This is a genomic window from Vreelandella songnenensis, from assembly GCF_003002925.1.
GTDB classification, from domain to species: domain Bacteria; phylum Pseudomonadota; class Gammaproteobacteria; order Pseudomonadales; family Halomonadaceae; genus Vreelandella; species Vreelandella songnenensis.
The window spans coordinates 517,130-573,379 of the sequence record NZ_PVTK01000001.1 but is presented as its reverse complement, the minus strand read 5'-3'; the positions used below and the strand labels follow the sequence as shown (position 1 = coordinate 573,379).

Here is a 56,250-nt window from a genome sequence, read left to right as displayed (position 1 = left end):
ACCCGAAAACGCCCGGCCAGGAGAGCGCCCACACCAACCCGGTGGACGGCCACGACGTGCCGGTGCCGCACTTTGGCGTGCTACTGGAGTGGGATGAGTGGGAAGCACTCGCCGAGCGCTTGAAAGCGCAGGGCATCGAGTTCGTGATCGAGCCTTACGTGCGCTTCAAGGGGCAGGTGGGCGAGCAGGCCACCATGTTCCTGCTCGACCCCTGCGGTAACGCGCTGGAGTTCAAGGCATTCAAGGACAAGAGCCAGATCTTTGCCAAGTAAGTTCGCCAAGTAAGGCTCACTACCCCTGCAGCGCCTGCTCCTGACGACGGTGCTGCAGCGGGGATTCTCCAAAGTAGCGTTTATAGTCACGGCTGAACTGTGCCGCGCTGCGATAGCCCACCTTCAATGCCGCCTGATTGACGTTGTGCCCCTGCTGGGACAGAAGCTGCTGGGCTTTGATCAGCCGCAGCCGCTTCAGATACTGGGCGGGGGAGGCGCGGGTGATCTGCTTGAAGTACTGATGAAACGTCGAGACGCTCATGCTGGCCTGCTGCGCCAACTGCTCGACGGTAAACTCATCGGCAAAGCTTACGTGAAGTCTGGACAGCACCTGCACAATGCGTGAATAGTGCCCCTGGCCATTCACCAGTGCTCTAAGCGCTGGCCCCTGTTCTCCCTTGAGTGCCTCGAACACCACCTCGCGAATGCGTGCCGCGCCCATGATGGAACACTCCGTTTCACATCTCAGTGTGCCTGCCAGCCGGCCGACTGCATCCTGCATGCCCGCAGTCATGGCCACCGATGCCATGGGCATTGGGGAAGGGGTGGGGGCACTGATGTCGCCCATGGTCATGACCATTTCGCTTAACAGCGCCGGGTCCAGTTTGACGGAAATACCCAGCAGCGGTGCCTCGGGTGAACCGTGGGTTTCACACTCGAAAGGTAGTGGCAGGGTTTGCACCAAGTACTGGCCGGGGTTGTAGTGAATTTCACGATCACCCAGATAGCCCACTTTCCGGCCTTGGGCGATAACGGTCAGGCTGGGTTCGTAGAGCAGCGGCGTACGTACCTGGTGGCGGCCCAGGCAGAGCAGTGAGACGCCCGGCAGGCGTGTCTGGGTGATCCCATCGGCCTTGGTCAGCGCGGCGATGGTGCGCGCTAACGGCGGTTGGTTTGCAAGCAGCGTGCTCATGAAGGCCCGTCAGAAGTGTTGGAGGGTAGAGTGAATCGGACAATAATGACGAAATATAGCAATTTTTTGTTATTTTATCACATATATTCGGAGTAATAGGCAAGAAATACGGAGCTTAGCCCATCGTTATTGCGCCCCAATCGGCGAATAATGATCAGGCGTCCTCATGGTCAAGAGGATCACCGATGAAAGGAGTTGTATCTGATGAGCCAAGCTAAATCCTACGCTGCCTTTGCAGCGGATAAACCGTTAGCCCCTTTTTCATTCGAGCGCCGCGAGCCGCGCTCCGATGATGTCGCCATCGAGATTCTCTACTGCGGCGTTTGCCACAGCGATCTGCACTTTGCGCGCAACGACTGGGGCATGAGCCAGTACCCGGTGGTCCCTGGTCATGAAATCGTGGGCCGGGTCACCGCCGTGGGTGACAAGGTGAGCCGTTTGAAGGCGGGCGACTTGGTCGGGGTTGGCTGCATGGTAGACTCCTGCCGCACCTGCAGCGCCTGCAAGGATGGCGTGGAGCAGTACTGCCTGGAAGGTTTCACCATGACCTATGGCAGTGAAGACCGCGTGGACGGTACCCTGACCCAGGGCGGCTACTCGGATGCCATCGTGGTCAGCGAGCACTTCGTTATAAAAATGCCCGACGGTATCGACCTGGCTTCTGCCGCGCCGATTCTGTGCGCCGGTATTACCACCTATTCACCGCTCAAGCATCACGGTGTAGGTAAAGGTCACAAGGTGGGCGTGATTGGTATGGGTGGCCTTGGCCACATGGGTGTGAAGCTTGCCAAGGCCCTGGGCGCGGAAGTCACTGTATTTACCCGCTCTGACGCCAAGGTAGAAGAAGCCAAGCGTAACGGCGCCGATCACGTGGTGGTATCGAGCGATCCGGCACAAATGGAAGCCGTCGCGGAAACCTTCGATTTCATGCTGGACACCGTGCCCGTACAGCACGACCTGAACCCCTACCTTACGTCGCTTAAATACGACGGTACGCATATCATCGTAGGTCTTCTGGAGCCGATCGAACCGGCAATCGAAGCCTTCAACCTGGTGTTCAAGCGCCGGGTAGTGGCGGGCTCGCTGATTGGCGGCATCGCGGAAACCGAAGAGCTGCTCCAGCTGTGCGCCGAGCAGGGCATTACCTGCGATATCGAGATGCTGGATATCAATAATATCAACGAAGGTTTCGAGCGCATGGAAAAAGGCGACGTGCGCTATCGCTTCGTTATTGATATGGCAACGCTGAAGGACACCGCCGCTTAATCAAGTGGTGATGTAAACCACCCACCGCGGCTAAGCCTCGGTGGGTTTTTTTATGCCTACCCGTTATACATAGGTCGATAGTGCCCCGAAAAATGCTTCAGCTTGGTTTACTCTGGCCGACAGATATAAACAACCTATAAAAAAGCAAGGGGATCAACAAGATGAAGCATCTCTCAATTAAGTGGAGTTTGACCGCTGCGCTGGCCCTGATGGTACTCATGATCGGGCTGATCAGCGGGCTTGCGTTTTATACCAATCACACAAGCGGACGCGCCCTGGAAGAACTTGCCGATATCAACGTGCGATTGACCAACCTGGCTAACCGCACCCAGGTCAACGCACTAAGAGCACAGACCTTTCTGGATCGTTTTGCCAGCTTCAGTACTCAGGGCAACGCTGAACGCGGCCAGGACAGCCTGCTGCTGGCAACTCAAGCGGTAGCCGCGGCACAGGCGCGTTTTGAAGAGTTTCAAGCGCTGCCAATCCCCGAGGATACTGAGCTTGCTCGTTACCGCGAGGCGGTAGTGCTGGCCTATGAAGCCTTCGTTATTGAAGGAATCGTGCCGCTGCTCGAGGCTCCGCCATTTCAGGTACAGCGCCGTCAGGAGGCCTTGGGTGAAAGCAGTGCCCAGCTTGATGAAGCTATGGGAGACTTTATTGCCTATACCGAAGCCCGAGGGCAGCGCGTGATCGAGCAGGTGGACCAGCTGGCGCAAACGGTGGGTACGATCGCCTTGGCGCTGCTGGTGGTATCGCTTGTTGCCGCAATCATTATCCGCATGGCAATGATGCGGGGCGTCGTATATCCGCTTAATCAGGCGATTGCCCACTTTTCGCATATCGCCGATGGCGATCTGACCGGACGTATCGAGGCGCGTGGCCGTAATGAAGTGGGCCAACTGTTCAGCGCACTGGCGGCGATGCAGTCCAAGTTGAAAGCGTTGGTCGTTTCGCTACGCGGCAGTAGTGAAAGTGTATTCAGCGGCGCCGGCGAGATTTCGGCGGGCAGCCAGGACCTCTCTTCACGCACCGAACAGCAGGCGTCGGCACTTCAGCAAACCGCGTCCAGCATGGAGCAGATGTCGACCACGGTAAGTAGAAACGCAGAATCGGCGCAGGCGGCCGATGAGCTGTCGGCGGCGGCGTCCCAGTCAGCTGAAGCGGGGGGCAAGGAAGTTCAGCGCACCGTTACGCTGATGCGTGAAATCGCCGACAGTGCCAATCGCGTCAACGATATAATCGGAGTGATCGATTCGATTGCCTTTCAAACCAATATTCTGGCCCTGAATGCTTCCGTTGAAGCCGCCAGAGCCGGTGAGCAGGGGCGTGGGTTTGCGGTAGTGGCCAGCGAGGTTCGCTCGCTTGCCACCCGCAGCGCTGCCTCGGCGAAAGAGATCCGTAGCCTGATCGAGCAGACCACCGCGCAGATCACCGGCGGTGCCGAACAGGCCGAACGCAGTGGCAAGACCATTTCGCAGACGGTGGAGGCAATTGGCCAGGTCACCACGCTGATGGGCGAGATTTCCACCGCAAGCCGGGAGCAGAACGGCGGTATCGAGCAGATCAACGCCGCGCTGACGGAAATGGACTCGGTCACCCAGCAAAACGCGGCGCTGGTGCAGCAGACCAGCAGTGCCGCCAATGCCCTTGAAGGTCAGGCGCGCCAGTTGGCAGCGCTGATGGCCACCTTCCGGCTGGAAGAGCAGGCGAGCGGAGCAAGCACGGCGTCAGTGCCTGCGCCGCCGGCTATTTCAACGCCAAAGCAGGCACTCCATCAGCCGCATCGAGCGTCTTCTCGAAAGGCGCTGGCCGAGCCAGCTGACGAGTGGGATGAGTTCTAGGCGCAATGCCCTAGATATGGGCCGAAACCCGCAGACGCACGTAGTCGGCGGTCCAGTTACCCTGGCCATCACTCAAGCTGTGGGAGAGCAGTACCAGAGTATTGTCGATGATTGAATGACGTAGATCCTCTTCCAGCCCGTGCAGGAAGGGGTTGGCAAAGGTCTCTATCCATCCCGCCATGCCGGTAGGCAGCTGGGTAGGGCGGGGAATGAGCTCGATGCTATCGACCGTGAAACCTACGGTTTGCAGTATCTGGGCGTACTCTTCCGTGGTAGGGAAGTACCACGGGTGCCGTCCTCGGGCGCTGATGCCTCGAAACTGAAGCGAGGCAATCAGCGCCGTGCAGATGGCCGCCACGTTACCATGGCCGCCAAACTCCGCCACAAACCGCCCGCCCGGCTTCAATGCACGTTTCACGCCGGACAGAACCGCCTGAGGGTCCAGCATCCAGTGAAGCGCCGCATTACTGAAAACCGCATCGAACTCATGGTCAAAGGGGAGCTCGTGAGCATCGACGACGCGCGCGGTAACGCCACGCGCACGAGCGGCGGCCACCATATCTTCTGAGCTATCCACCCCCAGAACGTCAGCGCCCAGCTCTTGCAGGCGCTCGGTCAGAGCGCCATCACCACACCCCAGATCCAGAATTCGCTGGCCGGGTTGCGGCGAGAGCAGCTTGATGACATCGCTACCCATTTTAGGCACAAAGTCGGCATTGTGAGCGTAGTGGCCAGCGTTCCATTCCTGGCCTGGCGGATGAGGCGTACTGTTGTTCATGGCGGCGTCCTGGCATCGTTGTAGTGCACGGGAATTATAGAGAGTATAGCCCGAGGCGCCATAACATCTTCTTGAATCAACAATAATAGATGGCGCTAATTCTTGGCTATGAACAGGGGTGCCTGTTTGAGCATAAGCTTCCGACTCCTATATTGTCGAAGTGTCGTCGGGTTGGCTGACGCCCTCGTTATTACCTGCCACGATCTTTCTGAATGATGCGCTGGTCTCCTTGGTGGCCTACGCCGTTATGGGTATGGCTTTCTGAGGCCTTCGCAGGGAAGCGCGAGCTGGAAAGCGATGGAATGATGCGTGGTCAGCTGTGGTCTCATAAGCTGTCTGGCGCTTTACTGCTACCCTTGGTAGTGAACGCCAACCCAACAGGAGACAGGTAATGGCCGGAGGATGGGCAAAGGATGGTGCCGAGCAGGAACAGATCGAGAGAACGCTGGATGACGCCGTGGAACGGGCGCGCAGCCAGCTTCCGCGTGGTGAGAGCCGCCGGCACTGCGAAGAGTGTGATGCCGTGATACCTGAGGCGCGGCGCTTGGCCGTGCCGGGCGTTCGGCTGTGCATCAACTGCCAGAACGAGCAGGATAAAAAGCAGTCGAACGTAAGTGGCTACAATCGTCGGGGCAGTAAAGATAGCCAGCTTCGTTAGTTGTATTTTAAAGCGCTGCCCTCATTAGGTGAGTACTCACGCGGCGCCGCGACGTCATGGCGGGCGCCGAATTTAAAGCCGCTCTTCGTAAGCGAGGTATCATGAACGACGTTATCAACCTGATGAAATCCCACCGTTCCATTCGCAAGTTCACAGATCGTCCCATTGCTCGGGAGCTTCTCGTCGAATTGATTCAGGCAGGCCAGGGCGCGGCCACCTCAAGCCATGTTCAGGCTTATACGGTTATCCATGTGAAGAATCAGGCCAATCGCGAGAAGATCGCCGAGCTGGCAGGTGGGCAGGATTACATCGCAAGCTGCGCAGACTTTCTGGTCTTCTGTGCGGATATGAAGCGTCCTACGGAGGCGTCTGAACGCACTGGCGCCAAGGTCGTGCGGGGCATGACCGAGCAACTGCTGGTGGCAACGGTAGATGTAGCGCTGATGGGGCAGAACGTAGCCACCGCGGCGGAATCAGAAGGCCTGGGTATCTGCTACATCGGCGGCATCCGTAATAATCCGCAGGCGATCAGTGATCTGCTAAAGCTACCCGAGCATGTCTATCCCGTATTTGGGATGTGCCTTGGATACCCGGATCATGACCCTGAGGTCAAGCCGCGCCTGCCAGTTGAAGCCGTGCTCAAGGAAGATTACTACACCGCCGACCCGGCGCTGGTTGAAGACTTTGATGCCACCATGCAGACGTACTACCAGTCGCGCAGCAGTGGCAATAAAGATTCCGACTGGTCGCATAACCTCACGCCGCTGTTTGATAACAAGTTGCGCCCGCATATGCGTGACTTTCTGATCGAACGCGGTTTTGAAATGAAGTAAGCCTCAAGGCACGCGCCGCCTGCTATCACGTCTGTCTTGACATCATTTACGTCGGAAGCGGTCTAATTCACTGTGGTCTTGAGACGACAGTGATAACCTGTAAGCCGCCGTTGTCGAGGAAGCATCATGCATAAGCTACAAGCAGGCCTTGGCCTGGTACTGTTATCCATGGTCGTGATAGCGGGATGTGGTGGGCCGGAAGACGAGCCTGCGCGCGAGCCATCTACACGGAGTGAGCAGCCGATTCCTGTCGAGCCCCCGGCAGGAGAGCAGCTCGAGCCATTAAACGTGGCAATCACCACGTCGGTATCGCTTAGAAGTGATCGCCGACTGGTCGTGCAAGGGCAAACCAATCTACCGGATAGCGCGCAGGTACAGGTAACCGTTGAGCGTGAGCTAAGCCGCGTTCGTTGGCAGTCACGCACGGCCGTCAATGATGGCCAATTCAGTGCCGGGCCTTTTGGTTCGGGAAGCGGATTGCCGGATGGAGGCTATATCGTGCGCGTACAGCTTTCTGAATCAAGCGTTCAGCCAGATACAGTGCGCGCGCGCATTGGCCCAAAAGGTGAATATCTGGCGGGAGAGCTGGTTAGCCAATCCCGCCATGGTTTAGGTCAGGTAGCCACCTACTCACGCCGTTTCTTGGTGGGGGATGAGCCAAGACGAACACGTGACCAGGTGGAGGTTAATTGAAAAGCTAGGGGGGAGATGCTTTAGACAGAACGCCAGTGGGCAAGCAGTACGGCATGAATGGCTGTATCAGCGGGTGCTTTGGTAAAATGCTCGAGCACAAAGCGCTCATCACGCTGGATAAGATAATGCCCTGCTTTATGAAACACGTGCGTTGGGCCAAGGAGCAACAAATCATTGGCCGCAACCGGTGCAAAGTCCGTATCAGGGCCGGGGGTAGCCATGACGCACGGAGCTTTCCAGTCGATATTCAAAGACAGGTAGTGCGGAACGGTAATCGTCGTTGCCTGCACCTGTTCCCAGGGGAGAGGGCCAGTATGAGTCAACGTCAATAACTGAGGGGCGGTATCACCTTCCAACAGGGTAGCGAGTGAGCAGTCCAGCGCTTCGGCAAGCGCAACCAAGCGCTCGTGGCCGATTTGCTTGATAGCTCCTGACTCCCAGTAAGAAATGGTGACATCAGACACACCCACCTTACGCGCCAGAGCAGCCTTGTTGAGCTTGGCCCTCAGCCGCAATTGCTTGATACGTGAGCCTAGCGATTCCATTTCGATTTCCTATTAATGAGCATTGTCAACTCGTTAAGTTTACTTTGCCGCACTTGCGGCGTTTCCAGCATACTAAGTGCATTTCAGTTGCTTTTTCATGCACAATCGCCAATTTTGGCGACAGCACAATACTAAGCGATTGTGCAAGACCGCGCATCTTGAAATCTATAACCTTATTACGTTTACTTTGACGGTTTTATACGCAAGTCGTTCCCTTCATCACGCTGTTGGTTGTACGCAGGGCAGGTATAATATCGCTACGCTTTCTTGCTATAAGGATGTCTCTATGACCGTTCGTACTCGCATAGCCCCTTCTCCTACGGGCGACCCCCACGTCGGTACGGCTTATATTGCGCTGTTCAATCTGTGTTTTGCGCGCCAGCATGGCGGGCAGTTCATTCTGCGTATCGAAGATACGGACCGTGTACGCTCAACGGCTGAGTCCGAACAGATGATTCTGGATTCGCTGCGCTGGTTGGGGCTTGAGTGGGATGAGGGCCCGGACGTAGGTGGCCCCCACGGCCCTTACCGCCAGAGCGAACGTGGCGACATTTACGCCCAGTACGCGCAAGAGCTGCTGGATGCGGGGCACGCCTTCAAATGCTATCGCACTGCCGAAGAGCTTGATGAGCTGCGCGAAGCGCGCAAGGAAGCGGGCCTGCAACTGGCCTTCAAGCCGGCTGATCTGAAGCTCGATGAAGCGGAGGTAGCGCGTCGCGAGCAGGAGAACTGGCCCTACGTGGTACGCATGAACGTGCCCAGTGAAGGCGTCTGCGTGGTGAAGGATATGCTGCGCGGCACCATCGAAGTCGAATGGGCGCAGATCGATGCTCAGGTGCTGCTCAAGTCTGACGGCATGCCCACTTATCATCTGGCGAACGTGGTGGATGACCACCTGATGGGAATCACCCACGTATTGCGCGGTGAAGAGTGGATCAACTCGGCGCCCAAGCACCAGTTGCTGTACGACTATTTCGGCTGGGAAATGCCCGAGCTGTGCCACATGCCGCTGTTGCGTAACCCCGACAAGTCCAAGCTCTCCAAACGCAAGAACCCCACGTCGATCAACTACTATCGCCGTATGGGGTTCTTGCCCCAGGCGGTGACCAACTACCTTGGCCGCATGGGCTGGTCGATGCCCGATGAGCGCGAGAAGTTCAGCCTCGCCGACATGATGGCGGAGTTCGATATTCAGCGCGTATCACTGGGTGGGCCGGTATTCGATCTCGAGAAGCTGACCTGGCTGAACGGCGTCTATATCCGTGAAGATCTGGACGATGAAGCGCTGCTCAAGGCGCTGCGCGAGTGGGCGTTCAATGATGCTTATGTGAAGCAGATTCTGCCCCAGGTGCGCCCTCGTGTAGAGACGCTTTCACAGGTAATGCCGCTGGCTGGGCACTTTTTCTCAGGGTTGCCGGCGCTGAGCGAGAGTGATTTTGAAAGCGTAAAACTTGAGAAAGAAGAGCTCGTGAAGCTGCTGCAATTCCTGGTATGGCGCTTTGAAACCGTATCTGCCTGGCACAAGGAGGCGCTGCTTGAAGAGGTGAAGGCGTTGGCGGCGCACTTCGATCTCAAGATGAAGGCGTTTCTGGCACCCGTCTTTATCGCGATTACCGGAAGCACCTCGAGCACTTCCGTCATGGATGCCATGGCGATTCTAGGGTCAGATGTGACGCGCGCGCGTCTGCGCAGCGCTATTGAAGTACTGGGCGGCGTATCCAAGAAACAGCTCAAGCGCTTTGAGAAAGAGTACCGCGACCTCTAGGATTCAGAGGTAGCAGCTTGGGGAAACGCCATTTTCTGTAGAGATTACAAATTTGGCGTTTTCCTGGTTGACGAAGGTAAGCGTAATCAGTACTATACGCTCCGTCTTCAGGACATGTGGGGCCTTAGCTCAGCTGGGAGAGCGCAACACTGGCAGTGTTGAGGTCAGCGGTTCGATCCCGCTAGGCTCCACCAATATTGTGAATCATCCATCAGTGATGATCGCAATGTCGTTGTTTGATGTAGATCCGTCCCATTCGTCTAGTGGTCCAGGACACCGCCCTTTCACGGCGGTAACAGGGGTTCGAACCCCCTATGGGACGCCATCTTTTTTGTCATATTCCCCCACCTTTTAGATACAGTAATGAGTCTCTTCATTTGCTGTGTTTTTGCCTTTCTGCTTACCTGAAAAATGGCGTGATTTGCCTATTTTTGGCGTATTTTTGCTTGACTTGTCCACGTTAGCTGATCATCCGCACCGAGTTGTGCACAACTCCTTGTTACCGCCGTAAAAAATATTCAATTAAGCTTAAGTTGTTATAAAACAAAGACTTAAAAGCGATCAAAAAATGATCAATTTAAGGCTAGGTCACTGTTCATGGCGATTGCGGGACGTTTTGTAGTGGTTATAAACAAGCTTATCCACAGATAGTGTGGAAAACCTTTTTTTGAGCCAATACCTAAAAATGTCAAGTATTATTACCCGTATTAATGCCGCTTTCTGGTGTGCTTTCGTCTACTGTGTCGGGCAACTCCAGGCTGACATGACCACTTGCCAATAGCGGCCCAGAAGCGTGCGTACAGCGAGCTGGAGTAAGCGCCCCTTCCGGTGGCCAACTTCCGGTCTGGCGGGCAGCAGTGACGCCTTGGGCGTTTCAGGGCAAGGCGGGTGGAGAAGTGACTTGCTATAAAACAGAAAGGCCACCCGTAGGTGGCCTTTCTAGGTACCGAAGCGCTTTCTTGAAAGGAAAGCGCGGTTGCGCGGTTACTTCTTGGGGTAGTCGCGCTGGTCGTGGCCAGTATAGAGCTGGCGCGGGCGACCGATCTTGTAGCTTTCGCTGAGCATTTCGTTCCAGTGGGAAATCCAGCCAATCGTGCGTGATACGGCGAAGATGACCGTGAACATGTTGGTGGGAATGCCCATGGCTTTAAGGATGATGCCCGAGTAGAAATCCACGTTCGGGTAAAGCTTGCGCTCAATGAAGTATTCATCTTCCAGGGCAATCTGTTCAAGACGCTTGGCGATCTTGAGCTGCGGGTCGTCGGCCAGGCCAAGCTCGGCCAGTACTTCATCGCAGGTCTCTTTCATTACCTTGGCGCGCGGGTCGAAGTTACGATAAACGCGGTGACCAAAGCCCATCAGCTTGAACGGGTCGTCCTTGTCCTTGGCTTTATCGACAAAGCGCTGGATGTTCTCTTCCGTGTCTTCGCCGATTTCATCGAGCATGGCAAGTACGGCTTCGTTGGCGCCACCGTGCGCCGGGCCCCAAAGTGCGGCGATGCCGGCACTGATGCACGCAAACGGGTTGGCACCGGTAGAGCCTGCCAGGCGTACGGTAGAGGTGGACGCATTCTGCTCATGGTCGGCGTGCAGCATGAAGATGCGATCCATGGCTTTCGCGTAGACCGGGTTGATCTTGTACTCTTCGCACGGGTTGCTGAACATCATGTAGAGGAAGTTCTCTGCATAGCTCAGGTCATTGCGCGGATAGTTGAACGGCTGGCCGATGTTGTACTTGTACGACATGGCCGCAATCGTGGGCATTTTCGCAATCAGGCGAATGGCACTTACCGTGCGATCCTCTTCCTTTGTGATGTCCATGTGGTCATGGTAGAACGCCGCAAGGCCGCCGACTACGCCACACAGAATGGACATCGGGTGCGCGTCGCGGCGAAACCCTTTAAAGAAGTTGTTGATCTGGTCGTGCACCATCGTGTGATTACGGATGCGTGCCGCAAAGTCTGCATACTGCTCGTCGGTTGGCAGTTCGCCAAACAGTAGCGTGTAGCTCATTTCTACAAAGTTGGACTCTTTGGCCAGTTGGTCAATGGGGTAGCCGCGGTGCAGCAGTACGCCCTTGCCGCCATCGATATAAGTGATGGCAGATTGGCAAGAAGAGGTGGCCATGAAGCCGGGGTCGTAGGTGAACAGGCCTTCGGCTCCCAGGCCGCGAACGTCAATAACGTCTGGCCCAAGCGTGCCGGAGTACATGGGTAGTTCGATCGTTTTATCAAGACCGTCTACCGTCAATGTTGCTTTCCTGTCAGCCATTCTGGCCTCCTTTCGGATTCGGGTTGGGACGTAAAGTCGTTGTTTCGCATACCGCGCCGGCGAAAAGGCTTGCCCACTATAGAAGCGTGCGACATTTTGTCAATTAGGCAAAACGCTAGGCGTAGGGCATGCAAACAAAGTTATGCAGAAATTATTTTTGTGAATAATGTTTGTATATAGATGATACTGATCATAGTAGCGAAGTGCTCGAGGTTTGACGACTCCTTAACAGGCTTACAAAACGATCAAGCCTCTGTCACTATATCGATGCTGCAACGCAAAATCGACTCGGGTTGGCCGCTTTTTTTTGCACCATAGTCGAGTTAGGTCCGAGTTCGGTTTGTCAGCAGGGGCGAAGGTTCTTATAATCCTCGGCGCGCGACCGGCAGGTAGGTGGTCGTGCTTGACTTGGCAAACGGCCGAGCCCCTTCCAGCAACCACTGCCCGCTCGGGCTATGCCCGACCTGTCGCAGAGCGGGCCAAGAGAGTGTGTATAAGCCGTGAATAGCAAACGACCCGTAAATCTAGATCTAACTACGATACACTTCCCACTTCCGGCGCTGACGTCGATCACCCACCGTATTACCGGTGTGATCCTGTTCGTTGGCCTGATGTTCGCTTTTTGGGCGCTGGGCAAGTCACTGTCATCTCCGGCAGGCTTTGATGAAGTCAGCAACGCACTTGCCAATAACCTATTGGCCAAGTTTGTTGCCTGGGGTCTGCTGTCCGCTCTGGCGTTCCATTTCGTGGCAGGCATCAAGCACCTGCTGATGGACGCCGACATTGGTGTGACTCTGGAAGGAAGCGTGCAAAAAGCGCAGATCACGGTAGTGGTCAGTGCGGTTCTGATTATTCTGGCAGGAGTCTGGGTATGGTAACCAATATCACAAGTTTTGGTCGCAGCGGGCTGTCTGACTGGCTGATGCAGCGCGTGTCTGCAGTGGTGCTGGCCGTATATACGGTTTTCATGGTGGCCTACCTGCTGTTTAACCCAGACCTTGACTACTACACCTGGAGCGGCCTGTTTAACCAAACGTGGATGCGGATCTTCTCGCTGCTGGCATTTATCTCCATTGCAGCACACGCCTGGATTGGCCTGTGGACCGTAACTACCGATTATCTCAAGTCCACTCGCCTGCGCGTGGGTGCCCAGACGCTGATCATTCTGGCCATCTTCGTCTATCTGGTGTGGGGCATTCAAATTCTGTGGGGAGCTTGATACATGTCTAACCTTCGTAGCCTGACGTTTGACGCCATTATCATTGGTGGCGGTGGCGCTGGCCTGCGCGCTGCTCTGGAGCTGGCCAAATCCGGTAAGAAGACAGCCGTTCTTTCCAAAGTGTTCCCGACACGCTCCCACACCGTTTCTGCTCAGGGTGGTATTACCTGCGCTATCGCCTCCGCCGACCCTCAAGACGATTGGCGCTGGCACATGTACGACACCGTTAAAGGCGGCGACTATATCGCTGACCAGGACGCGTCGGAGTACATGTGTTCTGAAGGCCCCAAAGCCGTATTTGAACTCGAGCACATGGGACTGCCGTTCTCGCGCTTTGATAACGGCCGTATTTACCAGCGCCCGTTTGGCGGTCAGTCCAAGAACTTTGGCGAAGGTGGCCAGGCAGCACGTACCTGTGCAGCAGCGGACCGTACCGGCCACGCTCTCCTGCACACGCTTTACCAGAACAACCTGAAGAACAACACGACGTTCTTGAACGAGTGGTACGCGGTTGATCTGGTGAAGAATGGCAGCGGTGACGTGGTGGGCTGTATCGCCATGTGTATCGAAACCGGCGAAGTCGTTCACGTTAAATCCAAGGCAACCGTACTGGCGACCGGCGGTGCTGGCCGTATCTTTGCATCGACCACCAATGCCTTGATCAATACGGGTGACGGTATCGGCATGGCGCTGCGCGCCGGCTTCCCGATGCAGGACATGGAAATGTGGCAGTTCCACCCGACCGGTATTTACGGTGCAGGGACGCTTGTGACCGAAGGGTGCCGCGGTGAAGGCGGCTATCTGGTCAACAAGGATGGGGAACGCTTCATGGAGCGTTATGCGCCCAACGCGAAAGACCTGGCGGGTCGTGACGTTGTAGCGCGCTCCATGGTCATGGAAATTCTGGAAGGCCGCGGCTGTGGCGAGAAGGGCGATCACGTCTTCCTGAAGCTCGATCACCTGGGCGAAGAAGTGCTGGGCAAACGCCTGCCGGGTATCGTCGAGCTTTCCAAGACCTTCGCCCACGTTGATCCGGCGAAAGATCCGATTCCGGTCGTACCTACCTGCCACTACATGATGGGCGGTATTCCGACCAATATTCATGGCCAGGCCATTCTCCAGGACGAAAGCGGCAACGACCAGATCATCAACGGTCTGTATGCCTGCGGTGAAGCGGCGTGCGTATCGGTACACGGTGCCAACCGCCTGGGCGGGAACTCTTTGCTGGATCTGGTGGTCTTTGGACGTGCGGCCGGCATGTTCATTGAAGGCGCGCTGAACGAAGGCATCGAATATCTGGATGCCTCCGAGTCTGACATCGAATCCGCCATGAAGCGCATCACTCGTTGGAACGAGTCTGAAGGTGGCGAGAGCATCCCTGCGTTGAAAGCAGAACTCCAGGACATCATGCAGACCTCTTTCGGTGTATTCCGCGAAGAGAAGAACATGGTGGAAGGCGTTCAAAAGCTTGCCGACCTGCGCGGTCGTATTGCCAACGCTCATCTGCCTGACAAATCCAACGCCTTCAACACGGCCCGTGTAGAAGCGCTGGAACTTGATAACCTGATGGAAGTGGCCGAAGCGACGGCAATCGCCGCCCTTGAACGTAAAGAGAGCCGCGGTGCCCATTCGCGTTACGACTACCCAGACCGTGATGACGTCAACTGGCTGAAGCACTCGCTCTACTTCCCGCTCACCAAAGAGCTGAAGCAGCGCGACGTCAACTTCAAGCCGAAAACAGTTGATACGTTCGAACCCAAGGTTCGTACCTACTAAGCTCCGTATTGACGAGAGGGAGTTACAATGTCCAATCTTCAGGTATCCGTATACCGTTATAATCCGGAAACCGACTCCGCACCTTATATGCAGGAGTTTCAGGTCGATACCAAGGGACGCGACGTCATGGTGCTGGATGTTCTGCACCTGATGAAAGAGCAGGATAGCGGTCTGGCGTTTCGTCGCAGCTGCCGCGAGGGCGTTTGCGGTTCTGACGGCATGAACATGAACGGCAAGAATGGTCTGGCCTGTATCACGCCGCTGTCAGACGTTGTGAAAAACAACAAGCTGACCCTGCGTCCGCTGCCGGGCCTGCCGGTCATCCGCGACATGGTCGTGGACATGGGTATCTTCTACAAGCAGTACGAGCGTATTCAGCCGTACCTGCAAAACGATACCCCGGCGCCGGCCATCGAGCGTCTGCAGTCGCCCGAAGACCGTGAAAAGCTTGACGGTCTGTACGAGTGCATTCTGTGCGCCTGTTGCTCGACGTCCTGCCCGTCGTTCTGGTGGAATCCGGACAAGTTCGTGGGGCCAGCGGGTCTGCTGCAGTCCTACCGTTTCCTGGCGGATTCACGCGATAACGCCACCCGTGAGCGTTTGACCGATCTGGAAGATCCGTTTTCGGTATTCCGCTGCCGCGGCATCATGAACTGTGTGGCGGTTTGTCCAAAAGGTCTCAACCCCACTCGCGCCATTGGCAAGATCCGTGAAATGCTGCTTGCAGATGCAACATAATCAGCCCATGAATAAATAAAATGCGTTTGTCACGCAACTTGTGGCGTTTTGCTACTTAAATCGTGACGCTTCGCTTGTTATCATAGGGTTTGTCATGAGGTGCGGCGACGCGTCGCACCTCTGGCCAGTCAAGTTTAAAAGCCGGTGCTGTACGTACCGGCTTTTGAGCATGAACTGAGTAGTATATTGATCAGGCTGTAAACACCAGATAAGTAGGGCTTCCGGCCTCAGGCCGATGCCGCCGGCAAATGTCCCGCCCCGCCGGCAGGGCAATAGCGATGTCGCCGCGTTTTTGCAGCGATGCCGATACCACCCCATCAGTGCAGGGTGACCGAGAGATGCAACAAGGCATAATGGAGTTAATGTGGCGTTCCTCTCACGTTAGTGGTGGCAATGTCCACTACGTGGAAGCGCTTTACGAGCAGTACCTCGACGATCCTGATACTGTCCCAGACGAATGGCGTAGCTATTTTGACCAGCTGCCACGTTCCGAGGGCAGTGCCTCCCACGATGTTCCGCTAAGCCCCATTCGTGATCAGTTCTACCAGCTGGGTCGAGAGAGTCGTCCCGGTCGCGCTGCGCCTGCAGCCGACAGCGGTGAGAACAAGAAGCAGGTGAAAGTCCTGCAGCTGATCAACGCGTATCGCTTCCGTGGTCATCAGAAGGCCGATATCGATCCGCTAGGACTGCGCAATCCCACCCCCGTCCCCGACCTCGACCTGTCGTTTCATCAGCTGACCAAGGCTGATCTTGACACCGAGTTCCAGACCGGCTCGTTTTTCCTGGGTATTGATAAAGCCCCGCTGCGCGACATCGTGGATGCGCTGGAGAAGACGTACTGTCGCTCCATCGGCTGCGAGTTCATGCACATTGTGGACACCGAAGAGAAGCGCTGGCTGCAGCGTCGCTTCGAGTCAGTACGCAGTGCGCCCAAGTTCAGCGACGATGTGCGCAAGCATGTGCTTGAGCGCCTGACCGCTGCCGAAGGCCTGGAAAACTATCTGGCGTCCAAGTACCCGGGCACCAAGCGTTTCGGTCTTGAGGGTGGTGAAGTCTTTGTACCGATGATGGACGAGCTTATCCAGCGTGCTGGCGGTTATGGTACCAAGGAAGTCGTTATCGGCATGGCGCACCGTGGTCGTCTCAATCTTCTGGTCAATATTCTGGGTAAGAACCCGGCGGATCTGATTGACGAGTTCGACGGCAAGAAGGTTATCGAGCGTGGTTCCGGCGATGTGAAGTATCACCAGGGCTTCAGCTCCAACGTCATGTCACCCGGTGGTGAAGTTCACCTGGCCATGTCGTTCAACCCGTCGCACCTTGAGATCGTCGCACCCGTGGTCGAAGGCTCGGTACGCGCACGTCAAGATCGTCGTAACGACCCGGATGGTGACAAGGTACTGCCGATCAACGTGCATGGCGACGCTGCCTTTGCGGGTCAGGGTGTGGTCATGGAGACATTCCAGATGTCCCAGACGCGCGCCTACAAGACCGGCGGCACCGTGCATATCGTGATCAACAACCAGGTGGGTTTCACGACGTCCAACCCGCTGGATGCACGCTCGACCGAATACTGCACTGATATCGCCAAGATGGTTCAGGCGCCGATTTTCCATGTCAACGGCGACGACCCGGACGCGGTTCTGCACGTTACCCAGGTAGCGCTTGATTACCGTCAGCAGTTCAAGAAGGACGTGGTCATCGACCTCGTCTGCTATCGCCGTCGTGGTCACAACGAAGCGGATGAGCCGTCAGGCACCCAGCCGCTGATGTATGCCAAGATCAAGGATCACGCCTCCTCGCGCACGGTATACGCCAAGCGTCTGGTAGACGAGGGCGTGCTGTCCGAAGACGACGCCAAGGCGATGACCGAAACCTATCGCGATGATCTGGTTGCCGGCAACCACGTGGCCAACGCGTTGGTACAAGAACCCAACAAGTCCCTGTTTGTGGATTGGGCGCCGTACCTGGGTCACGAGTGGTCAGGGGATGCCGATACCTCCATCGACATGAAGCGTCTTCAGCAGCTGGCGGCCAGAATGTGCGAGATCCCGGATGGGGTCGAAGTACAGCGTCAGGTTTCCAAGATCTATGAAGACCGCCGCAAGATGCAGGCCGGCGGCATGCCGATGAACTGGGGCTTTGCTGAAACGCTGGCTTACGCCACGCTGCTGGATCAGGGCCATCCTATCCGTATTACCGGCCAGGATGTAGGCCGCGGTACGTTCTCGCACCGCCACGCCGTGATTCACAACCAGAAAGATGGCTCCACCTACGTGCCGCTGCAGAACATGGCCGATGGTCAGCCGCGCTTCACCATTCACGACTCGATCCTTTCGGAAGAAGCCGTGCTGGCGTTCGAGTACGGCTACTCCACCACTGCGCCCAATGATCTGGTTATCTGGGAAGCCCAGTTTGGTGACTTCTTCAACGGTGCTCAGGTAGTGGTCGACCAGTTCATCTCCTCGGGCGAAAGCAAATGGGGCCGCCTGTGTGGCCTGACCATGCTGCTGCCCCATGGCTATGAAGGCCAGGGCCCCGAGCATTCGTCCGCGCGTCTCGAGCGTTTCCTGCAGATGTGTGCCGAGCACAACATGCAGGTTTGTGTGCCGACAACGCCGGCGCAGATCTTCCATCTGCTGCGTCGTCAGGTCATCCGCCCGCTGCGCAAGCCGCTGATCGTCATGTCGCCCAAATCGCTTCTGCGTCACAAGGAAGCGGTATCGAGCCTTGAAGATCTGGCGCATGGCAAGTTCCAGATGGTGCTGCCGGATCAGGCGGATCTCGCTGCTGAAAGCGTCACCCGCATTGTTCTGTGTTCGGGCAAGGTCTACTACGACCTGGCCGCCTGGCGTACCGAGAACGAGCGTAACGATACGGCCATCATTCGTCTCGAGCAGCTCTACCCCTTCCCGAAAGAAGAGCTTCTGGAAGTGCTCCAGGCCTACGTCAATGTGGAAGACATTGTCTGGTGTCAGGAAGAGCCCTTGAATCAGGGCGCCTGGTATTCAAGCCAGCACCACATGCGTACAGTGGCCGATATGCTCAAGGACGGCCTGGGACGCGAGTTGAAATTTGCCGGACGTCCTGCCTCTGCCGCGCCGGCAGCGGGCTACATGTCCGTTCACACTGAACAGCAGCGCCAGCTGGTGGAAGACGCTTTCAATCTGTAAAGCGCCCACCGGATTTAGAGAACATATAAGGGAAACGACATGGCTACTGATATCAAAGCGCCAACCTTTCCGGAATCCGTTGCCGAAGGAACCGTGGCAGCGTGGCACAAAAAGCCGGGTGATAGCGTCGAACGCGACGAGCTGATCGTCGAGATCGAGACCGACAAGGTGGTGCTGGAAGTCGTTGCACCGGAAGCGGGTACCTTGACCGACGTGATGGCCGAAGAGGGCGATACCGTCGAGTCCGAGCAGGTACTGGGCAAGATCGGTGAAGGCAGCGCCTCAGGCGACAGCGGCAAGAAAGAAGAAAAATCTTCTGACGATGCCGGGAAGTCCGAGAAGCAATCCGGCGACCAGAAAGACGAAAAGCAGGACGAGAAGAAATCCAGCGGCGGCGGCAAGCAGCACGACGTCAAGGCACCGAGCTTCCCTGAGTCCATCCAGGAAGGCACCGTTGCGACCTGGCACAAGAAGGTCGGTGAAGCGGTCAAGCGCGATGAAGTGCTGGCCGATATCGAAACCGATAAAGTTGTGCTTGAAGTGGTCGCACCGGCTGACGGCGCACTGGCCGAGATCAAGGCCGAAGAAGGCAGCCAGGTAGAGTCCGAAGCGATTCTGGCGACCTTTACCGAAGGCGGTGGCAGTGATGTGGCCAGCGCCACTGACGAGAAGCCCGCCGCTTCTGCCGATAACGGCGAAAGCGACGAGAAGATTGGCGACAAGATCGTGGCCCCGGCAGCGCGCAAGCTGATTGCCGAGCACGATCTGGACGTGGCCAAGATCGAAGGCACCGGCAAGGGCGGTCGCGTTCTGAAGGAAGACGTTCAGAAAGCCGTGAAAGATGGCTCTGCCAAGAAAGTGGCGAAGTCCTCTTCTGCACCGGCCAAGGCAGCGGCCCCGGCGGCTGAAGGCGAGCGCGCCGAGAAGCGTGTGCCGATGACGCGCCTGCGTCAGACCATCGCCAAGCGCCTGGTTCAGGCGCAGCAGACGGCTGCCATGCTGACCACGTACAACGAAGTGGACATGACCGAGATCATGGCCCTGCGTGCGCAGTACAAGGATACTTTCCAGAAGGCTCACGATATCAAGCTGGGCTTCATGGGCTTCTTCGTGAAAGCGGCTTCTGAAGCGCTCAAGCGCTTCCCGGACGTCAACGCCTCGATCGACGGTACCGACATCGTCTATCACGGCTATCAGGATATCGGTGTAGCGGTATCTACCGACCGTGGTCTGGTCGTACCGGTACTGCGTGATACCGACAGCATGAAGATTGCCGACGTCGAGCGCACTATCGTCGATTTCGGCAAGCGCGGTCGTGATGGCAAGCTGGGCATGGATGACATGATCGGCGGTACCTTCACCATCACCAACGGCGGTACGTTCGGCTCACTGATGTCGACGCCGATCATCAATCCGCCGCAGACCGCCATTCTGGGTATGCACAAGATTCAGGATCGCCCGATGGCGATCAATGGCAAGGTTGAGATTCGCCCCATGATGTATCTGGCGCTCTCCTACGACCACCGCATGATTGATGGTAAAGACGCCGTTCGCTTCCTGGTAACGATTAAAGAGTTGCTGGAAGACCCTGCACGCCTGCTGCTGGACGTCTAAGGTACACAGGTATCGTATCTTCGCGTATTGATATTGCCATACGCGCCACCATAGTTATGCAGTCGCACACAGCTCTTCTCCCGATGGTTTGCCAACGGGAGGAGAGCACCAAGCTAAAGGAGCCAACATGGCTGACAAGTTTGATGTGATCGTTATCGGCGCCGGCCCTGGCGGTTACGTTGCTGCCATTCGCGCAGCGCAGATGGGTCTGAAAACGGCCTGCGTTGAAAAATGGGTCAATAAAGAAGGTAAGACCGTTCACGGCGGCACGTGCCTGAACGTTGGCTGTATTCCTTCCAAGGCGCTGCTTGAAACGTCACATAAGTTTGTTGAAGCGCGCGATCACTTTGCCGAAGTCGGCATCGAGATCGAAGAGCCGAAGGCTAACATCGCCAAGATGCTCGAGTTCAAGAACTCGGTCATCAACAAGAACGTTGGCGGTATCAGCGCACTGTTCAAGGCCAATGGTGTCACTGCCCTGGAAGGTAAAGGCAAGGTGACTTCTTCCACGGAAGTGGAAGTGACCGACCACGACGGCAACGCCACAACCTACACCGCTGACAACATCGTCATCGCGGCGGGCTCTGTACCGGTTGAAATTCCGCCGACACCGCTGACAGACGATCTGATCGTCACGTCTACCGGCGCTCTGGAATTCACCGAAGTACCCAAGCGCCTTGGCGTGATCGGTGCCGGCGTTATCGGCCTCGAGCTTGGCAGTGTCTGGAAGCGCCTGGGCTCTGACGTCACCGTTCTTGAAGCCATGGACAGTTTCCTGCCGATGGTCGACGGTGCTATCGCCAAGGAAACCCAGAAGCTGCTCAAGAAGCAGGGCCTGGACATCAAACTGGGTGCGCGAGTAACCGGTTCCGAGGTCAAGGAAAACGAAGTGCTCGTCAAGTACACCGATGGTGACGGCGAGCAGGAAATGACCTTCGACAAGCTGATCGTGTGCGTTGGCCGTCGTCCTTACACTCAGGGCGTGATTGCCGATGGCGTGGGCGTAGAGCTTGACGAGCGCGGCTTCATCTTCGTTGACGACCAGTGCCGTACCAATGTCCCGAACGTGTATGCGATCGGCGACTGCGTACGCGGCCCGATGCTGGCGCACAAGGCGTCGGAAGAGGGTGTCATGGTGGCCGATATCATCGCCGGCCATAAAGCGGAAATGAACTACGACGCTATTCCGAGCGTTATCTACACCTCGCCGGAAGTGGCCTGGGTAGGCATGACCGAGCAGGACGCCAAGGCCAAGGGCATCGAAGTCAAGACCGGCTCTTTCCCGTTCTCGGCCAATGGCCGTGCGCTTGCCAACAATGCCGCTGAAGGTATGGCCAAGATCATTGCCGATGCCGAGACAGACCGCATTCTGGGCATGCACATCGTCAGCCAGCATGCCGGCGAGCTGATCGCCCAGGGCGTCATCGCCATGGAGTTTGGCTCCAGCGCCGAAGACCTGGCACTGAGCTGCTACGCTCACCCAACCACCTCTGAAGCTATTCATGAAGCCGCTCTCGCGGTGGAAGGCCACGCTATTCACATGGCCAATCGTAAAAAGCGTTAATTAGTTCAGCGGTAACCACCAGGCGCCACCACAAGGTGGCGCATCGCTTTCGGCTGTGTTGTAAACTAGCCGCCGAAAGTACGGGGATGGCCAGGTCAGATGATCTGCCCATCATTCGAGTCACATGCAACCAATGGCATGAATCGATGAACCTTCACGAGTATCAAGGCAAACAGCTGTTTGCTGATTATGGTCTGCCAGTGTCCAAGGGCTTTGCCGTGGACACTCCCGAAGAAGCAGTAGAAGCCTGCAAGAAGATCGGCGGCGACATGTGGGTAGTTAAAGCCCAGGTGCACGCAGGCGGCCGTGGTAAAGCGGGCGGTGTCAAGCTGATTAAAGACCCGGCTGAAGCAAAGGCATTTGCCGAGCAGTGGCTGGGCAAGAACCTGGTGACTTACCAGACTGACGAAAAAGGTCAGCCGGTTGCCAAGATCCTGGTTGAAACCTGCACCGATATCGCCGATGAGCTGTATCTGGGTGCCGTGGTTGACCGTACTACCCGTCGCGTCGTCTTCATGGCGTCGACCGAAGGTGGTGTGGAAATCGAAACGGTTGCCGAGCAGACCCCGGAAAAGATTCTGAAAGCCGAGATCGACCCGCTGGTAGGCGCACAGCCCTATCAGGCGCGTGAACTGGCCTTCAAGCTGGGCCTGAAAGGCGATCAGATCAAGCAGTTCACCAAGATCTTCCTGGGTCTTTCCAAGCTGTTCCATGACAAGGATCTGGCGCTGCTGGAAATCAACCCGCTGGTCATCACCGACGAAGGCAACCTGCACTGCCTCGACGCCAAACTGGGCCTCGACAGCAACGCGCTGTACCGTCACCCGGACCTGCAGGCGATGCGCGATCCTTCCCAGGAAGATCAGCGTGAAGCCGATGCGGCGAAGTGGGAACTGAACTATGTCGCGCTGGATGGCAACATCGGCTGCATGGTCAACGGTGCTGGCCTGGCCATGGGTACCATGGACATCGTCAACCTGTCTGGCGGCAAGCCTGCCAACTTCCTGGACGTAGGCGGCGGCGCGACCAAAGAGCGCGTAGCAGAAGCGTTCAAGATCATCCTGTCTGACGACAACGTCAAGGCCGTTCTGGTCAATATCTTTGGCGGTATCGTTCGTTGCGACATGATTGCTGAAGGCATCATCGGTGCCGTCGAGCAAGTGGGCGTTAACGTTCCGGTCGTCGTTCGTCTGGAAGGTAACAACGCCGAGCTGGGAGCTGAAAAGCTGGCCTCCAGCGGTCTGAACATCATCGCGGCTACCAGTCTGACCGACGCGGCTCAGCAGGTTGTTAAAGCGGCGGAGGGCAAGTAATGAGCATCCTGATCGATAAGAACACCAAGGTCATCTGCCAGGGCTTCACCGGTGGCCAGGGCACGTTCCACTCCGAACAGGCGATTGCCTACGGTACGCAAATGGTCGGCGGTGTAACGCCGGGCAAAGGCGGCCAGGAGCACCTGGGTCTGCCCGTTTTCAACACCGTTGCCGAAGCGGTCGAGAAAACCGGCGCAGAAGCCAGCGTTATCTACGTTCCGGCAGCGTTCTGTAAAGACTCTATCCTTGAAGCCGCTAATGCCGGCATCAAGCTGATCGTGTGCATCACCGAAGGTATTGCTACCCTTGACATGCTCGAAGCGAAAGTAAAATGCGACGAGCTGGGTGTACGCCTGATCGGTCCGAACTGCCCGGGTGTCATCACTCCCGGTGAGTGCAAGATCGGTATCATGCCGGGTCACATCCACCAGCCGGGCCGCGTAGGTATCGTTTCCCGTTCGGGCACCCTGACCTACGAAGCCGTCAAGCAGACCACTGATCACGGTTTCGGTCAGTCTACCTGTGTAGGCATCGGTGGCGACCCGATTCCGGGCTCCAACTTCATCGACATCCTGGAGATGTTCGAGAAGGACCCGAAAACCGAAGCGATCGTCATGATCGGCGAAATCGGTGGTACGGCGGAAGAAGAAGCGGCGGCCTACATCAAGGATCACGTTTCCAAGCCAGTGGTTTCCTACATTGCCGGTGTTACTGCACCTCCTGGCAAGCGTATGGGCCACGCCGGCGCCATCATCTCTGGTGGTAAAGGCACCGCTGACGAGAAGTTTGCAGCCCTTGAAGACGCCGGTGTCAAAACCGTGCGCTCTCTGGCCGAGATCGGCGACGCACTGAAAGAAGTGACTGGCTGGTAAGCCGGTAAGCAGCAAAAAAAGGGGTGCCTTGTGGCACCCCTTTTTCATGGCTGGTTTTTCATGACTAGTTTTTCATAACTGAGTGTGGGCGGCGGCGCGGAAGGTCAGCCTTCGGCCTTGTTCTTGCGCCCTTCGAGAACCTTTCTGAGCAGCGGGCGTCCGGCCATCAGCATGAAAATCGGCGCGCCGGCAATCAAATAGAAATAGTAGGTGATCGCACGCCAGATCAAGATCGCGGCCGCCGCGCTGCTCTGACCCACGATAGGGGCCAGCAGAGCCGAAGAAGAGAGTTCGGCACCTCCGGCACCGCCGGGCAGCAGAGTCAGCTGTCCAGCCGCCATGGAGAGCATCTGCACCAGGAACGTCCAGGCCCAATCCAGATGCTGCCCAAGGCCGTACAGCGTGACGTAGAGAATGCTGTAGCGCACGATCCAGTGCACGATCCCGAACCCGAAGGCCGAGGCCAGCGCCGAGCGCGGCAGCTGAAGGGTTTCGGTAAAAGCCTGCTTGAAGAGCAGTACACGGCGTACCATGGCGTACTGGAGCTTTGCGCTGATGCGCATTCGACTCAGCAGGCGGCCGGTCACGATCAGCACACGGCGATGGTAGCGGCCCATCAGAATGACCCCGAGCAGCGCCAGGCACAAGAGCGTCATGGGCACTACCAGCATCCAGCCAAGCCGTGCATCGATCGAGCGTGTGATGACATAAATCATCATCAGAATCATCGAGCAGAGAAAGAACAGCAGGTCGATGATCTGATCCACGGCAAAGATGGCCGTGGTCTGGGCCGGGCGTACGCCGCGCCGCGTCAATAAGGCGATCAGCGTCAAGGGCCCACCGCTTCCTCCAGGCGTTGCGCAGATGGCGAACTCGGTGGCCATCACCGTACCGGTAGCACGCATCAACCCCATATGACCGGCACGCCCCGCCAGCAGAACGCGCAGCTTGGCACCGTTGAGTACCCAGCAGGTCAGTATCATGCCCAGCATCAAGGCGAAAAGACCCGGCGGAAACCCGACGAGCAGATGAATCAGATCAGTGCCGCCCAGCAGTACGGGGATGGCCAACACGGCGATCAGCCCCGCGGCCAGCAGCCAGAGTGTTCTTTTCATACGGTCAAATAATCAACAATGGGGTCAACTCCGAGGAGGCGTTTTCAAAAGTCGGATGGTATTGCTGCCGCCTGGCCGTGGCGCTGATAATGACGCTGTAGCCAGCTGATCTTGGTCGTAGGCCGATATCCTTCTGCCAGTAGGCGACGAATCGTTTCCAGCCAGTAGCGTCTTGATAGGCCATGGCGCATATCCACTGGATGAAGGCCGAGTCGAATCAGCGGTGCGTGGCGATGGCGGCGGCGGGCACGCTCATTGACTACCCAGGACATGCCTCGTCGCCAACGGCTGCGCGCACTCCATACCAGAGAGGGCGCCTTGATCGGCGTGTAGTCCGGCAGAAGATACAGGTGGCCGGGGTCGCTGGTATAGATGAATGCCTGGGTTTTCAGCGCGTGGCGTGCGCCTTCGCCTAACAGCCAGGCGGGTGCCACGAACCCCTCCAGCGGCCAGCCCTGGGCACGAAAAAGCGCGGCGCCGCGCTCCAGGCGCTGAAAAGCCTCATCGTAGCCGAGCGGGTAGAACTCGCCTTCATAGGTATAGAGGCGGCGCATGAAGTAGTCGCGCGGGGTGCGAGGCGCTGGAGCATCGTCGCAATGATAGAAGCCGTGCAGCGCCAGCTCGTCGCCGCGCGCCCGGCGCTGGTGGAGAAGATCAAGCAGGGCGGTATCTTCAAAGGTGTTGCTGCGATGGTGAAAGTCGGGCACGACGAGCCAGGTCATGGGAATCTGCCCCATGGAATCGATCTCCTCCACAAAGGCGCGGTAGTCCTCCCAGGTGGTGGGGGCAATGTCATGCAGTACCAGAGCAAATTCTCTTTCAGCCATGCTGTACGCCCGCCGTTGCCGTACTGCTGTTGCCCAGCAGTTCCCGGTAGTGGTGCATTACACCCTGCACCACGATATCCCAGTCATGGTGACGCTCGACGTGCAGGCGCGCCCGAAGCCCCATGGCCTGGGCGTCGTTTTCAAAAAGGGCCTGAATGCTGCGCGCCATGTCCTCACTATCCAGTGGACGGCACAGCATCCCGCACGCTTCAGGCACGTTTTCGGTAAGCGCCCCGGCGCGGGCGGCTACTACCGGGATGCCGCAGGCCATGGCTTCCAGCACGATCAGCCCGAAGGTTTCCTGCGTGCCGGCATGCAGCAGCGCGTCGCTGCTCGCGAAATAGCGTGCAATCTCGGCGGCCGGGCAGAAGTGGTTGATCACCGTCACGTTGTCGGGAACCTGGGTCGGCATCGAGGAGCCGATCAGCAGCAGATGATAGTGCTGCTGGCTGGCATTACCCTGCAAGCGGCGCATTGTCTGAAGCAGGATAGGCAGATTCTTTTCCTGAGAGCCACGCCCGGCAAACACCAGCAGGCGCGTGCTCTCCTCGAGCCCTAGCTCGGCTTTGACGTTGGCGTCGCGCAGCTCTGGGCGAAACGTGTGTAGGTCTACCCCCAGTGGCTGGACGCGAACGTCCTTGATACCCAACCCCTCAAGCCGTTCTGCCATTACACGACTCGGAGCGAAGATACGGTCGTAGTGAGCGTAGAGCCGGGTGATGTAGCTATCGATCAGCGAACGCGACCAGTCCCCAAGCCGGTTGCTCATCATGGTAGGCAGGTCGGAGTGATAAAAGGCGACCGCCGGAATATCGAGCTCGCGGGCACCCATGACGGCTGCCCAGCCGACCGTATAAGGGTCGCCGGCTTCGACCAGATCCGGGCGTACATCGCGCAGCGCGCGCAGCCAAGGGCCTCGGGTCAGTGGAAAGCGGTAACCGTTGCTGAAAGGCAATGGGGTTGCGGGGACGTCAACGCGATGGTCATTTACCTGAAAAAACCGGCGCCCGCCGGGAACCATCAGCGTATGACGGGTGCCCGCCATGGCATTCAAACGGTGTCGCTTGGCATCGAGGTAGGTACGCACGCCACCGCTGGAAGGCGCATAGAACATGGTCATGTCGGCAATATGCAGAGTAATCTCCCGGCCATATCAGGTGTCATCGGTTTGCCAAAAAGCAGCGTCACGTCAGTTATACGTCAGTTATCCGCCCCTCGCCAGCGGACCGATTAACTCCTGGGCCTTCACAAGCAAGGGCTTACGCAGGCTTCGCGAACTAGCGACGATGAATCCCCCGTTGCTGTTTAATGTTTTAAATTTGCTTACCCCATGTTTATACCTTGCGAATAGCCAGAAAGCGCCTAATATACCATCCATGTGGATGGTATATGGAATCCATAAAGGGTTTCACTCCTTTACTATCCCAAGAAGGCTACAGGAACAGGAACGCTATATGAGCCTGCACGAACTGCGCCGCAAGCCGGGCGATACCACCGAAAAGATCACCATCAACCTGGGAGTGGTCGATCTGGGTCAGATCGATCTGCTGGTGCAGGAGGGGTTTTACTCCAATCGCACCGACCTGATTCGCACCGCCATTCGCAACCAGCTCGAAAAGCATGCTGACGTCGTCAAGCAGACCGTGTCGCGCAAGGCTTTCGTGCTGGGCCTTGAGCACTATAGCCGCGCAGACCTGGAAGCCGTGCAGGCGGCGGGCGAAAGGCTGCAGATACAGGTGCTGGGTATGGCCAGTATCGCAAGCGACGTTACCCCTGAGCTCGCCGCCGCCACCATCGAGTCGGTGGTCGTGCTGGGCACCTTGCAGGCAAGCCCGGCGGTCAAGGCCGCGCTGGCAGGCCGCATCCATTGATGTATCGACGAGGGCATTGATCATGATCGACGCCACCCTGAGCAAGCGAATGGAAGAAGCGACGCGGCTTACCCGCGCCGGAAGGCTTAAGGAGGCCATGGCGCTGCTGCAGGGCGGGCCTGGCGCCGCAGAGCACCCGACGCCCACGCCTTTTGAAGACGGCAATGTCTATGAGAGTACCTGCGCGCTTAAAGAAGAGGCGTTTTCGACGGTCGAGCCTGAGCCGGCCCCGTCATCTGCCAGGCGCAGCCGTTCAACCGCCGGGTGGCGCAATCAATGGGCGCGCTATCAAGGCGACGCGACGCCCACGCAAGCGCCGGGCCGCGTCGAGGCGCCAAGCCCCGGCGCCTTTACCCACGGCCATTTCAGCAGCCGCGCCGGTGCCCGGGCCTACAAGCTCTTTCTACCCAGCGGCTATCATGGCCAGGCGCTGCCGCTGGTCGTCATGCTTCACGGCTGTACGCAGAATCCGGACGACTTCGCCGCCGGTACCCGCATGAACCAGCTGGCCGAAGCGCAGACGTTCTGTGTGCTGTACCCGGCCCAACCGGCAAGCGCCAACAGCTCGAAGTGCTGGAACTGGTTCAAGGCAGAGGATCAGCAGCGCGACGGCGGCGAGCCGGAGATTCTGGCGGGCATGACGCGTGAAATACTGCACGCGCACACGCTCGATGCTGCGCGGGTATATGTCGCCGGGCTTTCTGCCGGTGGTGCCATGGCCACCACCTTGGCGATGACCTACCCGGAGCTTTTCGCCGCCGTAGGCGTGCACTCGGGGCTACCTCACGGTGTAGCCAAGAGCCTGCCCGACGCGCTGGCCGCCATGCAGGGCGGTACGCCCGCCAAAGGGCAGGGGAGTCGCCTCGCTTCCCGCGTGCCAGCGATCATCTTCCACGGCGACCGCGACGGCACCGTTCACCTGAGCAACGCCGAGCGCGTGGCGGCGCAGTACGCGGCCGTAGCGACCGAGGGGGAAGTCGATAAAGGGCAGGCGGCGGGCGGGCGCGGCTACACGCGCACGGTCCATCGGGACGGCAAGGGCGAGGCGCGCCTGGAGCAGTGGCGCATCCACGGCGCCGGCCACGCCTGGGCCGGGGGCAGCACTCAGGGCAGTTACACCGACCCCCAGGGGCCGGATGCCACCAGGGAGATGCTGCGCTTTTTCATGCAGCATCAGCAAGAGTAGCTATTAAAAAAGAGTAGTTATCAAAAAAAGAGTAGCTATCAAAAAAGACGGCGGCGCCCCAGGGCGCCGCCGTCTTGTCTTGCCTGCCTTGCCGGTTTACTCGGCGGGCTTGGCCACCAGCGAGCGGGTCTCTTCGCGAGCTTCCACCAGCGCCACGCGCAGGCTGTCGCCCAGCTTGTAGCGCTCTTCGCCTTCAATCTGGATACGCCCCTCTTTATCATCAATGACCACCTTGTCGCGGTCGCTGTGCATCAAGGGAGCGGGCACGAACGCCGTGGCGCCGTTTTCCGTCAGGCGTACGCGCATGCCGCCGCGATTGATCGCCATGATATCGGCCTCGAAGACCGTCTGGTCCTTGGCCGCCGGGGTTAGATAGCGCACGTAGAGCCAGTCCTTCACATCGCGCTCGGCCATGCGGTTCAGGCGGCGGCGCTCGGTGAGCTGCTCGGTCAGTGCCTGGCTTGCTTCCGCCGGGGCCTGTTCGCTTTTCAGCACGCGCTTGATCAAACGATGGTTGACCATGTCGCCGTACTTACGGATCGGTGAGGTCCAGGTGGCGTAGGCGGCAAGGCCCAGGCCGAAGTGTGGGCCGGGTTGGGCGGACATGCTGGTAAAGCCCTGGAAGCGGCGCAGGCGCGCGTCCAGCCAGGCATCGTCGCGGCTTTCGAGCGCACGCTTGAGGTCCTTGTAGTGATCGAGCTCGGTAAGCGCTTCCAGTGCCACGTCGATCTCCTGGGCGGCCAGGAACTCCTGAGCGGCCTCGGCCTTTTCCGGCTCGAACGCGCGATGCACGTTGAAGATACCGTGACCGATGTGGCTTGCCAGGAAATCGGCGCAGCAGGCGTTGGCCGCAATCATCGACTCTTCGATCATGCGGTTGGCAATGCGGCGCTCTTCAGTGTTGATCGCCAGCACGTTGCCTGCTTCATCGAGCTCGAACACGTAGTCCGGGCGGTCCTTGAAGACCAGCGCATGGGCGTTGCGCCACGCGGTGCGCGCTTCGGTCAGCTCGCGCAGGGCCTTGAGCTGCTCGGCGATGTCTTCCTCTGGTGCCCAGTCGCCCTGGCCGTCGATCCAGTCGGAGACATTGTCATACACGAGCCTGGCGTGGGACTTCACGTTGGCGGCAAAGAAGCGGTAATCGCCCAGGCTGCCGTCGGCGTTGATGTCCAGCGTGCAGGCAAGCGCCGGGCGCTCCTGGCCTTCGTGCAGCGAGCAAAGGTCGTCGGCCAGCTGCTCGGGCAGCATGGTGACGTTCTGGCCCGGCAGGTACACCGTGAAGGCGCGAGTACGGGCTTCCAGATCCGCTGCATGACCCTCTTCCACGTAGGCCGTCGGGTCGGCGATGGCAACGCTCAGCTGCCAGCCGCCGTCGGCAAGGGGCGTCACGCGCAGCGCATCGTCCATATCGCGGGTCTTTTCACCGTCGATGGTGAAGAAGGGCTGGGCAGTCAGGTCTTCGCGGGTCAGGCCTTCCTCGTGCAGCGGCCAGTCGCTGCCGGCCTCGGGGCTTGCCTGCTCAAGCGCATGGCGGGCAAGGGTCACGCGCCACGGCACTGCCGGGTCGGCCGCCTTGGCCACCAGTTCGTCGATCTGGGTAAAAAAGCCGCGGTCGTTCTCCTTGAGCGGATGGCGTACCAGTCGTGCCACCACCCAGTCGCCGTCGGCAATGCTGGCTTCATCCAGGCTGTTCTTGATCCGCGCCTTGAGCACGTTACGGATCGACGGATGATCCGGCACCACCGCCAGGCGGTCTTCACGTTTTTGCACCCGGGCCACGAAGCGGTCAAGACCTGCCTCGATCAGCTTTTCGGGCTCGACGGACTTCTTGTCGCCGTTTTCGTGAATCACCGCTTCCACGCGGTCGCCGTGCAGTACCTGCTTCATGGCGGGCGGCGGCACGAAGTAGGATTCACCGTTGTCGGTTTCGAGAAAGCCAAAGCCTTTCTCGGTGGCTTTGATCACCCCTTCGGCGCGCGGAGTGGTGTCACGGATTTGTTGCTTGAGCTGGGCAAGCAGAGAATTATTCTGAAGCATGAGGTCAATCAGTTGGCGAGAGTAGCTTGCCACTATACGGATTCCCGCTTGCCGCGCCAATTATCCGCCGTGGAAGTTGATAATGGTGACGTCACATCAACGCGTTACACCACAGGCGCTGTATCGGTTAAGCTGATCATTCACTTATGGGGAGCATGCTATGACACCGCGGCTGATTGTTTCTGATCTGGATGGCACGCTGCTGGGCAGTGACCACCGTCTACATACCGACACCATCGAGGTGCTGAGAACGCTGGTAGGGCACGGGCATCATCTGGTACTCGCCTCAGGCCGCCACTACGCCGATATGCGTGTGTTCAGAGATCAGCTCGATGTGCCGGCCCACCTGATCAGCAGTAACGGCGCCTACACCCATGCGCCGGACGATCAGCTGCTGGATGCCAACCATGTCGACCCCCGCCAGGCCGCAGCGCTGATTCAACTGCCGCGCCCGGAAGGCGTGCGCCTGAGCCTGTATATGGATGACGCCTGGTATATCGATGCGGAGTCGCCGAGCCATCTGGAAATGCATGCCGCCACGGGCTTTGTCTATCAGGTCGTGCCGCCTGAGCAGATGCCTGTTGATGGCATCGGCAAGATTCTCTACGGCGGCGACCCCGAGGCGCTGTTCAAGATCGAGACCGCGATCCGCGAGATCAGCGACGGCGCGCTGCACGTCACCTACTCGACCCCGGAGTCGCTTGAAATCATGGCCGGTAACGTCAACAAGGGTGTGGCCCTGGCCGCGTTGCTCGAACGGATCGGCGTGAGCGCCGAGCACTGCCTGGCCTTTGGCGATAACTTGAACGATATAGAAATGCTCAGCCTGGTGGGTGAGCCGCACTTCATGCTCAACTCCCACCCCGACATGGCCGGACACCTGAGCACCGCGCGCCAGATCGGTCACCACGGTGAAGCGGCGGTGGCGGTGCTGCTACGCGAGCGTTTTGGCCTGCCTGCCAACGGCTGAGTCAGCGTTCCTGAGGGGCGCGCGGGGCAGAAGCGGGCTCTTTATCCAACCGCTTGATCTGGCGCCAGAGATCCTGGCGCAGGTCGGCCATCCTGGGCTGCTCTTCAGGCGTGAACGCGACTGGCCGGCAAAGGCGCTGGGCGCGCAGCCCCAGGCGCGCGCTCAATAGTCCGGTGGCCAGCCCCTGGCCTGCCCGGGCGGAAAGCCTGCCGGCTAGATGCAGCGAAAGCATGTCCATGCTGGCATCGGTGGCAAGCTCGCTGGCGCCGGCAAAGGCCATGTTGCTCAGCACGTTGCGAAACAGGCGCAGACGGCTGGCGTAGCCAAGCTCCAGGCCGTAGAGCCGGCAGAGCCTGTCGACCATGACCAGGCTGCGCCAGGCCACCAGCGCCATGTCCACCAGGGTCAGTGGGCTGATGGCGACCATGATGGCAGTTTCCCCGGACATGCGCGTGACCAGCCGTTGGGCTTCGCGGTCGCGCGGGGCGAGCAGGTGGTGGCGCAGCAAGGCCTGAATCTCTTCGCCGTTATGGTGCGGCTGGCAGGCGCGTTGGAAGGCCTGCCAGTGCGGGTCATCTTCTGAAAGCTTCAACTGCTGGCGCAGCTGCTCGGCCATCTTCTGCGCCTGGCCGGGCGAGCGCTGGGGCAGCTCGGCCAAATCGTGGCGCAGCCGGTCGTGGCGTTTCAGGCGCTTCAATCGCCAAAGCTCCTTGAGCAGCGACATCCCGCCCAAACCAATCAGGCTGATGCCAAACAGCTGCCACGCCACGCTCATCCACGCGGATTGTGACAGCGCGTCGGGAATGCCGGTGGCAAGCTCGAGGGTGCCGAGCGTAGCGCCACCGGCGAGGGCAAACATCAGCCCCCAGCGGCGCTTGCTCGGCGCGCCCAGGCTCGCTGCCGGCAGCGCCTGCTCTTCGGCGGCGGTCACCAGCGGCTGGTGGTCGTCCGTCGCGGCGAACATCTCACGCTGGCGCAGGCGCTCGCGCTCGGCAACGCTTTCCGGGGTGTCGTCCAGACTGAAATGGCGCCGTGGCTGTGGGTCGGTCATGCGAGTTTATCTCCAATCAGCCAATCAATGGCGGCATCCATACGGATATGCGAAAGCGCCTCGGACGACGAGGTCATTGGCCTGAAGCTCGGGAAGTCAAAGCCCTGGTGGTGCCAGAAATCGGCGTTGGGCAGGCGGTTGGGCACATCGCCTGGATAGACCAGCACGTCTTCGCCTTCAAGGGTGGTACCGCGCAGTGCCGAAGAGCGTTTGCCGTCGTGAAGCACCTCGCGGGCCTCGGTGGCGCGAATGGCGGCCAGCGACAGCGCCTTGACCGGTACGTTGGCAAAGCGTAGATCCTTGAGCGGTTCCGCCAGCAGCGCTTCGAGTAGCTGTACCACGTGGCCGTGCTGGTCAGGGGTAACGTGGTCTGCCTTGGTGGCGGCAATCGCCAGACGGTCGATCTTGGGTGCGAACAGGCGCGAGAGCAGGCTGCGCTTGCCGTAGTCGAAGCTCTGCATCAACTGGCGCAGCGCCCGGGAAAGGTCCTCGAAGCGCTCGGGCCCGGCGTTTAAAGCCCCCAGCACGTCGACCAGCACGATCTGACGGTCAAAGCGCTTGAAGTGATCGCGGTAGAAGGGCTTGACCACCTGCTGCTGATAGTAGCGAAAGCGCGCCGCGAGCGTGGCGTAAAGAGTGTTGTCAGGCAGGCTGTCGAGCATCTCCTTGGGGGTATCCAGATGGGGCAGGGGAAAGAACTGCAGCACCGGCGCGCCTTCAAGCTCTCCGGGCAGCAAAAAGCGCCCGGGCTGCAGGTCGGAAAATCCCGCTTGCTTGGCGCGCCGCAGCCCCTGGGCATACGCTTCTGCCAGGTGGGCAAGCTGTGCTTCATCTGCCTCGGCGGTGGGGTCGAGCGCCTCGACGGCCGCAAGCCACTCGCGAAAAAGCGCCCGGCGCTGCTCGCCTTCCAGCAGCGTTTGCGCCTGGCACCAGCTGTAGAAGTCGTGCTGCAACAGCGGTAGATCAAGCAGCCACTCGCCGGGGTAGTCGAAAAGATCAAGCGTCAGGTGGGCAAGTTCCGGCGTAAACCAGCCGCTCTGGGCCGGGCGGTAACGCAGTTGAAGGCGTAGCTCGCTGATGCCACGGGTGGGCTCGGGCCAGCGTGGCGGCGTATCGCGCAGCGCGGCCATGCCCGGGTCGTAGGGAAAACGCGGCACGCCCAGGTCCGGCTGATTGAGCCGCTGAGCACCCAGCAGGCGGCCATCGCGGGCGGCGGGCAGCAGGTCAAGCTGCGCCTCGACGCCTGCATGTCGCAGCTGGTTCACCAGCGAGGTCAGAAACGCTGTCTTGCCCGCCTGGGATAACCCCGTGACTGCCAGGCGCAGCTGTCGGTCGCGTCCCCGCTCCAGTAAATTGCTCAATTCGCGGCTTAACGGCTGGCGCATCCAGGAACTCCCTTTTTTTTCATCATAACGCCATCAAATGGTTAAGCGCTTTTTCACTACCGGCCGTCGAACCGGCCACGCCCTTGACAGCATAGCCAAAGGTTCATGAACCGTGCATTAACCGCGACTTAGCGTGGTGCCTAACAGGTGCTGCGCGCCGGGTACCAGCCAGACCGGATCGAGGCGGGTATTGGCGGCTTCAACGCACAGAAAATGGCGCGCGGCATCGGCGGGGGTGTCGGCCGGTAGAACGGTATCCGGATGCCATACCACCGTCGAGTCGCTCGACTGCTTGGCAATACGCAGGCTGCGCACGCCGTCATTGAGCAGTACCGCTTCGTTGCTGTGATAGATACGGTCGATGCCGCCACGTATCGCAAGCGTTCCTTGCTGTTCGGCTTCGGCAAAATCGCGCAGCTTGTCCAGATAGCGCGCACCGGCCAGGCCTTCCAGGCGGCAGTTATGCACCTCGTCAACGGCGAGGTAAGTGTGCAGCGCGCCGCTGGTCTTCACCGGCGCATCACCGATGTTTTCACTGATCAGCTCGACATTCAGGCGCTGGGCGTTGGCCTGGATGACCACGCGGGCGGTGAGCTGGCTGTGCAGCCGCTCGGTGGGGGAGAGGTGTACTTCAATGCCTTCGGCGTGCTCGTCCACCGCGTCCAGGCGCCAGAAAGCGTGCCGCGCCAGACCGTGAAAGGTACCGCTACGATCTGCGGACTCATCGGCGTAGCGCTCGTCGGCAAACCAGGGCCAGCACAGTGGAATGCCGCCGCGAATCACCCCCGGCAGGGCCTCCGGGGTAGGCGTGGTCCACAGCCAGCCACTATCGTCACTGGGTTTGAAGTGCAGTACCTGCGCACCCTGCAGGCTGATGGCCATCTCGCCCCAGGGCATGTTGAACAAGACTACCTCACGGCCTTGCCAGTGAGCCGTCTGCTGACCGTCTACCTGGGCAATAAGCGCTACGAGTGAATCGGGGATCATCGGCTTTCCTTTAACGGGTTGCATCAAATTAGGTAGAATTGTCACGCTGTGTGCTATGGTAGGACAAGCAAGACAGAAAGGTAAAACCCTGACTAAAGTGGATATCAAGGAGGCACTATGGGCTTTATTGCATGGTTGATCATTGGTGGTTTGGCTGGCTGGATCGCTGGCAACATCATGCGCGGCGGCGGTTTTGGCATTTTGGGTAACATCGGCGTGGGCATTGTCGGTGCGCTGCTGGGCGGTTTCCTGTTCACCCTGCTGGGCCTTCAGGCGGGCGGTTTCATCGGCTCGCTGGTGACTGCAACTGTTGGTGCCGTTGTCCTGCTCTGGATAATAAGTAAAGTCCGAAAAGCTTAGTATCATTCAGCTTACGTGCTGTTGCTGCCCGGCCTTGTGCCGGGCAGCGCCGTTTTACGCCATTAGATCAGTTTAGCTATCGGTCTCGGCACTACTTTCCGTTACACTAAGCCGCTTTATTCTGGCGCATTGCTGGTGGAACTGTTTCGAGGTGTCTCTTGGTCGACGCGTTAAATGCCTGGTGGGCTCAACAGCTGGTGCTATGCGATTGGGCGTTTACCCCTCATCCCCTCTCGGTGGATACGCAGGCCGCCGAACAGCGCCTCTTGCAGCTGGGTATCACTAGCCGCAATGAACTGGCCGAGCAACTTTTCCATGCGTTGGGGGCGACCACCGCTCACGCTGACCGCCTGCTGGGAGCACTTGAATGGACGGCACTGGCAGGCGCGGCTGGCTGGCTTGAGGCTGCCCAGGCGCATACTTGGGCGCATCACGTCATCCGTCGAATCAGCGCCGAGCACAGTGACCTGCGCGCCTGGCTCTTCGAGCTACGCAGGGTTTTGGGCGCCAAGGGCTGGGAGCTAGGCGCGGACGATCGCTTTATCGATGCCTGCCAGGCACTTTCCACTCTCGAAAGCGAAGGCGAGGGCGTTACCTGGGAGGCACTGCAGCATGCACTTGTCGCGTTGCCTGCACCGGGCCCGCTTTGGCCAGACGCCCCGCAAGCCAAGCCGTGGCGCCTGTGTGCGCTGTTTCGCCCGGTCATCAGCTACCCGGCAAGCCGTGCTGACTGGCCTGACGCCAGCCAGTGGCTTGAACGTATCTGGCAGATCAATAGCCGCGAGCAGCTTCTTGAAGTGGCGCTATGGCTCGGGGCTCAGGGCGAACGCCAGCGCTGGGACATCGAAGCCCGCGAGCTTCTGGGCATGGATAACGCCCAGCGCCTCGCCTGGCAGCACGATTCCATCGAAGACTCGCCCTACGCTGGCGTACTCAACGGCTTCGTGACCCAGGGAGAGCCGCTTGAATGGGCCGCCTGGGACTGGCTGCGGCTGGTGGAGATCGCCTGGGCCGGCGCCTGCTGCGGTTGGCTGAGCCAGGTCGAAGCGGATGATCTGGCCGCGCACGCGGCGGATCTGATCAGCCATCGCTACCACGACTGGCACGCTTTGTTGAAAGCCTACATGCGTGGGCAAAGCCTGTTTGAAGGTGTCGATAGGCGCGCCATGACGCCCAACGCCCACCATGTGCTGCTGCTCACTGCGCCGCACAGCCCCTGGAAGCACTCGCCGGCGAGCCTGCTCGATGAGGCAACCCGCAAGGCGTCCGAACGGCGTATCCGTGAATGGCGCAATACGCCGCATCACTGGCTGCTGGCGCTTTCCGGGGTACGCGAGCCGGACGTGATGCTGCGCCAGCGCGACCCCAGTGCGCCGATTGGCGAAGAGCGGCGGGCCGATGCCGCGCTCTACCTGCAGGAATCGCTTGGCCTGCACGCCGATGAAGGCCACGAAGTAATGGCTCGCTACTGGCTGCCGGCCCAGGCTCACCATTTGAATCAGCTGGCCGCCGATGCGGTACACGGCGTCCTGCCGCCTTCGCAGACAGCGTTTGGCCAGCCCACTACCGACGAGCTTAAACAGCGCAATGCGGTCAAGGGTGTCAGCCGCCATGCGGCCACCATCCATATGGCCGAAAAGTTTGCCTTTTATCTGCACATGGCGCTGGACAGCGGTCTGTTCGAGCGCGAGCCGCTGCTCGACTATGCAAGCTCGCTGCGCAGCTGCCTGTGCCGCTTCTATCCTAGCCCCAAACGTCTGCTGGAAGCCTGGTTCGCCTGGGAGAGCTGCCTGCCCGAGCCCGAGCACGCCTCATTGATCAATGAAATTGCCTGGCACCTGGAAGACCCGGGCAGCCTGTTCTATTGGCTGGACTGGCGCCCGGATGCCTGGTGCGAGCCGGGCGGGCGGCCCACGCTTTCCCACTTCACCGCGATGTCGCTGGTTGGCCCGCTCAATAGCGCCGTGTGGAGCGAGCCGCAGTCGGAAAGCCCGCGCGAATGCGCGGATATCCGGGAGTGGGTAGAGAGTCACTATCATCTGACCAGCGCGGCCGATATGCAGGAGTTCCTGACTTTCATGCTGGACGCCGGCGACCGTCAGGAGTACCAGATCAACTACGCGCCCTATACGCTCAACCCGGAGCGCCTGGAAGCCGAAATCGCCATTCTGGAATCCGGCGACTGCGCCGAGGAGGAGCGCCACCATCTGCTTCGTCTGCGCCGGGTGCAGGGTAATGAAGATGGCTGTAACGATGTTGACATGGCCGCCTGGGATATTGCCCAGCTGGTGGATCTGGCGATTGCCGCCCGCCAGCTGGGTTGGCTGGAGAGCCAGGCGTTTGCCGACGTGCTCGACCGCGCCTATCAGCTGGCCGCTGACCACTACGCTGGCTGGCAGGAGTACGCGGCTGGCATGTACGCCGGGTTCTCCTTCTTCATGGGCGAAACGCCGGAGCGGGAAAGCTTTCTCGCCGGGTTCCGCCAGGCCATGGTCGCCTGGATCTGTGGGGCGCCGGTACTGGCGGGCCCTTGGGCAAGCCTTGATTTTCCAGGCAATAAACCGCGCCATTTTGCGCCGCTGCATATCGACACCTTGCCGGGCGATCAGCGGACTTTACATTGAGGCTCGCCAAGCATGCATGACCTGGCTTATAGTCTGGCCTTTGCTGTTCACCTTACTTTACCAACAATATTACGAGGTTAAGCGCATGGTTGCGTTGCCACGCCCCGCTGCGACCGCTGTACGTGTTTTAAGTGCTTGTATTGTAGTATCTTTTTTAGCTGGGTGTGCGGGCTCCTCAAAACAGAACATGGAGCCGCCCGCCGATTATTTCGCCATGACGCTGCCAGGAATGCAAAACGGGTCCAGCCCGCAGATGTCGCCAGTGAATAATTCGGTTGCTCAGTTACGCAGTTTCCAGACGCCGCCACCTACGCTAGTACGCCAGGCGCTTCTGGAACAGCACCAGCGGTGGTCGGGGACGCCCTATCGAATCGGCGGCACGACAGCGAAGGGAGTCGACTGTTCAGGGCTGGTACGCAACGTTTATCGCGAAATGTTCAATGTAGAATTACCCCGTTCCACCTACGAGCAGGTACATGAGGGACGCGCGATCGACCGCCAAGAGCTGCAGGCGGGCGATCTGGTGTTCTTCCGTCCCCCCGGCAACAATCATGTGGGGATATACGTGGGGGATGGCTACTTTCTACACGCCTCTACGTCGCAGGGTGTGATCATGTCCAGCCTGGATAACAGCTACTGGCAGCGTTACTACTGGCAGTCGCGCCGCACACTGGAACCTACCAATCTGGCGTATCTGGGCAGCAACTTCACGCCGTGATGGTTACGCGGGCCTAGCGCCCGCGACTGGGAAGGGCATGATTGCAGACAAGTCGCGCGCCTGGTGGCGCGCCACCATGGCCCTGTGCCTCGGGTCATTTCTGGTTTTTATCAATCTTTACGTTCCACAGCCCCTGCTGCCGGAGCTCAAAGCCGTCTATGACGTATCGACACTGGGCGTCAGCCTGCTGATGTCGGTCGCCACCCTCTCGCTTGCCTTGGCGCTTTTAGTATTCGGGCCGCTTTCCGATGCCATCGGCCGCGAGAGCATCATGCGTATCACGCTGCTGCTGGCCGGTGGCCTGTCGCTTGCGCTGGCGTTTGCACCCAACTTTGAAAGTCTGCTGCTGCTGCGTTTGCTGCAGGGCTTCTTGCTGGGCGGCTTGCCTGCCGTGGCGATTGCCTGGATGGGCGATGCGTTCGAAAAACCGGCCCTTCTGAGCGCAGTAGGGCTGTATATCGGGGCGAATTCGCTGGGCGGGATCAGCGGGCGTATCGTCGGTGGGGCGGCCTCAGGCATTGGCGGCCCGCAGGCGGCCTTTATTGCCGTGGGCGTCATGACGCTGGTGGGCTGCGCGCTGTTCTGGCGCCTGCTGCCCAACAGCCGCACCTTCGTGCCGCAGCGGTTTCAGCTGCGTCGCGCGCTTGCCGATCTGCTCGGCCATCTGCGTACGCCGGTACTGCTGGCCGCCTACTGTCTGGGCGGCATCAACTTTCTGATTTTCATCAATCAGTACAGCTATATCACGTTTCGCCTGGCCGCCGAACCCTATCAACTGGCCGCCAGCGGGCTTGGATTGATCTTTCTGACCTATCTCGGCGGCACCTTCGGCTCCACCGTATCCGGGCGTCTGGCCCAGCGATTTTCGCCCGCTACCTGCATGATGGCCGGCGTCGTCATTCTGATGGCGGGCACTGCCGTGACCTTAAGTGAATCGCTGGCGCTGATTATCGTGGGGCTGACCATCAACGCCTTCGGCTTTTTCATGGCCCACTCGCTGGCTTCCAGCTGGGTGGGCCGCTACGCCCAGGGCGCCCGCGGCAGCGCTTCCGCGCTGTATCTGGTGTTCTACTACGTAGGGGCAAGTCTCGGTGGCTTCTGGCTGGAGCTTTTCTGGCAAGGGGCGAGTTGGTCCGGCGTCGCCTGGGGCTCGTGGATTTTATTGAGCATTACGCTGATGATCACCCTGGGCATGCGCCGCTTCGAGCAGCGTCAGGGTAGCTGATGATGTTCAGCGGCGTGTAGCCGGGCGTTTTCAAGATGGTAGCGGCGTTGGCATAGCCTGCCAAGCAGGGCCGCATCGTGGCTGATCACCAGAACGCCGAGCTTGCGCTTTTCGGCCTCTGCCTTTAACGCCTGCCAGAGCGCCAGCTGCGTTATCGGGTCGAGCATGGTCGAGATCTCATCGGCGATCAGGTAGCGCACTCCGGGAGCCAGCGCACGCAGCACGCAGATGCGCTGCAGCTCGCCACCGGAAAGCGTGCGCACCGGCCGGTTCAGCCACTCAGGCTTTATCCCAAAGGCGTGGCGCAGCGCCTCGGGCGGCTCCCAGGCCTCGTGCAGCACGCGGGCAACCTGCCAGCGCGGGTTGACGGCAAGCTCGGGAGATTGCGGCAGCCACTGCACCGGCCTGAGCCCTTTGACGGGAAGCCGCTGCCCCGCGATTCGTACATGCCCAGCGGTGGGTTCGTCATACCCGGCAAGCAGCCGGCCAAGCGTCGATTTGCCGGCGCCGGAATGGCCGCTCAGCCCGACCCATTCTCCCGCCCCAAGGCGCAGTGACACCTCCTCGAAAAGTGGCGGCTGGGTATGGAAGGCGTAGCGGAGCTGGCACGCTTCAAGCAAAACGCGACTCCTCTGCGTACTCGGTATCGACGTTAAAGGCGTTATCCGGCAGGGCTTGCCAGAGTGCTCGGGCGTAGGCGCTTTCAAGCATCTGCCCCGTACCTTGAAACGCGCTCGCATCGGCGCTCTCCACACAGCGGCCCTCCCGCATGACCGTGACGCGGTCGGCAATGCTCAGCGCGTGACGCAGATCGTGGGTAATCAGCATGACCGCCTTGCCCTGCAGGGCAAGGGCGGCCAGCGCATCAAGCACCCGGCTACGCTGAGCCGGGTCAAGTCCGATGGTGGGCTCATCGGCAATCACCAGCGACGCCTGGGCCACATGCGCCATGGCGGTGAGTACGCGCCGTGCCATGCCGCCGGAAAGCTCGTGAGGGTACGCCCGGCGGGCGCGTTCATCCAGCTGGTAATGGGCCAGCGCCTGAGAAGCCGCCTGCCGGGCCGGGGAGGGGGGAAGCCCCGCTCGGCGCGCCGCCCAGTTCACCTGATGCTGGCTGCGCGCCAGTGGGTCGAGTGCGCTCAGCGATTGCGGAATCAGCGCAAGCTCTCGGCCGCGCAGTGCGCGTTTGCGTGGCTCATCAAGCAGTGTCTGCTTGAAGAAACAGCTTCCGCTTAACTGCGCATCCTTGGGCAAAAGCCCCATGATGGCATGAGCCAGCAGGCTTTTACCGGCGCCCGAGGCGCCCACGACGGCGTGCACGCTGCCCGCCGTTACGCTGAAGCTGAGCTGATCCAGGTGCGTGGCAAAGCGGCGTCGCCAGAAGCGCGGATAGTAAGGCAGGGCAAGCGACAGTTGCTCGATACGTAGCATCAAGACCTCCAGATAGTCAAAGCGCACGCCGCAGGCCGTGGGCTATGCGCTCGATACTCAGCACCATCAGCAGTAGCCCAAGTCCCGGGAACACGCCCAGCCACCAGTAGCCCCCGCTCAGGTAGCGCATGGCATCGGCCAGCAGGATGCCGATGGCCGGCTGACTGGGGCTCAAGCCAACGCCCAGAAATGTGAGCGCTGCTTCATGCAGAATCGCGTGCGGAAACAGCAGCAGCGCCCCGACCAGACAGTGAGGCAGAGCGTGGGGCAGAAAGTGGTGCAGCAGGATAAACCCGCGGGACTTCCCCAGCGCCCGGGATATGTCGATATAGGGTGCCGTGCGCAGCTGAAAAAGCTCGGCGCGCAGCACGCGCGCAAGGCCGGGCCAGTGAGTGGTGGCCACGGCAATCACCACTGCCTGCAGCCCGCCGCCGAGCGCAAAGGCAATCAGCAGCAGCAAGATGAGATGCGGCACACTGAGCAGCGTATCGATCAGCAGCCGTACCAGCGCATCCAGGCGTGGCGAAAGGGTCGCCAGCAGCGCCAGGCCAAGGGCGATGGCGCTGCCTAACAGCGCGGCCAGAAAGCCTACTTGAAAGCTCAGGCCAAGCCCCGCCAGAGTACGTGCCCAGAGCTCGCGGCCCAGGGCGTCGGTCCCCAGCCAGTGGTCAACGCCGGGCGGGGCCAGGCGGGCATCGAACTGCATGCGCCCCGGCAGGTCGCCAAGCCACCACTGGCCGGATAACAGCGCCAGCAGAAGCAGTGCCACAAAACCTGAGCAGGCAAGCGCGCGCAGGCGCGGCTGGGTAGCATTCATGGCGTTGTTTGCCTTGGCTTTGAAGGCCTGCGCATGCGCGGATCAACCATGTGATAAAGGCTGTCGGCCAGCGTATTGCCGATGCTCACAAATAGCGTGGTAAACAGGGCAATGCCCAGCAGCAGTGGCACGTCGCTGCGCAGCCCAGCCTCTACCGTTGCCTGGCCCAGGCCCGGGTAGGCGAACACCTGCTCGATCAGGATAGAGCCGCCAAACAGCTCGCCGAGTGAGGCCAGCGCCAGCGTCAGCGCGGGAAGGCTTGCATGGCGCACGCCGTGGCGCCAGGCGATATCCGCCCGACGGGCGCCCTGGGCAAAGGCGTGTCTAGCGATGTCCGAGCGCATCAGCGCCACCATGCGCGCCCGGGTGTGCAGCGTGATCGAGGCCGTACCCAGCAGCGTCAGGGTGGCGACCGGCAATACCAGATGGTGGAGGCGGGTGGCCAGGTGGATATCCTGGCTCGGCACGCCGACAGGCCCGGCGCAGCACGCCGGGGCCCAGCCCAGATAAACCGAGAACAGCAGGACGCCCAGCAGCGCCAGCCAGAAGGTGGGGGTGGAGGCGGTCAAGTAGGCGTAGGCGCTGATGAGCTTGTCCAGCGCCGAGCGCTCCTTGGCGCCGGCCACCACGCCTAATGTGAACCCCAGCAGCAACGACAGCAGCCAGGCACTGCCGAGCAGCGCTATCGAGCGCGTGAAGCGCTGGCTGATCACCTCACCAACGGGCTGGTTGTAGACGTGACTGACGCCCAGGTTGCCGCTTGCCAGCTGCTGCAGCCAGCGGCCAAACTGAACCGGAGCAGGGTCGTCAAACCCCCAGCGGCTAGCGATGAGTTCGCGCTGCTCCGGACTTACCTGGGCAACCAGAGGACCGAGATAGGCATCTACCGGGTCGACCGGCGAGGCCATCATCAGCCCAAACGATACGCTGGCCACGCAGAGCAGTATCAGCCCCAGACGCAGCAGGCGGCGTAGCGTGGCAAGTGCTAGTCGCACGTCCAGCGCCATTCAAGCAGATTGGCCGTCACCGGCCAGCCGTGACCATGCGGGGCGACGCCCAGATCGCCAACGTCCAGACACGTATCTACTGCGTAGACATGGGCCAGATTGACCATCCAGGCCCAGCTGGCGTCACCGCGCACGCCATAGCCGGTTTCCCCATCCCACTGCGCAGCCTGCCAGTGCCGGTTGGCTGCATGCGTATTCGCCGCCGCCTGAGCCGCTTCCAGGTGGTGGTCCACGGCAGGGTTGGCATAGTAGCCGCTGTTGTAGAAGCCGTTGCCCGCATGCTGGCTGTGGTAGAGGTAGTAGATCTCCTGCGGGCTGTGACTGCCAAAGCCCATCACCACGGCGTCCTGATGCAGCGCCAGGCGCTGGATGTCGTCCCAGTGGCGTCCGGTTGGCTGCATTTCGATGCCCAGCGGGCGCACCATTTCTGCGCTTACCTCGGCAAGCAGCTGCCGGGTACTGTCACCGGCAGGGTAGGTCAGCCTGAAGCGGGCAGGCTGGCCCTGCTTGTGGCGCAGGCCATCGCCCTGGCGCTGCCAGCCGGCGGCATCGAGCAGCGCGTTGGCCTGCTCAAGGTCGGGTGCCTGGATATCTTCATCGCGACGGCTCCAGGGTAACCCGTCGGCGGGGCCGAACGCGGGGCGGCCAAAGCCGTTGAGTACAACGTCCACCAGCGTCGGGCGGTCAAGGGCCAGGTTGATCGCCCGACGAATGGCAATGTCCGCCGTTACATCGTTGCCGATGAGCGCGCCGGAGGGCGCACGCTCGCCTTGAGCGGGTTGCATGGGAAACATGATGCCGCGGTTGTCCACGCTCTGCATCGTGACGGCGCGCATGTGTGAAGGCAAAGCGTTTGCCAGCGCTGGGGGCAGGGCAGCGAGGTCGACGCCGCCGGTACGCGCGGCGTTCAGCGTGGCATCTTCGCCGGTAAACAGAAATACGAGGCGCTCAAAGTCGGGTGTCTGCCCGTAGAAGTAGGGGTTGCGCTTGACGATCAGCTGCTCGCCCTCCTGCCACTCCACCAACTGGTAGGGGCCCGAGCCAAGAGGATGGCGGCCATAATCCTCGCCATGACCGTTTTCACGGCTGGCCGCGGGCACGATACCCAGCGTTACCAGCTGATCGACAAAGGTAATGCGCGGCTGGTGAAGCGTCAGCGCCACGCGATGGTCATCAAGAGCCGTGGCTTCTTTCAGCGCGCTGAGATCGGCCCGCCCACCCGCCTGGGCCGCTGCGTTGAAGGTATAGGCCACATCATTGGCCGTGAGCGCGCTGCCGTCTGAAAAGCGCGCATCGTCGCGCAGGGTGATGGTCCAGGTCAGTTGGTCGTCCGAGAGCGTCCAGGCGGTTGCCAGCTCAGGTTCCAGGTCGAGGTCTGCCCGGCGGGAAAGCAAGGTCGACTGAAACAGCGGGTTACCGTACTGCCCCCAGCCAAGCAGGGGGTCGAAGCCCTGCTCGGGCTCACCGCCAATGGCGAGTACCAGCTGCTCCTTGGCGCTGGCCGGGTTGGCAATCATCAGGCAGCCAGCGGCTGCTCCCAGTATCAGGGTACGAAGAGGTGATAGCATGGTCATCGTCTGCTTATAATAAATAGTATGACCTTTTTACAATAACATCATACCCCAATCGTCAAAAGCCAATACGCACGCCACCATTCAAGGAGACAGATATGCAGCGCGTCACGGTCACGCTGGATGAAGAGTTGCTGAGCGAAGTCGATGAGCTGATGCGCACGCAGGGTTACCAGAACCGCTCGGAAGCGATTCGTGATTTAACGCGCAGCGGCTTGAAGCAAGTAAAGGAGCAGGCAGTACCCGAAGCACCCTGCATGGGCGCACTTGTGTATGTGTATGATCACGCCGCGCGGGATCTGTCCAGGCGCTTGAACCGCCACTCGCATGAACATCACGACCTGACGCTTTCGACACTGCATGTACATATCGACCACGATAGCTGTCTGGAAATCGCCGTGTTGAAAGGCCAGGGCCAGGAGCTCAAGCGGTTTGCCGATGAAGTGACCTCATCGCGCAGCGTGCGCCATGGTCAGCTGGTGCTGATTCCGGATCACTAAAATGCAGATACAAGAGGGGCGACCCGCAGGCCGCCCCTCTTGATAAGCGTAAGCTAGACCGGATTGGCCAGCTCGCGTTGGCAATCAGTGCTCAACGCCGCCTTCACCGTGCACGTGGCCGTGCTCGGTCTCTTCCTGGCTTGCTTCACGAACGCTTGCGATCTCAACGTCAAAGTTGAGATGCACACCCGCCAGGGGGTGGTTGCCGTCAACGATGACCGTATCACCTTCGACGCTCTTCACGGTAACCATCAGCGGGCCGCCTTGCGTCTGGGCCTGGAACTGCATGCCCGGCTCGATGCCTTCGACGCCCTGGAACGCATCGCGCGGTACTTCTTGAACCAGCTGCTCCTGAACTTCACCGTAACCCTCTTCCGGGGTTACTTTCACGGTCAGCTTGTCGCCAGCCGCTTGGCCTTCCAGCTCTTTTTCCAGACCCGGAATGATGTTGCCCGCGCCGTGGAGGTAGGTGAGCGGCTCACGGCCTTCAGAACTGTCTAGCACTTCACCTGCATCGTTGGTCAGGGTGTAGTGGAACGCGACAACCGAGTTTTGCGCAATTTGCATTGAATAACCTTTCGGTGAGTGCATGTCCCAACATGGTAACGCGTGAGGCGTGGCTTGTCAGGGGGTAACCGGGGTTTTTGCGCGCACTCGCCCAACGCGGTATTGCGCCTTGAGAGGACCGGGGATACCCTAAGCCGACCACTTTTCCGCTTTTTGAGATTCTAATTCATCGGAGTTTGCTATGACGATCTTCCTTATCTGGCTTATCGCATTTGTCCTGATTGCCTACTTCGCCGATCAGCGCTGGAATCGCGGTGTCAGCCGGGGGCTTGACCGACTGCTGCCTAACGTATTGAAAAGTAACGGCGAAAATCGCTACCTGTGGGTGGCGGCGTTGGCCGTGTTGGGCGCCACCGCCCTGGTGCGGCCGGTAGAAATTCTGCTGGTACTCATCTTGCTGGCCCTTATCGGGCTGGTGGTCATGAAGCTTGCTGACTGGGCGAGCAGCATGAACCATTGAGGGCGTTAAAGCGCACGTAAAAAAGCCCGGCATCTTTCGATGCCGGGCTTTTTTTATATAGGTTAACGCGTCTGGATCAGTAAGGGGCAACGCTCAGGTTACCGCCGCTGCCAATCAGGCGCACGCGTTGACCGGCCTGATACTGGTGGTCGGCACGCTGTACCACCACGACATCGCTGCCGTCATCGCGGCGAATTTCCATTTCCAGGGCACTTACACGGTTGGCACGCTCTTCAGCGGCCGAACCGGCAACGGAGCCGCCAAGTGCACCGGCAACGGTTGCCAGTTGGCGACCCGTACCGCCACCCACCTGGCTACCCAGCAAGCCGCCGATCACCGCACCACCGCCGGTGCCCAGAAGGCCCCCGGCGCGGCTGTCAGCCTGAATCTGTACCGGGCGAATGGCAACGATGGTGCCGTAGGCAACGCTTTGGCCCGTTTGTGCCTGATTACCGCGATAGACATCGCCGGAATAGGGAGAAGTATTGGCACAACCCGCCAGAGTCAGAATGCTTAGCGCAGCAACAGGTAGTAAACGTTTCATTAAAACCTCCAGGATATGGCAGCTTGCAATGGCCAAAAAGGGCGCTTCAATTATAGAACAGTGTTCGCTAAAAGATAACTGAAGCGTTCTGTTTTGACCAGCGTTGGATTAAAAAGGTCAACATGAATAGTAATATAGACAGTGAATAAGAAAACAGTGTGCACCAATAACGATAAAAAACCAGGAGCCTGAAGGCTCCTGGTCGATGAAATTGTCTGATCAAGACGTGAACCGGGCGACAGTTTAGCCGAACTGGTTCATGGTATTGTCCTTGCCCCCGGCCTTGAGTGCGGCATCGCCGTGGAAGAACTCCTTGTGGTCATCACCAATATTGGAACCGGCCATGTCCTGGTGTTTCACCGTGGCGATACCCTGGCGTATCTCCTCACGCTGGACGCCGCGCACATAGGCCAGCATGCCTTCGTCGCCAAAGTAGCCTTTTGCCAGATTGTCCGTGGAGAGCGCGGCGGTGTGGTAGGTCGGCAGCGTAATCAGGTGGTGGAAGATACCCGCCTCGCGAGAGGAGTCGCGCTGGAAGTTGCGTGTCCACTCATCCGCCAGTTGGCCAAGCTCGGTGTTGTCGTACTCCACGCTCATCAACTTTTCGCGGCTATAGGCCGACACGTCCTTGCCTTCCTGTTCCCAGGCGTCAAACACCTGCTGGCGGAAGTTGAGCGTCCAGTTGAACGACGGCGAGTTGTTGTAGACCAGCTTGGCGTCCGGCACCACGTCACGGATGCGGTTGACCATACTGGCGATCTGGCCCACGTGGGGTTTTTCGGTCTCGATCCACAAGAGATCTGCGCCGTTTTGCAGGCTGGTAATGCAGTCCAGGATGACGCGGTCTTCGCCGCTGCCGGGCTTGAACTGGTAAAGGCCGGAGGCTAGACGCTTGGGCTTGACCAGCTTGCCGTTCTGCTTGATGACCACGTCGCCATTGTTGATATCGGCGGCGCTTGCGATCTCGTCGCCATCCAGAAAACTGTTGTATTGATCGCCCAGATCCCCCGGCTCGTGGGTCACGGCAATCTTCTGGGTAAGCCCCGCACCAAGGGAGTCCGTGCGCGCGACGATTACGCCGTCGTCGACGCCAAGCTCGAGAAACGCGTAACGCACGGCGTTGATCTTGGCCAGAAAGTCTTCGTGGGGAACCGTTACCTTGCCATCCTGGTGGCCGCACTGCTTTTCATCAGACACCTGGTTCTCCAGCTGGATACAGCAGGCGCCGGCCTGAATGAATTTTTTCGCCAGCAGGTAGGTGGCCTCGGCGTTGCCAAAGCCTGCATCGATATCGGCAATGATCGGGACAATATGCGTTTCATGGTCGTCGATCCGGGCGATGGCTTCCTGCTCCCGGGCGCTGTCACCGGCGGCCTTGGCGTCATCGAGTGCGCGGAACAGGTGGTTGAGTTCCCAGGCATCGGCCTGTTTCAGGAAGGTGTAAAGCTCTTCGATCAGGTTGGCCACCGAGGTCTTTTCATGCATGGATTGATCCGGCAGCGGGCCAAACTCGGAGCGCAGGGCGGCCACCATCCAGCCGGAAAGGTAAAGGTAGCTGCGTTTGGTCGTGCCAAAGTGCTTCTTGATCGAGATAAGTTTCTGCTGACCAATGAAGCCGTGCCAGCAGCCCAGCGACTGGGTGTACTGAGCAGTATCGGCGTCATAGGCGGCCATGTCTTCGCGCATGATTCTGGCGGTGTAGCGGGCAATATCAAGCCCGGTGTGAAAGCGGTTCTGGGCACGCATGCGGGCAGCGTATTCAGGTTTGATCGCTTCCCACTTGCCGCCTTGAGCTTCGCGCAGCTGGGCCATGGCCTTGATGTCGTCGAGCAGTCCAGTCATAGGGGTATCTCCTAGGTCGTTATAGCGATCCGCAAGCGGTAATGCCATGTTGCGCTTGCGAAGAGGTTTCAGCCGGGGCTGACAGAGTGCTTGTGTCAGCGGTATTGCTGAGCAGGCCAGTAAGCGCTGCAGTGCAATAACTATCAACGACGAAGAGAGATCCAACAATTGACACTTGGGGGCAGGCGGGGTTGTAGTTAAACGACAACGGCTTAGCAAAATGGCGGGTTTGTGTAGTCGTTTTTCGTCAGGCGGCTAAAGGGCGCATAAAAAAAACGCCACCCGAAGGTGGCGTCTGGGCGTGATCGATTGCTCGACTACTCTTCGTCTTCCTCACCCATGAAGCCCAGGCTGCCCGAGTTCACCAAGTGGGTCAGCAGCGCCGCGGCGCCTTTAAGTTCCAGCACCTCTTCGTACATGGGTTCGGTATCCGCCACGCGTTGGGCAAGCGCCTCGGCGCAGGGGTGGCCATCGCCATCCACAAACAGCGTGGTGCCGCCTGCATCGCTGCGCCAGGCAAAGCGCGAACCGGGCATGTGGAAAAGCGGCTCGCCGCTTTTCAAGTGCTCGACCAGCGCGGCTTCTTCCATGGGAGTGTCCAGCGGCACGACCTGATCCATGTACTTGGGCTGGGTCATCACGCGGCCAAACCACTGGGCGATCTGCTCGGGATTATCCAGCGTTTGCAGCATGAACTGGCGCATGCGCTCGATGGCCGCATCGTCAAGCTCGCCGGTCTGGCGGGCAGGCTGCATGCCCGCATCACTGTAGCGCTTGGAGGCCGGCAACTGCTCGCCCAGGTAGTCCGCGTAGGAGGTGATCGACTCGTCCGCCGAAGGCGCTCTAAAGCCTACCGAAATGGTCATGCAGTCGTCGGTCTGGCTGACGCCGTGGTGTGCCCAGCCCGGCGGCAGGTAAAGCATATCGCCCGGTGCCAGCGTCCAGTCTGAATCCGGCTCTACGTCGAAGGTTTCCAGAATACGCAGGTCGATACCCTGAATGATCGGCGCGTCATCGGCCTGCTTGCCGCCCAGCTGCCAGCGGCGGTGGCCGCTTGCCTGTAGTAAAAAGACATCGTACTGGTCGATATGCGGGCCCACGCTGCCGCCGGGAGGGGCGTAGCTGATCATGATATCGTCCAGGCGCCAGCGGGGCAGGAAGTCGAACTCGTCCATCAGCGCGGCGATGGACGGCACGTAATGATCCACCGCCTGAACCAGCAGGCTCCAGTGCCCTTCGGGCAGGCGCTCGAAGGTCGCCTCGTCAAACGGGCCATGGGAAACCTGCCAGGCGCTGTCCGGGCCTTTCTCTTCGACCAGGCGCGCTTCCACGCCGGGTTCGCAGGCAAGCCCGGCAAGCTCGTCGGGTTCGATGGGGCTGACGAAATCGGGGATAGCACCACGAATCAGCAGCGGCTTCTGTTGCCAGTAGTTGGCCAGAAAGTCTGCCGCGGTCAAATCGCCCAGCAGGGTGAGTGGCTTATCGTGTTGGCTCATGGTGGTATCCTAAGTGAGTGGCCGTAGCGCGTTTAAAAGCGCTTATGACAAGCTGTCAAGACGTTGGGTAAGGGCTTTGGCCTGGGCCTCGGCATTACCAATATAGCGTGCCGGTGAAAGCTCTTTAAGCTCTGCCTTGACGTCGTTGGGCAGTTCAAGGGTGTCAATGAAGGCAGCAAAGCCTGCCTGATCGATCCGTTTGCCCCGGGTCAGTTCCTTGAGTTTCTCGTAGGGCTTTTCAATCCCGTAGCGGCGCATCACGGTCTGGATCGGCTCGGCGAGCACTTCCCAGCTGTTATCCAGGTCCTCGATCAGGCGCGCCGGATTGGCTTCCAGCTTGCTGATGCCCTTGAGGCTGGCGTGATAGCCGATCAGGCCGTAGGCCAGGCCCACTCCCAGGTTTCTGAGCACGGTGGAGTCGGTCAGGTCGCGCTGCCAGCGGGAAATCGGCAGCTTCTGCGCCAGGTGGCCGAGTACCGCGTTGGCCAGTCCCAGGTTGCCTTCGGAGTTTTCGAAGTCGATCGGGTTGACCTTGTGCGGCATGGTGGACGAGCCGATTTCGCCCTCTACCGTACGCTGCTTGAAATAGCCCAGCGAAATGTAGCCCCACACGTCGCGGTCATAGTCGATCAGGATCGTATTGAAGCGGCAGATGGCATCGAACAGCTCGGCAATATAGTCGTGGGGTTCGATCTGCGTGGTGTAGGGGTTGAAACCGAGACCCAGGCCCTCGACGAACGTGCGCGCGTTGGCTTCCCAGTCGATGTCCGGGTAAGTGGCCAAGTGGGCGTTGTAGTTGCCCACCGCGCCATTGATCTTGCCCAGAATCTCGACCCGCTCGATCTGCTTGAGCTGGCGCTTCAGGCGATACGCCACGTTGGCCATCTCCTTGCCAAGCGTGGTGGGGCTTGCGGTCTGGCCGTGGGTGCGTGAAAGCATCGGCTGCGCTGCGTGGGCGATGGCAAGCTTGGCTACTTCGTCAGCTACTTCGTGCATGGTGGGCAGCAGCGCCTTTAGGCCGTCGGCCAGCATGACACCGTAGGAAAGGTTGTTGATGTCTTCTGAAGTGCACGCGAAGTGAATGAACTCGGTGACCGCATTCAATTCGGCGTTACCGGCAATCTTTTCCTTCAAGAAGTACTCCACGGCCTTGACGTCGTGGTTGGTGGTGCGCTCGATCTCCTTGATGCGCTCGGCGTCTTCAACGGAGAAGTCGCGAATCAACTGTTCTAGAAACGCGGTTGCCTCGGCAGAAAGCGGCGGTACTTCGACGATCTGGTTGTGCTCTGCCAGGCGCTGCAGCCAGCGAACTTCCACAATGACGCGGGCGCGGATCAGGCCAAACTCGCTGAAGTGTTCGCGCAGGGCCGAGGCTTTGGCGCCGTAGCGGCCGTCAACGGGGGAGAGAGCAGTCAAGGCGGAGAGTTGCATGGCGTCGTTTCCAAGTAGTTCGAGAGTAAGTGATTCAACAGCAAACGTGTGTGATGACCCGGGGCGCAGGCTATCGTGTTACCCCAGGCTGTCCAGCGCACGGCGTAGCGCCTTGCGCTGGAACACCAGCTTCCAGCGGCGGCCGCCCTGCTGGTGCCATAAAAGGCCGAAGCGCACGCCGGAAAGCAGACAGGCGCGCACGCGCTCGGGCATCATGCGGCTCTGCAGCAGGGACGGGTCGCCCTGCACCACGATGCGCGTCTTGAAGGTCGAGATGGTTTCCTGATACGCCTCGCCCAGGCTTGCGATCACGTTTTCATGGGTGGTGCCAAAGTGCTCGGCCTGGCCCTGAATACGCCCCAGGTGCTGGCCCAGCGTATCCATCATGGCGTCGTTGGTGCGCAGCTTGTTCATGACCAGCAGAATCGAGAAGCCGTAGCGCAGTACCACCGGGTTCGCCTGCTTGCGGCCCACCAGGGCTTCGAGGGTTTCAAGGCCTCGGCGCAGGTTGTTGGGGTGGCCGCCGTAGATCGCTTCAAAGCTTGCCGGATTGGTATCCACGGTGGCTTCGATCAGCGTCTCCCAGGCGCGGGTATCCACCTGGCCGGTGCGGGCCAGCTCATCGACCAGGCTGGCGGCCTGAAACACGCCCGCCAGGGCCAGGGCCTGGCGCAGGGCCGGTGAGTCCGGCGCGCGGTGAATCGGCGTGGGCGTGGTCATGCAAAAGCCTCCCCGGCGTTCCAGGTGGCGCGGATCACGCCGCCGCCCAGGCAGATGTCACCATCGTAAAGCACCAGCGACTGGCCGGGCGTGACCGCCCACTGCGGGTCATCGAAGGTGACTTCCACGCCGCCGTCGGGCAGGGTGCGCATTTCACAGGGGCAGTCGCTCTGGCGGTAGCGGGTCTTGGCGGTAAACCGGCCTGACTGGGCCGGTGGTTCACCGGCTACCCAGTCCATGGCTTCGGTGGCCAGAGTGTCGGACAGAAGCAGTGGGTGCTCCTTGCCTTGAACCACGATCAGCACGTTGCGCTCGAGATCCTTGGCGGCCACGTACCAGGGCTCTTCCGAGTAGTTGGCAAGCCCGCCAATGCCCAGGCCCTGGCGCTGGCCCAGGGTGTAGTACATCAGCCCCATGTGATCGCCGATTACATCGCCCTCTGGCGTTTCGATCTTGCCAGGCTGGGCGGGCAGATATTGCTGCAGAAAATCGCGGAAACGTCGCTCACCGATAAAGCAGATACCGGTGGAGTCCTTTTTCTTGGCCGTGATCAGATCAAACTGTTCGGCCAGGGCGCGGACCGCCGGCTTTTCAAGCTCCCCCACCGGGAATAGCGTGCGTGCGATGGCGGCTTCGGGCACGGCGTGCAGGAAGTAACTCTGATCCTTGTTGCCATCCAGACCCTTGAGCAAGCGCGGGCGAACGTCGTTATCGCCCTGGCTCACCCGCCCTTCACGCACGTAGTGGCCGGTGGCGATCTTATCGGCACCCAGCATTTCCGCGTACTCCAGGAATACCTTGAACTTGATTTCTCTGTTACACAGGATATCCGGGTTGGGGGTGCGTCCAGCCTTGTACTCGGCGAGAAAATGCTCAAACACATTATCCCAGTATTCGGCGGCAAAATTGGCCGTATGCAGCTTTATACCCAGCTTGGCACACACCGCCACGGCGTCGGCAAGGTCTTCCTTCGCCGTGCAGTATTCGGTGCCGTCGTCCTCGTCCCAGTTCTTCATGAACAGGCCTTCGACCTCGTAACCCTGCTGCTGCAGGATAAGGGCGGAAACGGACGAATCGACGCCACCCGACATACCGACAATCACTTTGCCGGCGGCGGGTGTGTTGGTCGTGGGCGAGCCATTGGTGGATGTCATTGGCATCCTCGGTTGAAGTGGTATGCAATTGGGCGGTGATTATACACGATGGGGGCTTGCTGCTTCGAGTGCTTCACTCCCGGATGACGCTTAACGGATAGCCGCGTTCGCAGGCAGCGTCCTCGATACGCCTGAGCACCAGCGGGCTGCGTAGCCGGTTCTGCGCATGCAGAGCACGGATTTCCTCAAGCGTGAGCCAGTGGGTAGCCGTGATGTCCGGGTCAAGCGGCGTATCAAGCAAGGCCAGCGGCTCGGCCGTAAAGCCATGGCTATGAAAGGTCTTGTCGTGGGTATGAAATATGTACAGCCCCAGATAGCCGGTCAGCGTAACGCGCCAGGCGGTTTCTTCTTCTACCTCGCGCAGTATCGCGGCGATCGGCCCTTCGCCGGGCTCGATATGCCCGGCAGGTTGGTTGAACACGGTCTGTGGGCCACCCTTGGCTTCTTCCACCAGTAAAAAGCGGCCGTCTTGCTGAATGACGCAGGCGGCGGTGCTATGGATGACGCCGCGCGTGCTCAAGAGTGCCTCCGCGGCCGGGTAGCGGTGGGCTTGCCCGAGCGCTTGGCCGATTTAGCCGGGCGCGGGGCGTGCAGAGTTTCGCGGCGCCACTCGCCGGGCTGCAGGTCGCCCAGTTGCCAGGCGCCGATCGAGGCGCGAATCAGCCTTAATGTGGGAAAGCCCACGTGGGCGGTCATGCGCCTCACCTGGCGGTTGCGCCCTTCACTGATGGTCAGTTCCAGCCAGCAGGTGGAAGGGTGGCGCTTGGGGTCGATGGCAGGTTCGCGGGGCGCAAGGGCCGGTGGTGTCATGAGCCGCGCCTTGGCGGGTCGGGTGGGGCCATCTTTGAGGTTGATACCACTGCGCAGGGCCTTGAGGGCGCTTTCGTCCATCTGACCCTCCAGCTGCACCCAGTAGGTCTTGGGCTGCTTGTGACGGGGGTGAGCGATACGGTGAATCAGCGCGCCGTCATCACTCAATAACAACAGTCCTTCAGAGTCGTAATCGAGCCGCCCGGCGGCATAAACGCCGGGTACATCAATCACGTCGGCCAGGGTGGCGCGCCCCTCGCTATCGGTGAACTGGGAAAGCATGCGATAGGGTTTATGCAGTAGATATAGGCTGCTCATAAAGTCTCTTACGTCTTGCGCCTGATTTGTCGACAATCTCTCATGCGGTTAAAGTGCAGCGCTGGTATACTCCTGCGTGACCGCTGGAGTCGTCGTCAACACCACCGAAGTGATAGTAAAGCAGCATGTCAAGCTGCTCCGCGCGCTTCGCGGCACGGTCTATCGTCGAATGAGCCGCGTAGCTTAGGATTTTATAACTAAAGCGACTAGAAAAGAGGTTAACGCAAAAATGTCCCAAACGCCGAAGATCATTTATACGCTCACCGACGAAGCCCCTGCGCTCGCGACATATTCACTGTTACCGATTATTGATGCCTTTACCGACTCTGCCGGTATCGAAGTTGAAACCCGCGATATCTCCCTGGCCGCCCGCGTGCTGGCCCAGTTTCCGGACCTGCTCAGCGACGAGCAGCGCGTAAGCGACGACCTGGCCGAGCTTGGCAAGCTGGCAACTACCCCGGAAGCCAACATCATCAAGCTGCCTAACATCAGCGCCTCCGGCCCGCAGCTCAAAGCCACCATCAAAGAGCTTCAGAACCAGGGTTACCCGCTGCCGGATTACCCGGACGAGCCCAAGAACGACGATGAAAAGGCCATCAAGGCCGCGTTTGATAAGGCCAAGGGCAGTGCGGTCAACCCGGTGCTGCGTGAAGGCAACTCGGACCGCCGTGCGCCGAAGTCGGTCAAGAACTACGCCCGCAAGTACCCGCACCGCATGGGCGAGTGGAGCAGCGACTCCCAGTCCCACGTGGCGCACATGAGCGAAGGTGACTTCTACGGCAGCGAGCAGTCCGCGGTCATGGAGCGTGCCGGCAAGCTCAAGATCGAGCTGCAGCACAAGGATGGCACCACGACCGTTCTTAAAGATGGCCTGTCCGTACTCGAAGGCGAAGTGATCGATGCCGCCAGCATGAGCAGCCGCCGTCTGCGCAGCTTCATCGACAGCGAAATCAATGACGCCAAGGCGCGCAACGTACTGTTCTCATTGCATCTGAAAGCCACCATGATGAAGGTTTCCGACCCGATCATGTTCGGCATCGTGGTAGAAGAGTTCTACAAGGCAGCGCTTGAGAAGCACGCCGACGCGCTCAAGTCCGCAGGCTTCAACCCCAACAGCGGTAT

51 protein-coding genes and 2 tRNA genes (2 of these 53 only partly in view) are annotated in these 56,250 nt (G+C 59.6%); 28 read left to right on the top strand and 25 right to left on the bottom strand.

The annotated features are described in order from the left end of the window. On the top strand, positions 1–272 hold the 3' portion of the coding sequence (locus B0H98_RS02520; protein ID WP_106373480.1) for a VOC family protein. 154 nt of this gene lie to the left of the window's left edge; only the last 272 of its 426 coding nucleotides appear in the window; its start codon lies off the left edge, out of view; it ends in the stop codon at positions 270–272. A gap of 19 nt (positions 273–291) precedes the next feature. Here the strand turns inward: B0H98_RS02520 and B0H98_RS02515 are convergent, their stop codons facing one another. Then, complete coding sequence (locus B0H98_RS02515; protein ID WP_106373479.1) at positions 292–1,185, bottom strand: AraC family transcriptional regulator; 894 nt, start codon at positions 1,183–1,185, stop codon at positions 292–294. A 204-nt stretch (positions 1,186–1,389) separates the two neighbouring features. Here B0H98_RS02515 and B0H98_RS02510 point away from each other — a divergent pair, with 204 nt between their 5' ends. Together B0H98_RS02510 and B0H98_RS02505 are read left to right on the top strand one after the other, a co-directional pair. Next, positions 1,390–2,451 carry an NAD(P)-dependent alcohol dehydrogenase gene (locus tag B0H98_RS02510; protein ID WP_106373478.1) on the top strand — a complete coding sequence of 354 codons (1,062 nt, stop codon included), beginning with the start codon at positions 1,390–1,392 and terminating at the stop codon, positions 2,449–2,451. Between the two features lie 161 nt (positions 2,452–2,612). Beyond that, a complete protein-coding gene (locus B0H98_RS02505) occupies positions 2,613–4,292 on the top strand; it encodes a methyl-accepting chemotaxis protein (protein WP_106373477.1) in 1,680 nt (559 codons plus the stop codon). A 10-nt stretch (positions 4,293–4,302) separates the two neighbouring features. On the opposite strand, the gene B0H98_RS02500 is transcribed toward B0H98_RS02505, so the two are convergent. Continuing rightward, complete coding sequence (locus B0H98_RS02500) at positions 4,303–5,070, bottom strand: class I SAM-dependent methyltransferase (RefSeq protein ID WP_106373476.1); 768 nt, start codon at positions 5,068–5,070, stop codon at positions 4,303–4,305. A 391-nt stretch (positions 5,071–5,461) separates the two neighbouring features. Here B0H98_RS02500 and B0H98_RS02495 point away from each other — a divergent pair, with 391 nt between their 5' ends. The 3 genes from B0H98_RS02495 to B0H98_RS02485 all read left to right on the top strand — a co-directional run bounded on the left by B0H98_RS02495 (position 5,462) and on the right by B0H98_RS02485 (position 7,254). Further along, positions 5,462–5,728 (top strand): DksA/TraR family C4-type zinc finger protein, encoded by a 267-nt coding sequence (locus tag B0H98_RS02495; protein ID WP_106373475.1) that lies wholly within the window; start codon positions 5,462–5,464, stop codon positions 5,726–5,728. 101 nt (positions 5,729–5,829) lie between these two features. Next, positions 5,830–6,561 (top strand): oxygen-insensitive NADPH nitroreductase, encoded by a 732-nt coding sequence (gene nfsA, locus B0H98_RS02490; protein ID WP_106373869.1) that lies wholly within the window; start codon positions 5,830–5,832, stop codon positions 6,559–6,561. Positions 6,562–6,687: 126 nt separating this feature from the next. After that, the gene (locus B0H98_RS02485; protein ID WP_106373474.1) at positions 6,688–7,254 is read left to right on the top strand and encodes a hypothetical protein; all 567 of its coding nucleotides are present in this window, start codon (positions 6,688–6,690) and stop codon (positions 7,252–7,254) included. Between the two features lie 20 nt (positions 7,255–7,274). Here B0H98_RS02485 and B0H98_RS02480 read toward each other — a convergent pair whose 3' ends face one another. Next, positions 7,275–7,799, bottom strand: coding sequence for a helix-turn-helix domain-containing protein (locus tag B0H98_RS02480; protein ID WP_106373473.1), 525 nt, complete (start codon positions 7,797–7,799; stop codon positions 7,275–7,277). 286 nt (positions 7,800–8,085) lie between these two features. Between B0H98_RS02480 and gltX the strand changes: the two genes are divergently transcribed. The 3 genes from gltX (at position 8,086) to B0H98_RS02465 (ending at position 9,889) form a co-directional block, all read left to right on the top strand. After that, positions 8,086–9,564: a glutamate--tRNA ligase gene (gene gltX / locus B0H98_RS02475; protein WP_106373472.1), complete on the top strand. Its 1,479-nt coding sequence runs from the start codon at positions 8,086–8,088 to the stop codon at positions 9,562–9,564. A 118-nt stretch (positions 9,565–9,682) separates the two neighbouring features. Next, positions 9,683–9,758 (top strand) — tRNA-Ala (locus tag B0H98_RS02470). Positions 9,759–9,813: 55 nt separating this feature from the next. Beyond that, positions 9,814–9,889 (top strand) — tRNA-Glu (locus B0H98_RS02465). A 659-nt stretch (positions 9,890–10,548) separates the two neighbouring features. Here the strand turns inward: B0H98_RS02465 and gltA are convergent. After that, positions 10,549–11,835, bottom strand: coding sequence for a citrate synthase (gene gltA / locus B0H98_RS02460; RefSeq protein ID WP_106373471.1), 1,287 nt, complete (start codon positions 11,833–11,835; stop codon positions 10,549–10,551). A 500-nt stretch (positions 11,836–12,335) separates the two neighbouring features. On the opposite strand from gltA, the gene sdhC reads away from it, so the two are divergent. The 9 genes from sdhC (at position 12,336) to sucD (ending at position 24,104) form a co-directional block, all read left to right on the top strand. Then, positions 12,336–12,713: a succinate dehydrogenase, cytochrome b556 subunit gene (sdhC, locus tag B0H98_RS02455; RefSeq protein ID WP_106373470.1), complete on the top strand. Its 378-nt coding sequence runs from the start codon at positions 12,336–12,338 to the stop codon at positions 12,711–12,713. Next, complete coding sequence (sdhD, locus tag B0H98_RS02450) at positions 12,707–13,054, top strand: succinate dehydrogenase, hydrophobic membrane anchor protein (protein WP_106373469.1); 348 nt, start codon at positions 12,707–12,709, stop codon at positions 13,052–13,054. Before sdhC ends, sdhD begins: the two co-directional genes overlap by 7 nt. A gap of 3 nt (positions 13,055–13,057) precedes the next feature. Next, positions 13,058–14,830: a succinate dehydrogenase flavoprotein subunit gene (gene sdhA, locus B0H98_RS02445; RefSeq protein ID WP_106373468.1), complete on the top strand. Its 1,773-nt coding sequence runs from the start codon at positions 13,058–13,060 to the stop codon at positions 14,828–14,830. 27 nt (positions 14,831–14,857) lie between these two features. Further along, the gene (locus B0H98_RS02440; protein ID WP_106373467.1) at positions 14,858–15,568 is read left to right on the top strand and encodes a succinate dehydrogenase iron-sulfur subunit; all 711 of its coding nucleotides are present in this window, start codon (positions 14,858–14,860) and stop codon (positions 15,566–15,568) included. 338 nt (positions 15,569–15,906) lie between these two features. Then, the gene (locus tag B0H98_RS02435; RefSeq protein ID WP_106373868.1) at positions 15,907–18,741 is read left to right on the top strand and encodes a 2-oxoglutarate dehydrogenase E1 component; all 2,835 of its coding nucleotides are present in this window, start codon (positions 15,907–15,909) and stop codon (positions 18,739–18,741) included. Positions 18,742–18,780: 39 nt separating this feature from the next. Further along, on the top strand, positions 18,781–20,355 hold the full coding sequence (odhB, locus tag B0H98_RS02430) for a 2-oxoglutarate dehydrogenase complex dihydrolipoyllysine-residue succinyltransferase (protein WP_106373466.1): 1,575 nt from the start codon (positions 18,781–18,783) through the stop codon (positions 20,353–20,355). Between the two features lie 127 nt (positions 20,356–20,482). Continuing rightward, the gene (gene lpdA / locus B0H98_RS02425; RefSeq protein ID WP_106373465.1) at positions 20,483–21,919 is read left to right on the top strand and encodes a dihydrolipoyl dehydrogenase; all 1,437 of its coding nucleotides are present in this window, start codon (positions 20,483–20,485) and stop codon (positions 21,917–21,919) included. 146 nt (positions 21,920–22,065) lie between these two features. After that, positions 22,066–23,232 carry an ADP-forming succinate--CoA ligase subunit beta gene (sucC, locus tag B0H98_RS02420; RefSeq protein WP_106373464.1) on the top strand — a complete coding sequence of 389 codons (1,167 nt, stop codon included), beginning with the start codon at positions 22,066–22,068 and terminating at the stop codon, positions 23,230–23,232. Continuing rightward, positions 23,232–24,104 carry a succinate--CoA ligase subunit alpha gene (gene sucD / locus B0H98_RS02415; protein WP_106373463.1) on the top strand — a complete coding sequence of 291 codons (873 nt, stop codon included), beginning with the start codon at positions 23,232–23,234 and terminating at the stop codon, positions 24,102–24,104. The genes sucC and sucD overlap by 1 nt, the downstream gene beginning before the upstream one ends. 104 nt (positions 24,105–24,208) lie before the next feature. Here sucD and B0H98_RS02410 read toward each other — a convergent pair whose 3' ends face one another. Genes B0H98_RS02410 through B0H98_RS02400 form a run of 3 tightly spaced genes read right to left on the bottom strand, consistent with a single transcriptional unit; the run spans position 24,209 to position 27,166 of the window. Then, a complete protein-coding gene (locus tag B0H98_RS02410) occupies positions 24,209–25,219 on the bottom strand; it encodes a glucosaminyl phosphatidylglycerol flippase (protein ID WP_106373462.1) in 1,011 nt (336 codons plus the stop codon). Positions 25,220–25,263: 44 nt separating this feature from the next. Beyond that, on the bottom strand, positions 25,264–26,046 hold the full coding sequence (locus B0H98_RS02405; RefSeq protein ID WP_106373461.1) for an N-acetylglucosaminyl phosphatidylglycerol deacetylase: 783 nt from the start codon (positions 26,044–26,046) through the stop codon (positions 25,264–25,266). After that, a complete protein-coding gene (locus B0H98_RS02400) occupies positions 26,039–27,166 on the bottom strand; it encodes an N-acetylglucosaminyl phosphatidylglycerol synthase (protein ID WP_340162371.1) in 1,128 nt (375 codons plus the stop codon). The genes B0H98_RS02405 and B0H98_RS02400 overlap by 8 nt, the downstream gene beginning before the upstream one ends. A 334-nt stretch (positions 27,167–27,500) precedes the next feature. Here B0H98_RS02400 and B0H98_RS02395 point away from each other — a divergent pair, with 334 nt between their 5' ends. Continuing rightward, complete coding sequence (locus B0H98_RS02395; protein ID WP_106373459.1) at positions 27,501–27,917, top strand: CopG family transcriptional regulator; 417 nt, start codon at positions 27,501–27,503, stop codon at positions 27,915–27,917. Positions 27,918–27,939: 22 nt separating this feature from the next. After that, positions 27,940–29,103: an extracellular catalytic domain type 1 short-chain-length polyhydroxyalkanoate depolymerase gene (locus tag B0H98_RS02390; RefSeq protein WP_106373458.1), complete on the top strand. Its 1,164-nt coding sequence runs from the start codon at positions 27,940–27,942 to the stop codon at positions 29,101–29,103. 96 nt (positions 29,104–29,199) lie between these two features. Here B0H98_RS02390 and B0H98_RS02385 read toward each other — a convergent pair whose 3' ends face one another. After that, entirely contained in the window at positions 29,200–31,140 is a 1,941-nt protein-coding gene (locus B0H98_RS02385) for an exoribonuclease II (protein ID WP_106373867.1), read from the bottom strand. A 160-nt stretch (positions 31,141–31,300) separates the two neighbouring features. Between B0H98_RS02385 and B0H98_RS02380 the strand changes: the two genes are divergently transcribed. After that, positions 31,301–32,110 carry an HAD family hydrolase gene (locus B0H98_RS02380; protein WP_106373457.1) on the top strand — a complete coding sequence of 270 codons (810 nt, stop codon included), beginning with the start codon at positions 31,301–31,303 and terminating at the stop codon, positions 32,108–32,110. Position 32,111: 1 nt separating this feature from the next. Here B0H98_RS02380 and B0H98_RS02375 read toward each other — a convergent pair whose 3' ends face one another. The 3 genes from B0H98_RS02375 to B0H98_RS02365 form a co-directional block, all read right to left on the bottom strand. Further along, entirely contained in the window at positions 32,112–33,161 is a 1,050-nt protein-coding gene (locus tag B0H98_RS02375; protein WP_106373456.1) for a YcjF family protein, read from the bottom strand. Continuing rightward, positions 33,158–34,546, bottom strand: a complete 1,389-nt coding sequence (locus tag B0H98_RS02370) for a YcjX family GTP-binding protein (RefSeq protein WP_106373455.1) — start codon at positions 34,544–34,546, stop codon at positions 33,158–33,160. The genes B0H98_RS02375 and B0H98_RS02370 overlap by 4 nt, the downstream gene beginning before the upstream one ends. Positions 34,547–34,663: 117 nt before the next feature. Further along, a complete protein-coding gene (locus B0H98_RS02365; RefSeq protein ID WP_106373454.1) occupies positions 34,664–35,533 on the bottom strand; it encodes a D-hexose-6-phosphate mutarotase in 870 nt (289 codons plus the stop codon). 117 nt (positions 35,534–35,650) lie between these two features. Between B0H98_RS02365 and B0H98_RS02360 the strand changes: the two genes are divergently transcribed. From B0H98_RS02360 to B0H98_RS02345, 4 genes are all read left to right on the top strand, one after another. Further along, entirely contained in the window at positions 35,651–35,893 is a 243-nt protein-coding gene (locus B0H98_RS02360) for a GlsB/YeaQ/YmgE family stress response membrane protein (RefSeq protein WP_106373453.1), read from the top strand. Between the two features lie 158 nt (positions 35,894–36,051). After that, positions 36,052–38,517, top strand: coding sequence for a DUF1266 domain-containing protein (locus B0H98_RS02355; RefSeq protein ID WP_106373452.1), 2,466 nt, complete (start codon positions 36,052–36,054; stop codon positions 38,515–38,517). An 85-nt stretch (positions 38,518–38,602) separates the two neighbouring features. Further along, positions 38,603–39,235, top strand: a complete 633-nt coding sequence (locus B0H98_RS02350) for a C40 family peptidase (protein ID WP_106373866.1) — start codon at positions 38,603–38,605, stop codon at positions 39,233–39,235. A gap of 37 nt (positions 39,236–39,272) precedes the next feature. After that, positions 39,273–40,460 carry an MFS transporter gene (locus B0H98_RS02345; protein ID WP_106373451.1) on the top strand — a complete coding sequence of 396 codons (1,188 nt, stop codon included), beginning with the start codon at positions 39,273–39,275 and terminating at the stop codon, positions 40,458–40,460. On the opposite strand, the gene B0H98_RS02340 is transcribed toward B0H98_RS02345, so the two are convergent. The 5 genes from B0H98_RS02340 to B0H98_RS02320 are packed head-to-tail and all read right to left on the bottom strand — an operon-like array spanning position 40,448 to position 45,283. After that, the gene (locus tag B0H98_RS02340) at positions 40,448–41,080 is read right to left on the bottom strand and encodes an ATP-binding cassette domain-containing protein (protein WP_106373450.1); all 633 of its coding nucleotides are present in this window, start codon (positions 41,078–41,080) and stop codon (positions 40,448–40,450) included. The genes B0H98_RS02345 and B0H98_RS02340 overlap by 13 nt on opposite strands. Further along, on the bottom strand, positions 41,073–41,891 hold the full coding sequence (locus B0H98_RS02335) for an ATP-binding cassette domain-containing protein (protein ID WP_106373449.1): 819 nt from the start codon (positions 41,889–41,891) through the stop codon (positions 41,073–41,075). Before B0H98_RS02335 ends, B0H98_RS02340 begins: the two co-directional genes overlap by 8 nt. Before the next feature lie 16 nt (positions 41,892–41,907). Further along, a complete protein-coding gene (locus B0H98_RS02330) occupies positions 41,908–42,708 on the bottom strand; it encodes an ABC transporter permease (protein ID WP_106373448.1) in 801 nt (266 codons plus the stop codon). Next, positions 42,705–43,715, bottom strand: a complete 1,011-nt coding sequence (locus tag B0H98_RS02325; protein ID WP_106373447.1) for an ABC transporter permease — start codon at positions 43,713–43,715, stop codon at positions 42,705–42,707. The genes B0H98_RS02330 and B0H98_RS02325 overlap by 4 nt, the downstream gene beginning before the upstream one ends. Continuing rightward, a complete protein-coding gene (locus B0H98_RS02320) occupies positions 43,694–45,283 on the bottom strand; it encodes an ABC transporter substrate-binding protein (RefSeq protein WP_106373865.1) in 1,590 nt (529 codons plus the stop codon). The genes B0H98_RS02325 and B0H98_RS02320 overlap by 22 nt, the downstream gene beginning before the upstream one ends. A 101-nt stretch (positions 45,284–45,384) precedes the next feature. On the opposite strand from B0H98_RS02320, the gene nikR reads away from it, so the two are divergent. Then, a complete protein-coding gene (gene nikR / locus B0H98_RS02315) occupies positions 45,385–45,786 on the top strand; it encodes a nickel-responsive transcriptional regulator NikR (protein WP_106373446.1) in 402 nt (133 codons plus the stop codon). 84 nt (positions 45,787–45,870) lie between these two features. Here the strand turns inward: nikR and B0H98_RS02310 are convergent, their stop codons facing one another. Further along, positions 45,871–46,353 (bottom strand): FKBP-type peptidyl-prolyl cis-trans isomerase, encoded by a 483-nt coding sequence (locus B0H98_RS02310; protein ID WP_106373445.1) that lies wholly within the window; start codon positions 46,351–46,353, stop codon positions 45,871–45,873. 181 nt (positions 46,354–46,534) lie between these two features. On the opposite strand from B0H98_RS02310, the gene B0H98_RS02305 reads away from it, so the two are divergent. Beyond that, the gene (locus B0H98_RS02305) at positions 46,535–46,813 is read left to right on the top strand and encodes a hypothetical protein (protein WP_106373444.1); all 279 of its coding nucleotides are present in this window, start codon (positions 46,535–46,537) and stop codon (positions 46,811–46,813) included. Positions 46,814–46,889: 76 nt separating this feature from the next. Here B0H98_RS02305 and B0H98_RS02300 read toward each other — a convergent pair whose 3' ends face one another. The 8 genes from B0H98_RS02300 to B0H98_RS02265 form a co-directional block, all read right to left on the bottom strand. Further along, on the bottom strand, positions 46,890–47,357 hold the full coding sequence (locus B0H98_RS02300; protein WP_106373443.1) for an outer membrane lipoprotein: 468 nt from the start codon (positions 47,355–47,357) through the stop codon (positions 46,890–46,892). Between the two features lie 243 nt (positions 47,358–47,600). Further along, positions 47,601–49,199, bottom strand: a complete 1,599-nt coding sequence (locus B0H98_RS02295; protein ID WP_106373442.1) for an isocitrate lyase — start codon at positions 49,197–49,199, stop codon at positions 47,601–47,603. Positions 49,200–49,516: 317 nt separating this feature from the next. Continuing rightward, positions 49,517–50,695, bottom strand: a complete 1,179-nt coding sequence (locus B0H98_RS02290) for a cupin domain-containing protein (protein ID WP_106373441.1) — start codon at positions 50,693–50,695, stop codon at positions 49,517–49,519. A 42-nt stretch (positions 50,696–50,737) separates the two neighbouring features. Continuing rightward, positions 50,738–52,126 (bottom strand): adenylosuccinate lyase, encoded by a 1,389-nt coding sequence (gene purB / locus B0H98_RS02285; protein ID WP_106373440.1) that lies wholly within the window; start codon positions 52,124–52,126, stop codon positions 50,738–50,740. Between the two features lie 78 nt (positions 52,127–52,204). Next, positions 52,205–52,846, bottom strand: a complete 642-nt coding sequence (hflD, locus tag B0H98_RS02280) for a high frequency lysogenization protein HflD (protein WP_106373439.1) — start codon at positions 52,844–52,846, stop codon at positions 52,205–52,207. Next, entirely contained in the window at positions 52,843–54,000 is a 1,158-nt protein-coding gene (gene mnmA, locus B0H98_RS02275) for a tRNA 2-thiouridine(34) synthase MnmA (protein ID WP_106373438.1), read from the bottom strand. The genes hflD and mnmA overlap by 4 nt, the downstream gene beginning before the upstream one ends. A gap of 73 nt (positions 54,001–54,073) precedes the next feature. Continuing rightward, entirely contained in the window at positions 54,074–54,520 is a 447-nt protein-coding gene (locus B0H98_RS02270) for an NUDIX domain-containing protein (RefSeq protein WP_106373437.1), read from the bottom strand. Then, positions 54,517–55,128 carry a pseudouridine synthase gene (locus B0H98_RS02265; RefSeq protein ID WP_106373436.1) on the bottom strand — a complete coding sequence of 204 codons (612 nt, stop codon included), beginning with the start codon at positions 55,126–55,128 and terminating at the stop codon, positions 54,517–54,519. Before B0H98_RS02265 ends, B0H98_RS02270 begins: the two co-directional genes overlap by 4 nt. Before the next feature lie 229 nt (positions 55,129–55,357). Here B0H98_RS02265 and B0H98_RS02260 point away from each other — a divergent pair, with 229 nt between their 5' ends. Then, positions 55,358–56,250: the beginning of an NADP-dependent isocitrate dehydrogenase gene (locus B0H98_RS02260; protein ID WP_106373435.1), read on the top strand. The gene runs 1,342 nt beyond the window's last position; the window shows 893 of its 2,235 coding nt (coding positions 1–893); it begins with the start codon at positions 55,358–55,360; its stop codon lies off the right edge, out of view.

Excerpts from the sequence above, each read along its gene's own strand:
- B0H98_RS02515 (WP_106373479.1), bottom strand. The coding sequence starts at position 1,185 with ATGAGCACGCTGCTTGCAAACCAACCGCCGTTAGCGCGCACCATCGCC.
- B0H98_RS02510 (WP_106373478.1), top strand. The coding sequence starts at position 1,390 with ATGAGCCAAGCTAAATCCTACGCTGCCTTTGCAGCGGATAAACCGTTA.
- B0H98_RS02505 (WP_106373477.1), top strand. The coding sequence starts at position 2,613 with ATGAAGCATCTCTCAATTAAGTGGAGTTTGACCGCTGCGCTGGCCCTG.
- B0H98_RS02500 (WP_106373476.1), bottom strand. The coding sequence starts at position 5,070 with ATGAACAACAGTACGCCTCATCCGCCAGGCCAGGAATGGAACGCTGGC.
- B0H98_RS02495 (WP_106373475.1), top strand. The coding sequence starts at position 5,462 with ATGGCCGGAGGATGGGCAAAGGATGGTGCCGAGCAGGAACAGATCGAG.
- nfsA (WP_106373869.1), top strand. The coding sequence starts at position 5,830 with ATGAACGACGTTATCAACCTGATGAAATCCCACCGTTCCATTCGCAAG.
- B0H98_RS02485 (WP_106373474.1), top strand. The coding sequence starts at position 6,688 with ATGCATAAGCTACAAGCAGGCCTTGGCCTGGTACTGTTATCCATGGTC.
- B0H98_RS02480 (WP_106373473.1), bottom strand. The coding sequence starts at position 7,799 with ATGGAATCGCTAGGCTCACGTATCAAGCAATTGCGGCTGAGGGCCAAG.
- gltX (WP_106373472.1), top strand. The coding sequence starts at position 8,086 with ATGACCGTTCGTACTCGCATAGCCCCTTCTCCTACGGGCGACCCCCAC.
- gltA (WP_106373471.1), bottom strand. The coding sequence starts at position 11,835 with ATGGCTGACAGGAAAGCAACATTGACGGTAGACGGTCTTGATAAAACG.
- sdhD (WP_106373469.1), top strand. The coding sequence starts at position 12,707 with ATGGTAACCAATATCACAAGTTTTGGTCGCAGCGGGCTGTCTGACTGG.
- sdhA (WP_106373468.1), top strand. The coding sequence starts at position 13,058 with ATGTCTAACCTTCGTAGCCTGACGTTTGACGCCATTATCATTGGTGGC.
- B0H98_RS02440 (WP_106373467.1), top strand. The coding sequence starts at position 14,858 with ATGTCCAATCTTCAGGTATCCGTATACCGTTATAATCCGGAAACCGAC.
- B0H98_RS02435 (WP_106373868.1), top strand. The coding sequence starts at position 15,907 with ATGCAACAAGGCATAATGGAGTTAATGTGGCGTTCCTCTCACGTTAGT.
- odhB (WP_106373466.1), top strand. The coding sequence starts at position 18,781 with ATGGCTACTGATATCAAAGCGCCAACCTTTCCGGAATCCGTTGCCGAA.
- lpdA (WP_106373465.1), top strand. The coding sequence starts at position 20,483 with ATGGCTGACAAGTTTGATGTGATCGTTATCGGCGCCGGCCCTGGCGGT.
- sucC (WP_106373464.1), top strand. The coding sequence starts at position 22,066 with ATGAACCTTCACGAGTATCAAGGCAAACAGCTGTTTGCTGATTATGGT.
- sucD (WP_106373463.1), top strand. The coding sequence starts at position 23,232 with ATGAGCATCCTGATCGATAAGAACACCAAGGTCATCTGCCAGGGCTTC.
- B0H98_RS02410 (WP_106373462.1), bottom strand. The coding sequence starts at position 25,219 with ATGAAAAGAACACTCTGGCTGCTGGCCGCGGGGCTGATCGCCGTGTTG.
- B0H98_RS02405 (WP_106373461.1), bottom strand. The coding sequence starts at position 26,046 with ATGGCTGAAAGAGAATTTGCTCTGGTACTGCATGACATTGCCCCCACC.
- B0H98_RS02400 (WP_340162371.1), bottom strand. The coding sequence starts at position 27,166 with ATGACCATGTTCTATGCGCCTTCCAGCGGTGGCGTGCGTACCTACCTC.
- B0H98_RS02395 (WP_106373459.1), top strand. The coding sequence starts at position 27,501 with ATGAGCCTGCACGAACTGCGCCGCAAGCCGGGCGATACCACCGAAAAG.
- B0H98_RS02390 (WP_106373458.1), top strand. The coding sequence starts at position 27,940 with ATGATCGACGCCACCCTGAGCAAGCGAATGGAAGAAGCGACGCGGCTT.
- B0H98_RS02385 (WP_106373867.1), bottom strand. The coding sequence starts at position 31,140 with ATGCTTCAGAATAATTCTCTGCTTGCCCAGCTCAAGCAACAAATCCGT.
- B0H98_RS02380 (WP_106373457.1), top strand. The coding sequence starts at position 31,301 with ATGACACCGCGGCTGATTGTTTCTGATCTGGATGGCACGCTGCTGGGC.
- B0H98_RS02375 (WP_106373456.1), bottom strand. The coding sequence starts at position 33,161 with ATGACCGACCCACAGCCACGGCGCCATTTCAGTCTGGACGACACCCCG.
- B0H98_RS02370 (WP_106373455.1), bottom strand. The coding sequence starts at position 34,546 with ATGCGCCAGCCGTTAAGCCGCGAATTGAGCAATTTACTGGAGCGGGGA.
- B0H98_RS02365 (WP_106373454.1), bottom strand. The coding sequence starts at position 35,533 with ATGATCCCCGATTCACTCGTAGCGCTTATTGCCCAGGTAGACGGTCAG.
- B0H98_RS02360 (WP_106373453.1), top strand. The coding sequence starts at position 35,651 with ATGGGCTTTATTGCATGGTTGATCATTGGTGGTTTGGCTGGCTGGATC.
- B0H98_RS02350 (WP_106373866.1), top strand. The coding sequence starts at position 38,603 with ATGGTTGCGTTGCCACGCCCCGCTGCGACCGCTGTACGTGTTTTAAGT.
- B0H98_RS02345 (WP_106373451.1), top strand. The coding sequence starts at position 39,273 with ATGATTGCAGACAAGTCGCGCGCCTGGTGGCGCGCCACCATGGCCCTG.
- B0H98_RS02335 (WP_106373449.1), bottom strand. The coding sequence starts at position 41,891 with ATGCTACGTATCGAGCAACTGTCGCTTGCCCTGCCTTACTATCCGCGC.
- B0H98_RS02330 (WP_106373448.1), bottom strand. The coding sequence starts at position 42,708 with ATGAATGCTACCCAGCCGCGCCTGCGCGCGCTTGCCTGCTCAGGTTTT.
- B0H98_RS02325 (WP_106373447.1), bottom strand. The coding sequence starts at position 43,715 with ATGGCGCTGGACGTGCGACTAGCACTTGCCACGCTACGCCGCCTGCTG.
- B0H98_RS02320 (WP_106373865.1), bottom strand. The coding sequence starts at position 45,283 with ATGCTATCACCTCTTCGTACCCTGATACTGGGAGCAGCCGCTGGCTGC.
- nikR (WP_106373446.1), top strand. The coding sequence starts at position 45,385 with ATGCAGCGCGTCACGGTCACGCTGGATGAAGAGTTGCTGAGCGAAGTC.
- B0H98_RS02310 (WP_106373445.1), bottom strand. The coding sequence starts at position 46,353 with ATGCAAATTGCGCAAAACTCGGTTGTCGCGTTCCACTACACCCTGACC.
- B0H98_RS02305 (WP_106373444.1), top strand. The coding sequence starts at position 46,535 with ATGACGATCTTCCTTATCTGGCTTATCGCATTTGTCCTGATTGCCTAC.
- B0H98_RS02300 (WP_106373443.1), bottom strand. The coding sequence starts at position 47,357 with ATGAAACGTTTACTACCTGTTGCTGCGCTAAGCATTCTGACTCTGGCG.
- B0H98_RS02295 (WP_106373442.1), bottom strand. The coding sequence starts at position 49,199 with ATGACTGGACTGCTCGACGACATCAAGGCCATGGCCCAGCTGCGCGAA.
- B0H98_RS02290 (WP_106373441.1), bottom strand. The coding sequence starts at position 50,695 with ATGAGCCAACACGATAAGCCACTCACCCTGCTGGGCGATTTGACCGCG.
- purB (WP_106373440.1), bottom strand. The coding sequence starts at position 52,126 with ATGCAACTCTCCGCCTTGACTGCTCTCTCCCCCGTTGACGGCCGCTAC.
- hflD (WP_106373439.1), bottom strand. The coding sequence starts at position 52,846 with ATGACCACGCCCACGCCGATTCACCGCGCGCCGGACTCACCGGCCCTG.
- mnmA (WP_106373438.1), bottom strand. The coding sequence starts at position 54,000 with ATGACATCCACCAATGGCTCGCCCACGACCAACACACCCGCCGCCGGC.
- B0H98_RS02265 (WP_106373436.1), bottom strand. The coding sequence starts at position 55,128 with ATGAGCAGCCTATATCTACTGCATAAACCCTATCGCATGCTTTCCCAG.